The organism is Exilibacterium tricleocarpae, assembly GCF_007004655.1.
Lineage (GTDB): Bacteria > Pseudomonadota > Gammaproteobacteria > Pseudomonadales > Cellvibrionaceae > Exilibacterium > Exilibacterium tricleocarpae.
The window spans coordinates 96,059-153,729 of the sequence record NZ_ML660096.1; the positions used below are offsets into that span (position 1 = coordinate 96,059).

Consider the following 57,671-nt stretch of genomic DNA (forward strand, 5'->3'; position numbering starts at 1 on the left):
GGCGTAACGCGCATCGGCCGCTTTGTCCGCCGTGATCATCACACTGCCGGCACCCCTCGCGGTTACCTTGCCCTCGGCATCCACCGTGGCGACGCCGGTATCGCTCGAGCGGTAACTGATGGCACCGTCGCCGTCGCCACCGCTGGCGGTATTTGTCAGCATCTCGTCCACTGACAACTCAAACGACCCCGCCTGCTCGAAGGTAATCGTTTGGACGGCAAGACTCACGGTAATCTCATAACTCGCACTGGCCGCGGCGTAACGCGCATCGGCCGCTTTGTCCGCCGTGATCATCACACTGCCGGCACCCCTCGCGGTTACCTTGCCCTCGGCATCCACCGTGGCGACGCCGGTATCGCTCGAGCGGTAACTGATGGCACCGCTGCCAGCACCGCCGCCGGCGGTGTTACTCAGGGTTTCGCCTACCAACAGTGCCACGGGCCCAACCTGCGCAAAGCTGATCGTTTGGGTCGCCAGGCTGACGTCGATGCGATAACGCGCACTGGCCGCGGTGTAAAGCGCATCAGTCGCTTTTTCGGCGGTAATGATCGCCCTGCCAACACCCGTGGCGGTTACCCGCCCGGCAGCGTCCACAGTGGCGACTGTGAGATCGCTGGAGTGGTAACTGACCGCGCCCGTACCGGCGCCCCCACTGGCGACGTTACCCAGGCTGCCGCCCACCGGCAGCGCCAACGGGCCCGGCTGGGCAAAAGCGATGGTTTGGGGAATACGGCTCACATCGATACGATAACTCGCACTGGCAGCAGCGTAACGCGCATCGGCCGCCTTGTCGGCGGTGATCGTCGCACTGCCGGCGCCCGTGGCGGTTACCCGGCCGTCGGCAGCCACGATGGCCACCGCCCTATCACTTGACCGGTAGCTGATCGCGCCCGTACCGGCACCCCCGCCGGCGACGTTACGCAGATTGCCGCCCACCGGCAGCACCAACGGGCCCGGCTGGGCAAAAGCGATAGCTTGCGTCGCCAGACTCGCCTCGACGCGATAGCTGGCCTGGGTGGCGGCGTAACGCACATCAGCCGCTTTGTCGGCAGTAATCGTTGCGCTGCCGGCGCCCGTGGCGGTTATCAAGCCGTCGGCATTCACAGTGGCCACCGCCGTATTGTTCGAGCGGTAGCTGATCACGCCGTTGCCAGCACCGCCGCTGGCGGCATTTTCCAGGGTGTTGCCCACCGACAGTGCCACCGGCCCCGCCTGGGCGAAGGTGATGATTTGGGGAACACGGCTGGCATCAATGCGATAACTCGCACTGGCCGCGGCATAACGCGTATCGGCCGCCTTGTCGGCGGTGATCGTCGCGCTGCCGGCGCCCGTCACAGTTACCAAGCCGTCGGCAGCCACGATGGCCACCGCCCTATCACTGGACCGGTAGCTGATCGCGCCGCTGCCATCGCCCCCGCTGGCGGCGTTGTTCAGGGTATCGCCCACCAACCGCATCAACGGACCCGGCTCGGCAAACGCAATGCTTTGTTCGATCAGTGGAGCATTGACAGAACGGGTGTTCGACTCATCGTCCCCACAGGCGGTAAGCAACAGCAGTAAAACGGTTACAACCAAACTCTTGCTAGTCATCAACGACATATCTTATAGCCCTCTATTTTTTACGACCCACATTTTTTATGACTTATCAATTTTTTCTTGACTACTGTATTAACGCCCTGGGTTCTCCAGGCGTATAACAGTATCCACAATGGCCTAGCGGAAAAAATTTAGTCGCAGACCGCGATAACCACTAAAGATCTTCGGTTTTTCCAAACCTTGCGCTCCGTGCGGCCTTACCAACGTTTACGCTTTATTCAGTTTCGACGGCCCTTTACTGACCGGGCCACTTGCTGTTTATCTGACGCCCACACCCGCCCATGCACCACTTCTTTATGGAAGTGCGCTTTAATCGCTATACACTTTTTGCAAGCCTTTGCTGCCGAAACCAGCTCCGGTTATCAGAGCAATCGCAGCGACAAGCCTAGTATCGAGGAATGGATTTTGACGCGCCTATTTTTAACAGGTTTCACCTTCATCTAACGGTTTGGTGGTTTGAAAATACTTGAGCCAACACAAACTGGTTATTGATCAAGTTAATCGGTGAGGCGGATTGTCCACCATTTAATTTTGAATGTCACCAAAAACAACAAAAAAATAAGTAACGTTTTGTTTGTGAAAATTGAAAAACGCCGACTAAATCTTATAAACAAAAACAATTTAGTGGAAAACTGAAAGCGAAAGACGTTTGCTTTACTGCGATGACAAAACAGTTTTGTCAGTGAAAAACCGGACACAGTTTTTTACTGTCCGCTACTTTGCCAACATAAATATTGAGGAAAACTTTTATCTTACTGCGCACCGTAAAAGGTCAACGACTGTCAGCTGATACTTTTTTGTGCTTGTTTGCGTCCATTTGTCAGTGTATCTACCTACATTAACTTGCAATTGAGGCTTGAAACACAAAAGGCCTTGGTCGTTTTTTTTAAAAAAACGAAAGCGCGAGAGAAAAGAACCTCGATGATGCCTTATAAAAAAAGGGGCTTTAGGAGAAAAGCTGAATGTAAGCCATGTATACCTGGCTGCGACGAAAACGCATTTTTTCGGTTAAAGGTTGAGTTTATTGTAATGCGTCGACGCTGTTTCCAACGTAAAGATCAACACCGGACTTCACTCTATCGAGTCTAATAAAAGATCAAGCTTTATTTCAGTCAATCTTTTTTTGTGCTTACCTTCCGGCATTTGTAGGGGTTTCTACCCACACAGCTAAGCCTTTGACCATTGGAGGCAACGAAAGCCTATCGCTTTCGCGCAGGTAGCAAGCTGTCGCTCACAACCGGGAAACCCTTAGCCTCACGAAGCTCAAGGCCAGGGTTAAAGCTTTCTTACTGTTTGTTTTCCAGCTTCTCAACACCAAAAAACTTTAAAATCAAACGTTCATACAATGGTTCGGTTTTGCCCGCTTTCATTTTCTTGATAAAGTATTTCTCGAACGCAATTTTGGCGGTATGCACCCAGTTGCCTTTCTTCATCCAGGTGATATTGCGCGGCGGGATTTGCGGCAGGGCCACGAAAGCAGCGCCGGAATCGCCCATATCGGCCAGACAGATAGCGTTCCAGGTCGCCTGGGCCGTGGGCTTTTCGCCGTTGATATCGGCTTTGATATTCTGCGCCAGCGCGGTCACCATCGACTCGATCATATAGCCGGTTTTGGGCGTGCCCACCGGCACCGGCGTGGCCTCGACCGGGGGAATCGCCACACACACGCCGGCCGAGTAGATGTTGTTGTATTTGGGATGGCGCTGGTAATCGTCAATGGGTACGAAACCTTTGTCGTTGCCGAGCGCCGGGGCGGCGGCTATCGCCTCTATCCCGCGAAACGCCGGCAAAACCATAGCGTGTTTAAACGGCAGGGTATGATTGCCCGCACAGGTACCGTCTGGCTTGAGCTCCTCCACCGCCATAGTATCTTGCGCCACTGAATGGATTTGCGCATTGCATACCCAGTTAATATGGCGCTGTCGCAGTTCCGATTCAAGCAGCGACTTCGAGTCGCCGACACCACCCAGCCCCAGATGGCCGATATAGGGTTCACTGGTGACATAGGTCATGGCGACATCTTTCCTGACCTTCTTGTCGCGCAGGGCTTTATCCAGGATAAACGCGTACTCATAGGCCGGCCCGAAACAGCTGGCCCCCTGGGCAGCGCCGATAATCACCGGGCCGGGGTTTTCGATCAGGCGTTTCACATCCTCGTAACAGCGCTCGGCATGAGCAGTGGTGCAGATAGAATGGGTAAATCCCTGCGGCCCCAGACCGTCGATCAACTCGAAGGCGAGGCGCGGACCGGTGCAAATAACCAGGTAATCGTAGGTAACCGAACCGCCGTCGTGCAATGTCAACTGATTGCTCTCGGGTTCAATCTTCCTGACTTCACCGGTGATGAAGTTAATCCCTTTTTTCTTTAACAGCGGCGCCAGCTCGATACTGATATCCTTGCGCACCCGCCAACCCACCGCTACCCAGGGGTTTGAGGGCACAAACTGAAAATCGGGTTTCTTGTCGATCAACGTAATCCGGGCATTGCGCCCGCCCAACAACTCTCTCAATTCATAGGCGGCGGGCAAACCGCCAATGCCCGCGCCGACAATCGCTATATGTACCATGATCCTCCTCCCCGGAAGTCACCTCTTGGTTAAAATCCGTATCGCAACGCGATATACAGATTGCTGTTATCCTTTAGCTGACCGAAGAATGTCTCCACCTGATCGCCGTAAAAAACATTCGTGCCCACTTCCCATATCCAATGGTCGCTGGCTTTATAATTGGCCTTGGCCCGCACATAACCGTCCTCTTCCGACGGGCTCCAGAAGTTGAACAGCGACAGGGTCAGACGCTGGTTTATCAGTGTTTGCGTGAGGCGCAGGGTCACCAGATCGCGGTGTCGGTCTTTCACGAAGGCGTTTGTCGCCAGGCTGCTTCTGTAGGCGCCGTGGTCGGTCATTGATTCCCGATAGAGCTGCACCGCACCGGTTAACTCCGGTGCCAACTCCCGCTCGAAACCGAGCAAAAAGCGCCACTCACTGTTTCTGATCAAAGGATCTGTGCCGCTGTTGTCATCGCGGCTGTCGTAAAAACCGACCTCCGCATAGCCGATACCACCGGCCATTGGCCCGCGTACGCTGGCGCCGTACACGGCCAGGCGCGGAAACGTCGACAGGCCGGTGGCGGGGTCCATACCGGCGGGACTTTTCCAAAAACCCCGATAGTAATAGGCCGCCATTTCCGCGGCGCCCCAGAGTCGGTGCGCACGCAGGGCAATCTCACCGTCCTCGCCCTCGCGGTCGCGCTCGATAACATTCACCGGGTACTCGCGACCGACAATCGCATCGACCCGGGGATTGAAGTACGACAGCCGCCGTCCATCGACAAAGCGATCGGCATCGAAAACCGGCGTATAGACCAGGTCCAGGTTAATCAGATCGGCGTAAAACGACAGTTTCAGCGCATCGGAAGGCGCCTTCAGGTACTCTTCATCGCGGCCGATTAAAAAAGCATTCCAATCCTTCGGAAATAAATCATTGATAAACAGCAGATCGCCTGTGCCCCAGGTCAGTATCTGCCGCCCCGCTTTCAAATCGGTAGATTCGCTCGGGTGCAGCAAAGCATTAAGCTCACGCAGCTCAAGCCAGCCCTCGCCGGCGTCGAGGTCAAAGGAGTGATCGTCCAGCACCGGATCAAATACCAAATCGGCGGTGGAGGAAATCTGGCCCCAGCGATAGTCCTGATCCCACTGCAGTTGCACCCGGGCTTCGCCCAGTGAGGCATCCTTTTGGGTGTCGTCTTCCCGCAGGCGCGTACCCAGGCGGGTTTCGACAAAACCACTGAACAGTGCTTCGCCGTCTTCATCCTCGGCCCGCTCAGGCTCCGCCGCCGTACCGAGTCCGGCCGGTAGCGCCGGCGGTTCGGCTCCCAGCAGCGCCGGTGCGACCAGGGTTGCGAGAATGAAAAGCGAAGGAATTTTCATGTTAACCCTTCAATTACCGCAGGTATTTTCTCGGTGCACTGCGCAGGTAGCGCTCGCTGAAAATAGCTTCCGGTATGTCCAGGTTGTAGTCCACGTTACTGTAGCTCAAGGTGGTGTAGCCACCGATGCGCGTATCGCTCATTTTGGATTGAGTCACCGTTGCAAAGCCTTCGATGACTTCGACCCTCAAAGCTTCGTAGGTGCGGTAGACTTTGCCGGCACTGTCGTAAAACTCGGTTTTAACCGGAATAAATGTGCTTTTATGAATCCAGTTCTTGTAGCGGGAAAACTCAACTTTTTCCGCTTCCTTCGGCGTGCTCTGCAACACGAAGTAGTCGTCGGTCTCCTCCAGCAACTGGTGGCTGTCTTCAGCCGGCGTGCGCCCGGAGACATCCTCGTAGAAAAAGTGCGATCCCATAAAGCTGGTGCGCTCATCGCTGGCGGCAATACGCTTGACCAAATCCAGAGCGGGCAGGTACATCCAGCGGTCGTCATCCCGGTCGACATATTTCCAGACCATAAACACCGTTTTGTTGACATCGGCCGGGCTGTGGAAATAAACATAGAGCTTTTGCTCACCATCATTGGCGTCGTCCACGTCCTTGCGCAAGATAACAAAGTGCCGATTGCGCTCACGCCCGCGACTGTCGACGATCTGCATATGCACCTTGGCTTTACCGTCGGCCGCCTGATAATAAGCAGCGCGATTGGCTCTATCCACAATGTCCTGCACGGCAACGGCGCCGGCCTGTCCGGCACCAACCAGCCACAATAGGGCTGTCAGGGCGATACGGTCGTACATGTTGTCGGCTCCTGGTTTTTAAAAAACACGGTTTCGAACTGGGTTAACAGTGCCGGCAGAATCAGCAGCGATGCGGCACCGGCAAACACCAAGATGGAAGAGATAAAAAATCCCACCGTTTGATAAGGCACCAAAGGTGCGACAAGCAAGGGTAAAAAGCCCACGCCGATCACAATCACATTGCGGCTGATAGCCCGGGCGGGTTCGCCGAAAACGGCCTTGATCCCCAACGCCCAGGAACCTTGGCTTTGTTGCAGGTAGCGACTGCGCGCCAGAAAATGAATGGCATAGTCAATCGCCAGACCGAGACTCAAAGCCGACAGCACCGCCACCGGCATGTCATAGTCCTTGCCAACCAGGCCGATCAGCCCGTAGATCGCGGCGATGGTCACCGTCAGCGGCAGCATACTGAGCAGGCCCCACCACAGCGACCGGAACAGCACAGTCATCATCACCAATACGATCACAAAGCTGCCCAAGAAAGCCTTCAACATGCCGGCCACCATTTCGTCCTGCCAGATAACATTGATATAGGTCAGGCCGAACCAGTTGTGCTGCAGCGCTACCGGCGGCGGATTTTCGCTGAAAAACGTCTCCACCGCCCCCACCAGCGCATTCATATCCTTGTTGTCACCGCTTTTGAGCTGAATCCAGAGATTGCTCTGGCGGTAGTCGGGGGTGACGAAATGCCACAGGTCCTGGGGGCGGTGACCGCTTTGATAAGTGATCAGGGTTTGCGCCACTGCCGCCCGGGTATCGGGGATACGGAAGTCCTGTTCGCGGCCGAGAAACAGCTCCCGGTGCACGGTTTTGACAATATCGGGCAGGCCATTGCTCTTGCCCACCAACCCGGTCCCGTCGAGATAGCGCTGCAGCGATGCCATATAGCGCAATACCTCCGGTCGCTTGAATACCTCCTGCGCCTGCTGCCACTCACCGGCGCTCAGCAACACCCGATCCCAGGCCTCCCACTCGGCATCCGTCGCTGTCGCCTCCTGCTGCGCCAGTGCAAATGCCGTAAAGGCCGGCAACCAGGCCGGCGGCGAGTCACCGGGTAACGTATTCAATTTGTTTTCAATCACGGCAATAATCTGCGGGTCCAGACCGGCCAGGCTCTGCAACAGCCCAGCCCGAGTCTGGGCGGGCTGTCCGTTTTCTCCGGCCGCGGGGGCAAGCGCCAGATACGCCATATAGGTGCCGCCAAAACGTTCATTCAACGCCTTGTCGGCGACCCGGATGGTATGGTCTTCGGCAAACCACTTCACCGGGTTATCGTTGATCTGAATTTGTTGGATGCCGTAAACCGCCCCGCCCGCCAGTACCGCCGTAACCGCGAGGATCAGTTTACCGCGCCGGTAAGTGAACAGGCCGACGCGCTGGAGCATCCGCGACAGTGGCGTATGCGCCTCACCTTTTGCCCCCATGCCAAACCCGCTTAGCGAGGACTCGGGCATCAGCATAATATAAGCCGGAATCAGGGTGACGGTCAGCAACCAGGCGAATACCACGCCGAGCGCCACAAACACGCCGAATGTCTGCACCGGCGGAATCGGGGTAAACGCCAGCGAGCCGAACCCGGCGCAGGTGGTGATCGACGTGAACAGCATCGGCGCCGAGAGTTCCTCCATCACCGCCTTCAGCGTCGCTTTGCGATCCCGCAACTGTGGATAGCGGTCAAAAAAATCCGACAGTATGTGCACCGAATCCAGCACCGCAATGGGCATCACAAAAATCGGAATCATCGAGCTCATAATATGGATGGTATTGCCCGTCACCACCAATAGCCCCATGGTTAGAATCACCGAGATCAACGCCACGACCAAGGGCGCGATCACCAGTTTCACATGCCGGAAAAACCACCACATCAGGATAAAAATCAGCAGCATCGCCACCGGTGCCGAAATCGCCATCTGCTTGAACATCTCGATACCAAACTGATCCTGGGCTATAGGCAGACCGGTGATATGAAATTCATCCGCCGTGTCGAATTCGGCAATCTTGGCCCGCAGGCGCTGGGCGACTTCATAGCTGTCGTTTTTCGAGGTTATCGGGATGTACAGCGCCATTGCCTTTTTATCCCGCGAGACCAGCGTGTCGTTGAGGAACGGCAGGCGCATGGCCTTATCGGCGATGGCCAGCGCCTCGGCGTCGGTCTCGGGCGGGCGACTCATCAGCCATTCAAAACGCACCGAGCCGAGGCCGGCCTGCTCGATATTATCGACCGTGGAGGGCGCGATAACATCGATAGCGACAACCCCCTTTTGCTCGCCCCCCTTTTCCCAACTGATCTGTTGCGCGTAATTCGCCAGCGCGTGGATATGGCCGAGGGACTCGCGATTGAAAACACCCTGCGGGTGCTGCCGGTTAATGACCCCCACCACGACCATGTCATAGAGCCCGAACTCGCCTTTCATGGCATTGTGGAACACCCGCACCGGCTCATCCGCCGGCAGCATATTTTCCGGATCGGTATCGATATTGACAGGATGCAGGAAGGGAAACCCGGCCGGACTCAAACTCGGCGCGGCCACCAGCAGGATAAGCAACAGGCTCAACAGGCCACTGAGGACAAATCCGGACCTGGGGCGAGCGACGGCATGTTCGGATAACACAAGCATAGTGATAATCCTCTAGCCGAAAGCACTGCCCGGTTTCACACCCAGCTTTTTCAAAATGCTGGCCAGGGGGCAAAACCCGGTAAACGCGGCCTGAAACATATTCAAGCCCACAAATGCCGTCAGCAGGAACCAGTAAGGATGTACCCATTGGCCCAACACCAAGCTGACAAGGATCAAGGTTCCGGCGAAAGCGAAGACAAAGCGATCGATATTCATAATTGACCTCCTGGTAAATCTGATTTGGAGACTTTCCATCCAGATGCCTATAATTCAGACTTATCTAAATTAGAATATTCTAATATAAAGATCAAGCCCTCTTTCCCGGTTAGCAACGGACTACTTTGGCATAACGGCTGGCCGCCTATAAATCGGGACAGAATATAGAGTGCAGGACCTCGATGACCTTCACCGCATCGTCACCGTCGAGGCGATAATAGATAGCCTGGGACTCTCTGCGGGTGCTCACCAGGCCGGCCTCACGCAGCGATGCCAGATGCTGGGACAGGGCAGACTGGCTTAACGGCACCCGCTCATTGAGTTCACTGACCGACAACTCACCTTGAATCAGGCTGCAAAGTACCATCAGCCGGCTCTCATTCGACATGGACCGCAACAGCTGGGCGGCCTCCTTGGCGTGTTCCTGCATGGCCTCGAGGTTTGCAGTGGTGTTGTTCATGGCGTCAGCAGACCTGTACGACAATTACATTAGGGCATTCTAATATAGCATTATTGGCTTAATAAAGGGCTTTGAATTGTCTTTAGCGCGCAGGGTTAAACGGGGGGATGAATATCGTCGACATACTGTGTTGCCACTGGCCAGACCGGGGCTCTACTGCCTGTTCGGTGTCAACCGGCGCCGGGCAGTTTAGCCAGGGCTTCAGCGATCAGGCGGTCGGCTTTGATTGCGTCTCTCTGGTGGGGCAGCCAGCCTATGGAAGTGATTTTGATTTCCGTTTGCGAACGTGTATATTCCACCCAATTTAGTCTCCATAATCAACCTGGAAAAAAATAGGTTAAGCGATGGGATACCAAGGTAATATATTTGGCACTTTTGTTTTGCTACTGACAGTTTCCTGCTTTTCCTACGGCAACGGCGGATTAAAAAAATACGCTCCCCTGCAGAATTTTACCGGTAAGACAGTAGATGTGCGGGAAACAATAACTGTTGGAGAGAACGAGATATTCGATGGCAATGGCGATATGTACGACTGGAATGGCGAGGGTGACTGCTCTCAACGCGAAGGTATGCCGCCAATGTTTATTCTACTGCCCGGATCTACTTTAAAGAACCTGTGGATAAGAGGTGCGCCCGATGGAATTCATGTTAAAGGGTCCAACATTGTTATTGACAATATTGTCAATGTCGATGTTTGTGAAGATGCGATTTCGATATCTAAAAGTAAGCATTATGTAACGGGAGAAAATATTAAAATTTTAAACTCTGAGTTTTTCCACTGCCATGATAAAGCCATTCAGCTAACTCGGGGAACTGACATTCTCATTAAAAACAACGAATTTTACGATTGCGCCAAAGCCGTTAGGATAAAGGAGCAGGCTCAAAGTATTAGGTTCGAAGATAACAGGGTATTTGACGCAAGAAGTGTTATAAAAGTAACAGGTGGTAAAGGTTATGCCAAAGGAAATTTCATCCGGGGGTCCAGAGTGGGTTTTTGGGCCGAGAAGAGCGGTTCTTTAATCGACACTGGAGGAAATGTCTTTGTCGACGTCATAGAAAAGTATCGCGAAACTGAGGGTGGAAAGGTAACCATTCCAGCAAACTAGCTCACAAATTGGCCTGGCCTTCCCAGGGGCAAGCAGCCATAGCGGACGAAGATGAAGTTCACTGCTGCCAAGCGCAATTTTATACCGCAGATCCGCTTGGATAAAGCAGTGTTTAAGTAAAAAGTGTCAACCTCAACTGCGCAAACTGCCACTCAATCAGTATTGCGAACAACTTATTTCCAACGCCTCAGCGAGCAGAGTAGTTACAGCAAACACCAACTGACAAATAGTTGCTGCTCATTCACTGTTTGAGGTAAAGTAGCCGGGAAATTAAACGTTAATTCTGCTTGCACACTGATCAGTCGGTGTCACTCAATTACTGGAGATGTAGCGGCGGGAACCACTCTCAAAAATCACTATTTGCAAGTCAGTATGATAAGTCCGGTGATCTAGCCGCCGGCATTCGTTTTATACCTGTTAACTTTTTATGCCTATTAACTTTTTATACCTATTAACCAGAGAACACACAATGGCTCTATACAAATACTTTCCACTCACACTATTTTTTGTGGGGTTTCTGTCATCTCATATAACCCTGGCGGACCAGGAGGAAACGACCCGCCTGCTTCGGTTTCCGGATATTTACAAGCAACATGTCGCTTTCGTATATGGCGGCGATATTTATACGGCCTCAATCGAGGGGGGAACAGCCACGCGCTTGACTTCTGATGAAGGGCTGGAGTTATTCCCCAAGTTTTCGCCTGATGGCAGTAAAATCGCTTTTTCCGCCGAGTACAGCGGCAATCGACAGGTCTACGTCATGAATCGGGATGGCAGCGGGCTCAAACAGCTCACTTACTATAACGATGTCGGTAAGATGCCACCGCGGGGAGGTTTTGATTATCGCGTCATGGATTGGACACCGGACGGCAAATACATTCTGGTACGGGCCAACCGGCTGCCGTGGGGACCGCGTATGGGCAGACCCATACTAGTACCGGCAGATGGAGGAATGCCGATAGAAATGGCTGTACCCGAAGGTGGTGGAGGTATGCTGTCACCGGATGGCAAAACACTCGTCTATACACCGATAGACCGCGAGTGGCGAACCTGGAAACGACATCGCGGTGGCCGTGCTCAGGACGTCTGGACCTACGATCTGGAAAACAATACCAGCAAGCAACTGACGTCTTTCGACGGCACCGACCAGCAACCTGTTTGGGTAGGCGACAACATTTTTTTTGCTTCCGATCGTGAGGGCATACTAAACCTTTACCGCCATCAAGATTCGGCGCAGCCCAGCCAGCAAACTTTCCACAAGGAATTTGACGTACTTTGGCCAAGCGCGGGACCGGATGCGGTTGTTTACCAGAATGGCGGCTTTCTGTATCGATTTGATCCTACAAATAGCAAAACTGAAAGGCTGAACATAGTGGTTGCCGGGGAACGCCAGTATCGCCAGGCCAGTTTCAAAGAGGCTGCCAAGTTCGTCGACTCCTTTGATATTTCTCATGACGGCAAGCGTACCCTGATAGCCGCTCGAGGAGAGCTGTTTACAGTGCCGGAAAAAAACGGGCCCATACGCAATATTTCCAACTCTACCTCGGCAAGGGAAATCAGCGCGAGTTGGTCGCCGGATGGAAGGAGTATCGTGTATCTGAGTGATATCACGGGCGAGTACGAAGTGTACATTCGGAGTCAAGACGGTAAAGGCGGCGCAAAACAGCTCACTCAAAATTCGAATATCTGGTTATTCCCCCCGGTATGGGCCGGCAGCTCAGATAAAATTGCCTGGGCAGATAAAAACCAAAAACTGTGGATAATGGAGATTAACGGCAAAGCCAGCGAGATTGATCGAGGCATTTACGCTGACATTACCCATTATCGGTTTTCGTCAGACGGACGCTATCTGGTCTACGTAAAGGGCGCAAAAAACGGTTTGTCACAGATATGGCTATACGACAGCAGGAAAAAATCAAAATTACAACTTAGCGACAATAATACTTCTGATTATTCGCCGGTGTTTGACCCTGAAGGCAGGTATCTCTATTTCCTCTCGAATCGCGATTACAACCTGAGCTTCAGCGACTACGAATTTAACTATCTCTATCATAAGGCCACCCGAATCTACGCGGTACCACTCAACAACAGCGTTGAGATGCTGGGCGCGTTAAAAAGTGATGAGGTCGGACCGGTTGAGGAAAAAAAAGATAAGGAAAGTGATAAAGAAAACAAGAGGCCAAAGCCGATTACGCTTGACGCAATGAAAATGCGCAATCTCGCAATGGCTTTAAACGCTGAGGCAGGCAGCTATAGCCGCCTTACTGCCAATAAGGAAGGTGTTATTGTGCTCGCCGGAGAGGGGGACACATCAACATTGAAACTGGTCACTATCGGTGACGATGCGGAAACAAAAACAATCGCAGAAAAAATCGACGACTACCGCTTAGCCGCCGGCGGAGAAAAAATCCTGGTGAAGCAAAAGGACAAGTTCTCTGTCATTGAAGCAAAGCCCGAACAAAAACCGGATGAGAAACGTCTTGCGCTGGCTAATCTGCAAGTTCGCATTGATCCGGAAATCGAATGGCCTCATTTATTCAGAGATGCATGGCGCATCCTTCGCGATTGGTTTTACGATCCCAATATGCACGGCCAGGATTGGCAAAAAATATACGACAAATACCGCCCGTTGGTTGATCACGTGGCTCACCGCGCCGATCTGGATTTTATCCTGGGCGAAATTGCCGGGGAGATGAATGCGGGACATATTTACGTGCAAAGTGGCGATGAGCCATCGGTAAAACGAATTGACGGTGGGCTGCTGGGGGCAGATATAAAGCCGCACGCCTCAGGCAATTTTCAGATTACCAAAGTCTTTAAAGGTGAAAACTGGCATGACAACTTCCGTTCACCGTTAACACAGACTGATGTCGGGGAAGGTGAATTTATCACTGCCGTTAACGGTATCGCCAGCAAGAGCGTCGAGAACTTCTACCAACTGATGGAAAATACTGCGGGTAGAACCACCACTTTGTCTATATCCAAAAAGGCTGATGGGAAAAATGCGCGGGATGTGCTTGTTAAACCGATTGAGCGCGAAACAAATTTGCGCTATTTGGACTGGGTGGCGGATCGCGCACGTTATGTGGAAAAAATATCAAAGGGTCGCGTGGGCTATATTCATCTGCCCAATACGCATATCGACGGCAATCGGGAACTGTTCAAACAGTTTCTCCCCCAGATCAATAAAGAAGCCTTGATTATCGATGATCGGTATAACGGTGGCGGCTTCATCCCCGATCGTATGATTGAAGTGTTGTCACGCAAGCCGTTAAATTATTGGAAACGCCGCGGCCTGGAGCCTAGCGCAACGCCCTTTTATCACCACAGCGGCCCGAAAGTGATGCTCGTCAACGGTTACTCATCCTCCGGAGGCGATGCTTTACCCTATTATTTCCGCAAAAACGGTCTGGGAAAAATCATCGGCACGCGAACCTGGGGTGGATTAATCGGTATCTCCGGTAACCCGCAGTTGGCCGATGGCGGCCAGGTGATTGCGGCAACGTTTAGAATTTTGGATACCGACGGCAACTGGGTGGTGGAAAATGAGGGAGTGAAGCCCGATATTGAGGTGGTGGATCGCCCGGAGTTAATTTACCAGGGACAAGATCCCTCGATAGAGCGCGCTGTAACTGAGTTACTAAAACAGTTACCAGCGTCAGCGCCACCGCCGCTTAAGGCACCTCCGGCGCCAACGGATTTTTGAGTCAGACAGGGACTCGCCGGCTACCACAACCGCGAGTCCCACTGCCGGCAGCACTCCTCGGTCAAGAAATAAATAAAGCTTGACCACCAATATTATTTAGGCAAAACAACGGGCAGCGATTACCGAAGTTAACTGCGGATCGGTGCCCGTAACGGCGAGCGGAGACTATAAATCCACTCCGCCAAATTTCCCTTCAAACGCCTTCCCGAGCACATCGAGAGTCTCCTGGGACCTCGAGGCCTGATTGAGCGACTGATCTCTCTCCTGAAAGGCCTGTTCCGCTTCCTCTTCAGCCTTCTCGGCCTCTTCCACCTTTCCCTCCGAGCGCAGTCGTCCCGCCTCTTCCAACGCCTTAACCCCTCTGCGATTATGTTCCTCCGCCTCTAACAAATTGCTTTTATGAATACCTTTCATGGTTTCGATAGCATCCAGATAATCCTGCTGTGATGATAGGATGCCTTCGTCCGAATTACCCGATTCATTATCGTTTTCATCAGCCTCATTGTCGCTTTCATCGCCAGGATCAGCAGACAGTCCCCGTCCCCGGTCCCCCTCGCCGCCCTCCGCCGTAAGTCCCGACGGGTCCTTGAGATAAATCGGGTTGTTAAAGGCGTAGCTGTAGCGGTTCAATCCGACACCCGCTTCGAGGGGGTCGGACGGATCAGCCGAAATAAACCGCGACAGCAGCGGGTCGTAATAGCGCGCATTGAGAAACAGCAAACCCGTTTCATCAAGACGTTCCCCGACAAAGCCATGCGTTTCAATATGGTCGCTGCTGCTGCGCAACCGCTCGCCATAGGCGGCATAAGCGTAGCGCTGTACAACCTCACCGGCGCTGTTTGTTACTGCCTGAACGGACTGCAGATGATCCTTATGTAGCCAAAAGTTTTCGCCGTGGTAGCGTTTGGCATCCTCGGGCAGATATTTGGTCACTTCGCCTTCGCGAATCTCAAGATTCTCTATATATAAAGTCGTAACGCCGTTTTCGACTTTCTTCACGCGCCGGCCATCGGGACCATAGGCAAACGTACCAGTGTTAATGCGGATCGGTCGATCGCTACCGTCGTAGTCAATCTGGCGGCCACTGCCCGAAATCATGTTCCCGTTTAAATCGTATTCATAAGTGTGTGGGCCGGCCGCCAGTACCGCGTGCGGTCGATCACCCCCGGGCGCCCCGTAACGATAATCCCCCACTTTGGAGTTGTAGACCATATTGCCAACCGTATCGTAATCGAATGACTGGCTGAGGCCGGTATCATCGAGATTGGTGGCGGCTTTCAACCGATAAAGATCGTCGTACCCATAACGCCAGCTTTCCCCGGCAAAGCTGCTGGAAATTTGCGTTATCAATCCCAATGAATCCCGCTGGTGCACTATATTCTGGATAGTTTCAGCGCCGCTTTGCGACACAATGGACATCAGCCAATCGTTATCGTCGTTATAGCCGTAGTCGGTTATCACACCGTTGCCAAGCACTTTGCGAGTAATCAGGCCGTGGTCGTTATAGACGATGTCCTCAATAAGACCGGGAATTGTCTGAAGCTGGCCGGCGGCATCGTATTGCCAGGGTTGGGCGTCGCTGCCAACCCCGTCACCATCCGGGTAGCGCTGCCATAGAATACGACCTGCGGCATCGAAAGCGGTGTTAAAACGGTAAGTTTGGCCGTCAACGTCGTGGACACTCTGTACCTGGCGGCCACCCTTGTCATAATCGTAGCGAATAACCGCATGATCATTCCCGGCTGTGGTGAGCAGGCCCACATTGTGATGGCCGGGGCTTGCCTCATCGTAGCTGAACTCAGTGATCTGTGGGCTTGGTGTACCCGCCAGCGCGGTTTCCCGGCGCTTGCGACCGTGCAGATCGTATTCGTATTCAGTGCGCTGACCCAGGGCATCGGTACCGACAAGCAGGCGACCGACATCATCGTAGGCGTATTGGCGTATACCCAGATCAGGATCATCGACCTGAACTTGACGACCGAGGGAATCAAAATGGTAAATCCAGTGATTGCCCGCATCGTCGGTAATGCCTGTCACTCGATTCAAGGCATCGAAATCGGCCCGCCAAGATACGACCTTGCCCCCTAAAAACCTGTCCTGCTGCACCATATTGTCATACGCATCATAATGTTTAACACTGCGTTTGCCCTGGTGGTTGGTACGCACCACCCGGTCAAAATAGGGGCCAAGTTGGTAGTCCCAGCGCATTACGCGGCCATCGGCTTCGGTAAGCCGGGTCTTGCGGTCCAGATTGTCATAGTGATACGCCGTCCATCGCGCCGTCGCACCTGCCCGATGCCAGTCACTCTGCGCTGCAGCCGAACCGCGCAGATTGAATTCCGTCAGGCTTTGCAACACGGCGCCATCGCCGGCGGGCTTTTCGCTTCTATAGGTGCGCTCGAAGCCGTCAAAAAACTCGCGGTGCCAAAGATCGCTCTGACCTTGAGGCCCTGATGTGAACATCTGCGTATACTGCGTCTTCGGATCGCCATGATGTTTATACTCGATGGCTTCAAAGTCGCCACTGGGAAAATCGACCCGTTTTTTGCGGCACAAGGCATCGTACTGAAACCGGGTGGCTTGGTTGTTTTCATTGGTTTCAGTAAGCGGAACGCCACAGGCGATATCCCATGTAGCACGGGTTTTATGGCGGGTATCGCCGGCGAAATACAGAGGGTTGCGGGTTTCGATCACAAACTCCCCGGTTGCGCCGTAAACGAACTCCGTGCGAGCGCCCACGGGATCGTAGGTATCGATGACATTACCGCGGGTGTCGTACTCCATACGTGTAGCAATGAATCGGTTTTCACTGTCGAGCCAGCTTTGTTCCTGGGTGCGGTTACCTGTGCTCGGCGGGCTGGTCCAATGCTGCGCGCCATCATACAAATAGCGGATTTCAGCCACTTTTTGTGCCAAATCACCGGCACCGTCAAAGGTTTCCACTTTCGCCGGCAGTTCTACAATATAGTCACTCGTGTTGGGGGCGAAAGTTGTGTGGATGCTACGCTCGTCACCCTGCACAGCGAGATCGCCGAGGGACGTTGTTCGCACCACATTGCCAAAAGCATCAAAGGCCCGATCGATGCCGCTTTGTTTTGACTCACCATTGACAAATTCGGTAAGAGTGCGACCGGTGAGGAGACCTTTCAAAGGGAGTACCGTATGATCCACATCGTAGTAGTAGTGCTGGCTGCGCAATAATTGCGCATCACCGCTGAAGTGTCGAATTGACTCCACGTTTCCCCGCGTCGCCCGGTCTTGTCGGTAGACAGCGATCTCGTAGGGACACTGATCTTCTTCTGCGATACAGGGCAGGTTTTTCCTGGCGGTTTTAAAGCCCATAAAAAGCCGATCCTGCTTGTCCTCCAGCCCGAAACCATAGCTGTGGGTGGTCACCCGAACACTGTCGGCCCGCCCGCGACCGTCATCCCGGGAAAGCCTTGAAACCGTCTGTACAATCGGCGGATTATTGACATTCAGCCAGGTCGAAGACGGCGTATAGTCCACCTGGGTGGAGCCGCCAAAACGGTTGCTGATTCGCGCGAGCTTGAGATGCCGGGCCGGGACCGATAGCCGCACGGTATTGGCGCCGCTGTCCGTGTTGTGGCACTGGTAGTCCTTCATTCCGTCACCGTTGAAATCATCAATGGCAAATGTGTTGAACCGCTCTTCCTTGCAAAACCGAGCTCCCGCCACCCTATTGAAAGTGCCGTCGCCCAGGGAGAAGGCTATCGCGGTGTAGCCATCAATCTTGTTGTGACACTGGTAATCCGTAAAGTGATCACCGTTAAAATCACCTAATGACAGCTTGTAGCCCTTACAAAATTTGGGGCCTGACACTTTGGTAAAGCGCCCATTGCCATGGGATAGGGCTATTGAGGTGGTCCCCTTCTCTGGGTTGTGACAATGATAGTCGGTCAGACCGTCGCCGTTGAAATCACCAAAGGCAAATTGAAAATCACTTTGCGGGAAGCAAAAATTAAAGCCCCCTACGCGGGTGAAAGAACCGTCGCCATTGGACAGGGCAATGGCGTTTCTACCACCGTCACGGCAATGGTAGTCGGTGCGGCCATCACCGTTGAAGTCCCGCATCGAAAATGTCCCCGAGCGACACCACTCCTGCCCCTGAACCAGGGTAAAAGTACCATCGCCGTTGGAGAAGTTGACCCAGTTCTGGCCGTCGCGGGCCCGCTTGCATTGATAATCGGTTTTGCCGTCGCCATTGAAATCACCGAGCGAAAACAGATTGCTGCCCGCACACCATTTTTCTCCGACAATCACATCGAAATGGCGGCCATTGCGGGACATTTTGATCCAGTTCTTGCCATCGCGCTGGCGGTGGCATTGAAAATCGGTTTGACCGTCGCCATTAAAGTCGCCGATAGAAAGCTGCTCTCCCCCGCACCATTTGCCGTCATCGACCACCTCGAAACTGCCGTCACCTTTCGATAAGCCAACCCTGGTACCACAGCGGTAGTCGATGCGACCGTCGCCGTCAAAATCCCCTCCGGTAGCAAAGGCTCCCTTGCACCATTTGGCCCCCGTCGCCAGGGTGACGGTATCACCGGCTTCTTCGGCATATTGGATATCGACCGGTGGCAGGGTTGTACCAGGATGGGCAACGGCCCCCTCGTTGTCGATAACAGCATCACGACCGTGGGTCATCACCTGAGTGAGCAGGGATTTCTGTGAATAGGCGCTTTGACTGTAGCTGAGCGCATAGGTGGCGAGCCGATCGCCCGCCACCTGGATATCGACGGTCTTGAGTCGATAGGCCGTGCGCATCAGACTGTTCCCCGTAGCGCGAAAAATAATGTCCGGTCGTGCTTCCCAGTAAAATTTTATGTGGGTCCCGTTGTAGGCGACGGATTCGGCGTAACAATCGTTTGGCGAAGCCGCGGCTGGCGTCTCGTCACACCAATAGGAATAATCCACCTGGTTACCATGGGTGTCCACTATGGTCTCAAGCACCCAGTGAAAGGTACCCGAAGGCGTTGTAACGTCATGCCCCAATTGGGCCCCGTAGATAAGGCGGATACCGTCTTTAAAGGTCAAAGTCCATCGATTGGATTCGCTGTCGAGGGTCAGGCGCTGGTAGTTCTCCACTTTGGCAGTATGGGTACCACCGTACTGGCAGCCGGGGCTGTTCATCTCCGCTGAACAGGGAATGATCTCATTGCGATCCAGCAGAAATATATCGGTGTCGTTGTAGCGCGGCGCGCCCCGCCCGGGCGATAGCCTCATAATGGTAGAGAAACCCGCCAGCTGCCAGCCAAGCCCGATCTGGCCGTTGCGATTATTGGATTCGTATTCCAGTGCGATGGACGGCGCCAAGTCCTGGTATTTAGGGATATCGATCTCAATCGTGGTAGTAAATTCACCGTTAAAAGGCTGGGTATCGTAACCGATTTCGTTGGCGGCGGCGGCATCGGCGCTCACTGTGCCGTCTGCCGCGTCATCGCCGGCTGGTGCCGGGTCAACGGCGGCTGTGTGGGCCAGTACAACCTCCCCCGCAGTGCCGCCGCCGACTATGGATTTTGTCCCGGCCGCCGTCTCCGTTGTCGCGTTGGGAGACACCTCAACCGCGGACGCTGTGTCGTCACTCGTTTCTTTGGCGGATACGATGCCAAAGACTTGGGTAACTACCACCAGAATGGCTATAGAGATGTATTTACTGGTTGCATAAACATAGTGGTTTTTCATCTTCTTTCCTTGATGACTGTGGAGCGCAAGCAAAAAAATGCTGGGCCGGATACACGAAGCCCGATTTTCAGAACCGGGATAAAATCTCACGCGGTAACTTTCCGGCGCGCCGGTCTTTATCTGAACGATAGTTACTTTAAATAGTTACTCTGAATAGCTACTTTTTAACAGTTACTTTTAAGCGCTAATTAAGACAGCTACATTAAACCGGTATTATCTTGCAATCAGCCAGCCCGAAAATCGTCTCACTCGATCGAGTGAAACATCTCTTTGTGCTTTTTTTGACACACTTAACACAAAAACCATGGTGCTGTTAAGCGACGGCTATCCGGGATAACTGTATCAGCTTTAGCTTGCGCAACCGAGAAAAGTGGATGAATTAATTCGCGCCCTATCCTATACAGGTGGGGCACGATCTTGTGCACAAGGAATAGACTATGGGCCTAATAGCTAAAGTCGCTGCCGGCATGATTATGGGTCTGTTATTTGTTCAAGTAGTATCCCTAAAGTTCATGGAATATAGATATGAAAGGCAAGGCGAGGTATGTATTTAGCTTGGCAGTTTCGTAACGGTTCCATTATCTTTATGAATTCAGCGCACTTTTATTACAAAAAAACAAAGAGATTATGGAGCCGCAGGTCAATCAACCAATGGCTTTTGTTACCTGTAGGCCTTTGTGTAAAAGCACTTAACTCTAATGATAAGTGCCTGCTGCCGTGATGGGCCATCTAACTTGGGCTGAGGGGTCTTCAACTATGGCAAACCAGTAAACACTAACTTCCTGAACTCTTCCTAAATGTCCGTATTTGGCGTAAAGTATTGCCTACCAGGTGTGCGGGTGCGCTTACGCACCCTCTATTGGGCGTGTTATGTAAAGCAGATTCTAACCAATCTAAAATCGCGGCCTTGAATCATGGAAGAGCCCAGGTAAAATACAACAGTTTCACAAAACAACTATCCCCGGCTTGATTTACTAAGTCTGGCTGCGATAACCAGCCAGTGCCAATTTTGAGACAAAAAGAACAATAATATGAAATGTGGAAACACATCTGTAGTTTGCCGGCGGTGTAAGAACCCGTGTCAAAGTCATCGTTATCTGAACACGGTTAATCACAAACACAGAGAAAGCGGTGACACTTAAATTTTCAACGTCGCTTGGACAGCACAGCGCAGCCGTTTTCCCTTAACTTAACCGTATGTCGTTCACTTTCATAAACAGCAAAATAATATAAAGGTACGCATCTCATGTTCTGTAAAAATAATAAATCATGGGCAAGGCACAGTGGCTTGTGTAACGTTAATTCATCCTATAACTCACCTTCTTCTTCCACGGTCACTGCGAAAAATTTGACAGACTGCACACGCCGTGGAAATGGGGCCATCCTGAATGGTGAGCCAGACGCACTCCTCTTCGAGGCCCATATGCATAAGGTAACCCTCAGGGAATTCGATAATCGTGTGGACAATCAGACGACATTCGGCACCTACTCTGCGAGGACGCAGGTGGAGACACACAACAATCCACATTTTTGTGTGGACTTCGGCCGCAGAACGGTTGACGGCAAACACCTTAGCTGGCTATGGGTATTTCCCCTTGGCAAGGTGGGCCAGGTAAACAAAGTGTTAGTCGAAGAACCCACCTATATCTGGACAAAACAACATATTATCACCGCTTACAATGAAGCTGGAAATCCGGATCTGGTGATGTGGACCCGGCATGTCGAAAAATATTCTGAGCTTGCCATCACCTTTTGCCTTCCCTTTCCCGATGTGCGCCAGAATGGTTGTAACATTCTCTGATTTATCCTTTAGAGATTAGGGCTTGCCTCGTAGCCGATAAAATGACGTGATCTGTCGAATGTTATAAGTAAGGCCAGGATATCTGGAGCTGGGCGGCGGTCAAGGCCGCCCTGGCTGGCAGGCATTAGGCTTTCCCCCAGCGCCACTCGTTAAGCAGCCCCTCTCTACAACGCCAATTATTTTTCCCGCCGCGCTTCTGGGGATACCAAGCCATGCATTCGCACTCGACTGCAGCACCACCGCTCTTGCCGTATCGTTTCTTATAAATAGTGTAAGTGCGTCTTCCCAACGGGTCTCGCCTACCTGTGTGGAGAGTCGCCTGTCTTGAGGCGAAGTAAATAGAACCAATAAGGCACTGCCATCTTTCGTTATCGAAAATTCCGGGCCACCCTTGTCGACCCTATAAAATACGTTTTTCCCATATAGCGCTCTAACAACGTCATCACGGCTGCTGTCGGTCTTCTCGATACGCGCGTTATCAATCAATATGTCGAGCTGTTCAGACGTCATACCCCACCCTGCCGGCTTTTCCATAACTGAAAGTTTTCCGACCATTTTCGAACTACAGAATTATATTGACAAAGTCAATCTCTACGATTCAGCGTTCAGCTCTGTATGACATTAATGGCCATCTATCGAAAAAAGTTCAACGCGCTCAAACGGCAAGACCGCCCATATCAATAAACAACATCAGCCGTCGATACAGCCGGATTGGATACCCGCCAACTATAGGCTACAAAGAGAAAGTGGCGCACCCGACAGGATCAACCCAAGTGTATATGCCATATTTGATCTGACAGAGTTTGATGTCGAAAATTCTGAAACAAGTTTCGACAGCATCCTACATGCCCCGGCCAAAAAACTGACAAGGGCGTTAACTTCATTGGCTCCCAATTCGACGGGATATCGCTTGCTGTTATCCTTCTTCCCTGTGCTCGTCAGGTGTACTGGCTATACATACAGAATATTTGGCCATTGTTAAATATTTTTCCCGCTTTATACTAGGCCATTGCTCGCTATCGCCCGGACTGCATGAAAAAGTATATATATCAATCGGTTAGATAGATCGTCTTGGGAGATAATGGGAACCTGTTAGTTTGGAAAATAGGAAAAACTCTCTTTGTGATGGGTGGGGTTTGGCATCTATGGTAAAGCCTTTTCCTACCAAGTACATAAAAAGCGTATGAAGTATCAAAATGGGCAAAGCGAGCATGCGCCATCCATAAATGTCAGGCAGAAAAAGCAAAGTTATGGCAACTGGCGAATGTAACTGTGGTGCAGTAGCTTTTAAAATCGAGGCGCAACTGTCAGACGTTTTTATTTGCCATTGCTCTATTTGTCGTCGCTCAACGGGTAGCGGAGGAATCGCAGTTAGTATCGTGGATAATGACAGCTTCAGTTGGATTCGAGGAAAGGGAAATATCAAGTATTGGAGCAAGCCGGGTCACGACTGGCATACAAGTTTTTGTAGTAACTGTGGCTCGCCACTGCCAGGTAAAAATAATGAATCCAACATGTATGTGCCAGTTGGCACGCTTACCTCTGGTGATGAAAAGCTTAAGATTGCTCATCACATTTGGATAAATTCAAAAGCCGATTGGGAAGAAATTTGCGGTTCAGGGAAACAGCATTCGGAAGGTTTTGGGGACTAATTTACCTAACATTGTAAATCAGTTCGGCCGCAAGCGGCCTCCGTGGGACAGCCAGAAGCGTGCTTCGCACTAGCTGCCGCTTAACTGGCTAAACACATCGCCTGGTATAAGGAATATATTTAATGGATCAGACTAAGTGGTACAAAAGCCCAGAAATGCTAAATGGATCAGACTAAGTGGTACAAAAGCCCAGAAATGCTAGTTGCCTTATCAGCACTGTTTATTGGAGTATTGACAGCAATCATTTCTATCTACTCCGCTTATATTGACCGAGCGTATGCAAGAGCATCGGTCTGGCCTAAGTTGGAGATATATAGAAGTTTTAGAGGCGACACTTTTAGCTACGTAGTAGCTAATCGTGGGACAGGCCCTGCGATTATAGAATACGCAAAGATCAATGTTGGCGAAAAAATTATTAAGCGATGGGATGAAGTCGATATCTTTTCAAAAATAGGTCAGTCTCATATCAGCAGCGTTACATTAACTCCAGAACAAACTGTAACTCCACTGTTGTATGAAGGTGATCTGGTGTCGGATATCCTGGAGCTCGACAAGAGTATAGGTATGGAGCTTTGTTACTGTTCAGTCTATGGAGATTGTTGGGTGGTAAATCGCAACAACGAAGCCAAACCAACTGGTGAGTGTTTTATAAAAAATGAAGAAGCATTTATACAATGAAAATCTAGCTAACAAGCATTTAGTCTTAACAGGCCCTAGACTCTTATGCAGCCAGGGCGTATCGGATTTCCTCCCATATCCCATATCCCATATCCCAGGGGCATGTACTCTCCCCTTAATACAGGAGGGCTACTCTACTATTCCTGCGCCTGCATGCTTTTCGCTCGAGCTTGTGGTTGGAACCCTCCATCTTCCAGGCACCGCAGGATGCCCTCCTGATATGAAGTTTTTTGGATAGGACCAATTAACTCCTGAAGCGCACTATCATCCATTAATATGGGATGCGTCAATAAATAGTGCATTTCAACAAGCTCGCGTAAAAAAGAGTTAAATAACCCAAGGATACGCAACAGGGTTTTACCGGCAATCCGCAACCGCAGGCGCCTCCCGGTGCATAACTCAATGTGTTCGACTATTTCCTTCTGCGTGGTAACACCGGCACCCGCCAACTGCCAGAAGTTCCCATAGGCCGCTTTAGTCTGCGCCAACTTCACAACCACCGGGCCAACATCAGGCACAAATACAAATTCGTGAGGTAAATTAATCGGCCCAATCATATCAGCCGTTTTACCGGTAATACCCGCCTGAATGGCGTTGTGTAAAAAGCTCTTGTCGACCCCCGGACCGTAGAAATCCGGCAGGCGCAGCACCGTCGCGTTGATTAGCCCGTCTCTGTGAGACGCCATCAACATATCCTCCTGTTCTTTGCGTTTTTCCCCTTTAAAAGAACAGGGAACCCTCGGATGATTTTCGGTGACAACGGGTATGCGTGGCATACCATAAGGATACACGGTGCCGATAAGGACAATATTTTCCACGCCGGCCGCAATTGCCGCCTCCAGCGTCTTGTGCATGAGAACAGGGTGAAGCTCAAATTTCCAGTAATCGACGCCTACCATATAAATTAGCGTATGAATATTTTCCGCGGCCTTCCGTATGGACAACGGGCTGTCCGGGTCCCATAGGGTAATTTCCGCATATGGGTTGTCTTTAAAACATTTCTCCAATTTTTCCCTGGAGCGTCCGACGACACGAAACTGCAGCTGTGCAGCCTCAAGGGCTTTGGCAACACTGTTTCCCATGACTCCCGCCGCACCAAACAAAGCAAATTTTTTCACCGTGAATTCCCCCGTAACGAGCTAGTGCATTGAATACTTCGATTCTGTAATACTGTCGCTGGCAAGTATTATACTCGCCAGCAAAAGCAGCAATGCGTTGATAAAATGAATAGCGATAGGCCAATAACTGGCACTTTCTATCAGGGCACCCAATGTGACTTGTACCGCATAGAGTACGGCTACCAACCAGGCTTTTTCACGCAGACCTCGCGCCCGGCTTGAAGTAGTGATAAAAGCAATCGGGAGCAACAATAAAAACCCAAACACAATGTGCAGCGTCCATACTTCGGCATCTAAAAACAGCGCCAGACCGGCCAGGCTGATTTGCCCTGTGATCAACACGGGTAAACTCAAGCAAAGCCATTGCGATCTTGTGTATTGCATAAGAATCACCTCACGGAATCATTGACAGCACTATCTTCTAACAGCTCCGCGCATTTATCCAACGGATATTACCTATATCTAAATATTGATAGAATCAATAGTTCCTGGAGGCATCAGAGTGCTGACCTGAAAGACCATCCTCTTGGTAAGCAATTGTTTTTAATAAAGAAATTAGGAGAATAGGATGAATTTGAGGTCCGTCGATCTTAACTTGCTGGTGATACTCGATGCCTTACTGGACGAAGCTCATGTCTCTCGGGCCGCGGAACAGTTAAGTCTTTCGCAATCAGCCACTTCCAACGCCCTTGAACGGTGCAGACTGCAGTTTAATGATGTTCTGTTAGAACGTAAAAAAGGCAGGATGCGCCTGACTCCCAGAGCTGAGGCGTTGCGAATTCCGATTAAAAACGTACTCGCTGACGTGACCCGGATCATGGTGACAAAAGAGCTAAAGCTGACCGACCTGAAACAAACAGTGCGCCTTTCTACTGCAGACCAGCCGGCGGCGCTGATAGCGTCGCAACTCTGCGAGCAGCTTCATCAGACAGCCCCCGGAATTGACCTGATTTTCCAACCCTGGCATGGCGCCGACGCCGCCTTGGAAGCGCTTGAAAAAGGTGATAGCGATCTTGCCATATCGGTTTTTTACACATCGGGCACGGCTATTTGCCGGACGCCCCTGCTGACCGAACAGTATGTGGTGGCCATGCGCAAAGATCATCCATTAACCGATGATTGCACACTCGATAACTGGCTAAGCTACCCACACGTACTGATTTCAGGAAAGGGCGACAAACAAAGTCCGCTCGACCAGCAATTGGCCAAGCTGAATAAAACCCGAAAAGTTGGCGTCGTTGTGCCCAGTTTTCTTATGGTTCCCCCAATCCTTGCGCAGTCGAATTTTGTAGCCATGGTACCGAGTCTCTGTATCTCGACGATGACAAACAGCAATGAATTTGTCGTAACGCCACCGCCATTGCCCGTTGACGGCTTTCCGCTACATCTCGCCTGGCACAGCCGTCGGGACCGTGATACCGGTGTGCAGCACGTTGTGAAAGTCATAGCCGAAATTTTTCGCGGTTATAAACCCAGCGTTAACTGAATAGAGCGAATAGCAAAAAGACGGAAGGACTTTTGAGCGCGCAGCGCGGCATAGGCAAAACTATCGGTCAACGCTTGTATCTCAGTATCAGACATGGCTCGAGTACCGGATTTAGTATCTTACGCTTTTTGGTTAAAGCTTAATTAACCCATGACTTCATTTTCCAGCCTGGCTTTTGATAAGGCACTAATAAATACTTTGAACACGATGCCGCTGAAAAAAGTCGACAGCCCGATGGTGAAAAATGCAGAGATAACCAGATCGATAAATTTAAAAGAACTGGAGACCAAAGTTGGTTGATAAACAAAAATACCGACGAAGACTACCCAATGGCTCAAGCAATAAAAACACTGGAAAAGATGCCCAATCAGGCTATTCTTTTGGCTTATCCACGCACGCATTGGCGCGAACAGTTCAGTTTGTGTGACGGTTATCGACAGGCAACTGGCCGACAATGCCAACACAGCACAGGTCCACAACTGGAAAAGGTGATCAGGGTAAGTCATCTTACTATCTCCGAATGATTCAGCGCCGACAGCACAGGGGAAGGCCTCTCACCTTTACAAGTTCTCCTGTGGCCGGGGTAAACGTTTTACTTGAGCAGAAACTTTATCTTATGAAACATCATAAGTTCCTTGAGCTGGATTGTCAACACATGAAACAATGAATGTTTCATGAGCGCCCTATGGCCTCTCGATCATTGATAAGGTCCAGATAATGAGGAAAGACAGTCGGTTGTCTCGCATGTTGCATGTCCTTATTCATATGCAACAGTTCGGCGAACCGGTAACCTCTGAAACCCTTGCCGCTATGCTCAGCACCAATCCTGTCGTGGTTCGGCGCACCATGAGAAGCTTGAAGGAGCAAGGTTACGTCCATTCTGTAAAGGGGCATGGTGGCGGGTGGACGCTCACCGTGCCCTTGTCGTCGATCACCTTGCTGGACATTTACCGTGCTTTGGGGGAGAGCACTATGTTTACTATCGGGCTGACCGACGAGCACTCCCGATGCCCGATAGAGAAAGCAGTAAATAATGCCCTGGGTGATGTGCTCGCAGAGGCGGAGAAGCTCGTTATCGAGCGGTTTGAAAATGTAGCCTTGGACGCACTGGCAGAAGAGTTTTCAAACCACCACGTTGAACAGTGTCGACAGTGAATGTCGACCGAACCTGATGGCCAAGCGTTCTGCCGGGAATATACAAATCTCCGACTTTTAGCTCAAGCCTATCATTTGGTGTTCCGGGCGTCGGCCCGTCCCCACCATCGCATTACTGAAAGTGCTCGACTGTTTTCATCCGGTCTTTTCCGGTTCTCGACTCTCCGCTCTCGCGACCACCGGCTCCGCCAACCATCGGTCCATCACGGTACAGGCTGTCAAGTCCCCCGAGACGTTGACTGTGGTCCGGCACATATCCAATATTCTGTCCACACCAATAATCAACGCTATGCCGCTGGCGGGAATGCCGATATCCTGGAGAATCGTCGCCAGAATGACAATCCCGACACCGGGCGTACTCGGTGAGCCGATAGACGCTCCGACCGTGGTGATCGTTAGCAGGATAAGCTGCGCCGTGGTCAATTCCACGCCGTAAACCTGGGTCAGAAACAAGGCAGCGACGACCTGGTAAAGCGCCGTGCCATCCATATTGACGGTCGCACCCAACGGAATGACAAATTTGGAAATCGCGGGTTTAACGCGCAACCTTTCCGATGCAGCCCGCATAGACAGCGGCATAACCGCAGCAGAACTCGAAGTGGAAAAAGCGAGAAGCTGAACGTCCCGTATGTTAATTAAGAAATCAGTTAAGCTTCGCTTGGCGAGAGTCCTGACAATAAACAGATAAAAGCCGAGCAAAATCAGCAAACCCAGCAGCACCGTACCAACGTACACCGACATCCCAAGGATAATCTCAATACCTGTCCGGATGGTGATGTCCGCCAGCAGGCCAAAGACGGCGTAGGGTGCAAGCATCATCGCCCAACCTATGATTTTCAGCGCAATTTCCTGTACCGCCTCGAGCAGGTTCACAACAGGTTGCACCCGCTTTCGAGGGACCACGGCGATCGCAACCCCGGCGATAATCGCATAAATGACGATTTGCAGCATATCCCGGGTGGTCATTGCCTCAGTCAGATTGGTCGGAATCAAATTGGCGACCCGCTCGGGTAGTGGCTGGCTCGCTATTTCCGTCGTTGGAATAACGATTTCTTCCGCACTGACCGCAGTGATCAAAGAGCCATCGATGTAATTGCCCGGTTCGATCACCAATGCCAGCAAAATACCGATAGTCACCGCCACTGTTGTTGTAGTAACGAAATAGGGAAGAATCCTCAATCCGGCCCGCTTTAGGTAGTCTGTATCGCCGCTGCCGCATACGCCCAGGACGATCGAGGAAATCACCAGCGGAATCACAACCATTTGAATCAGGTTGAGAAAGATAGAACCGGGGAGTTTTAACCATGCGGCAATATTGAGTACGGTTGCCGCCGGCAGCAGCGCTCCGCCCTCCGGCGATAAAATAAGCCCGAGCGCCAGACCGCCAATCATGGCAGCAACGATCTGTGCCCATAGCCTGGTGCGGATAAGGATGGAAATGTCTTCGATCTTCATTCGAAAGTGGTCATTGATACCGTTCATACTCAGCCTTAAAGCAAAATTTCCGGATTTTTACCCTTAAAAAGCGTAGAAAGCAATAGTGTAACAACCAAAGTCAGCAGTATGACAACCTCTGGCCCAACCGCCATCGGCTGGACCAGTATATGACCTAATTAATGGTGTCATACCCAGTATCTTGGTGACGGCAGCCATTTCCCAAAAGCTGATACAGTTACACCGCCTTTGTTCACCTGTTCGAATGGAGTTGAAATGACATAGCAACAGAATGTGAAAATGTCTTAGGCCCTAAAGGTTTTGCCGCTATACAGGTTTCTCCACCGCAGAAATCCGATCCGGGCAGTGAATGGTGGCGCTCTACCGGCCGGTCAGCTACACCATTGAAGGCCGCGACGGCAATGTCGATCAGTTCTATAAGGATGTTGGCGGTTTGTATGCGTTACCAATGAGGCATTTGAGCTTTCAAATTGGTGGGACAACGGCAAGCACCGAAAGCTGTTTCCGGTTAACTGCCTGGAGCGTTTGCCGGCAAGCGAGGACTTTTGCAATAGTAAAGTCCTCGCTACCGTCGGCAGACTACCGGCATCGAAGATACCGCACTTAATCGATAATCGGATAGGAAACGACTGTTTTGACCTCCGGAATCTTACGCAAGCCCCGCCTATCGATACCCGGTACAACAGGTGCTTCAAGTGATGTAGGCACAGCACTGCCTCCATTTATCACTGAGACCCTGTATTCCCCCACCAATTCTGAGCTGAAAGAGGAAACCCCTAACAGATAGTTGACTCCGACTTCCGGAACAATAAAGATTACCGCCGCCTCACCTATACCAAAAGCGCTGGCTGCTTGTAGCTCACCGCCGAACCCCTGGGCCTCGCGAATATCGCGATTATACAAAGCGACAAAAAGATCGTTAAGCCCGACAGACTCAATCCGCAATGCTATCGCTCGATCCTCCGGCAAGCCGTCCAGATCGAAGTAGTCGATGTAGTAGTTAGCCTGGTAATCGGGATCGAAAATATCTTCCGTGGTAAGCGCTCCCCCGATGCTGGTCTCCTCAGGCATACCTGAAATGAAGTTGGTGATTCTTGAAAACCTGGCATCTTCAAAGGCAGCGCCAAGGCTTGCGGTGTAAACACCGTCTTCCAACGGCGGCAGGGAGACCTGATTTATGCCTGCAAAACACGGCACTTCCACCCCGGGTTGCGGCGCCGGACCATCACCGTCGGCTACGCAGTCAAAAGTACGCAATGCAGATGATTCATCGATTATTCTCCAGTCAAAGGTAAGTCCCTGTTCCGCGTTATTTTCTACATCAGCGTTGACAAGCTGCCAGCGAGGCTCGATTGGGGCGCGGGGTTCAAACCGTGTCGACCGGTTACCAAAGCTGGCGCGCACAAAACCAAACGGTCTGACACTAACACGGTGAACCCGCGACTGCTCCACGGCCGTATCTTTGGCCCACTGTGACAATTCCGAAACACGCGCCCACACACCGGGATTGCCCGGCAGCGCGCAGCCGTTGCCGTAGCTGGTAACACCCGCCAACTTCCACCGCTCCCTGCGAAAGTCGCGGACCAACAGCGGACCGCCACTGTCACCCTGGCACGCATCGATACCACCCTCAGGCGCGCCGCCGCAAATTTGTGTCTCAAAGTTTATCGCGCCGGAGTACACCGCCGCGCATTCGGCGCTGTCAAATACGGGTAGGTGCACATCCTGTAACAAATTACTCTGAAGATTGCTTGTCCCCCATCCGACTGCGGTTGCCAGCTTGCCGTCGTCGGCAAGTCTTTTATTTTTCGGTGTCAACATCGCAACCGTCTGCAAGCCGCTGTCGCGCAAGGCAATGGGTTCACCCAGCTCCCACAGGGCGATATCATACCCACCGCTAACGCCGGCAGGGCTTCCCGGCTGGGTGGGCTCGAGAATGTAATCCGGGTGCAGCAGCACATCGGCGACATCCAGTACCTGGCCACTGCCATCCTCTACGTTATTGGTACCCACCAGGACATTGACATTGCCACCCGAGGCGCCTTCAGAACAGTGCGCGGCGGTCGCCACCCAGCGATCGGTAATAAGAACACCTCCGCAGAACTGTCGAAATTGCCCGCCGTTGACGACACCGACAGCAACCATAAACGGATATTCATTTATGTTGACTTCATCGCCGCCGATAATCTGCGGAATTATGCCACCGCTGTCCCGTTGCACCACGGTTGGCGTTACCACCTCGCCTTCACCGCCACTGATATTACGCCAACCGAAAGGCACCTCCTGGCGCACGGCATAATCGCCGCTGGGGACCTTGGCAAAATAGTAAAACCCCCAGCGATCCGTTTGCGTAAAACGCTCACCGGGCTCTCGCACGCCATTGTCGTTTTCATCAAGATAGACGGTAACTCGCTGTATACCCCGCTCTCTAAAATTTGAGCGCCCGTCGCCGTCGCGATCGTCAAAGACTCGACCAAAGATAAAGCCACGGTCGAATATATAGCGTTTCGAGTCGTCTAAATCGCCCTGAGGCGCCACAGATTGAGCAAAGCTTGCAGACATAACGACTAAACTAACAACGCCCACTAGCAGTATCAGACCATGATTTGACCCATTTTTCATGATGATCCCCTGATTAAGTGATATCTAGCTAACTGAAAGAAAGTTGAATGACAGAAAATTAGCTAAGGGAAAAACCCTTAGCTGTATTGGGTGCTTATTGGTAGAGATTACAACGCCGGATAACGGCAGGGAACAGAGTATATGCCACCCTTAAGCCGGGTGTGCAGAAAATATGATTTGACTAAACGGATGTTTTACACTTATGCCCAAATACTTCTATTTCGCCCTCGCTGCCGAGTCCACACAAACCGGCCTAAATACTCAGACGGTGCCAAGGCACCGCGTAAAAAACGCCAGAATTTCATCGCGGGCGGCTGTGGTCGGCTGCCCCTCTTCATCAATCAAGTGAACAGTCACTACGTTGTGGGGACAAGGCACATGGGCAGCAAAAAACGGCGGTACATCCGTGTTGGCCGAGGTGTCGGACAACACCCGCCCAGGAAGCGATCGCCGAGCGCCTCGGTGTAGTCTGCAAAGCGCTGGGGCTGGCAAAAACGATCGCCTTATCGCATTAGGTCGATATACACTGCCGCCGGGCACTGGGAAGCCAACATACTGTAAAAGAAATCACAAAAGACCGGTTACAGGGTATGGCGGTGTTTTCATATAAAGCGCAGCGGAATTTTTATAGCCGATCGTGCCATAAAAACCCTCAGCCTAAGCAGGCATCGATATGTAGCGCCAATACCCTGTGTACTTCCTGCAGATGCGCCTTGGTGAGCTTTTTGGCTTTAAGGCTGCGCAGCAGCGTTTCCCGACTGACCAGGAAACCGAGAATCTGCCCGAACAGGGCGTGCGCGCGTATTTTGACTTCACTGCTTTTCGCATCGATACCGGTAATGATGGAAATCAGTCGGTGTGATACGTGCAATATCCGCTTCATATGGCGGTCATGGAAAATATCGTAAGCCTCGGTGGGATTGGCCTGCTCGCGCATAATAATCTGGGCCCAGGCCTTGGGTTCATCGGATTCCACCAGCAGCGTCGCAAGGTTGGCCATCAGGGACTTATAAATAACAAGGGCCTGTGCCGGTGCCGGCGTCGCTGTCTTCAGCGATTGCTCCAATTCTTTAAGAGAGTTGCCGATCGAATCCTCTATCCGGTCTGTAATATACTCCACGACCGCTCTGTAAAGCCCTTCCTTGCTGCCGAAGTAATAGGGAATGGCCGCGATATTGGCGCCGGACTCCTCTGACAGCATACGTGTCGTAGTGGCATCCAGGCCATTTCTACCAAACAGCTTGAGGCCGGCCATAATCAGTGCGTAACGCTTTTCACCACGCCGGCTCATCCTGTCTGTATCGGGTTTGTCGATTGGTTCGAGGGGCATCAACCACACACTCTCTACTGCTTTTAATCTCGGTTTTTGTTTTGCCTTTGCCTTTGCCTTTGCCTTTGCTCTCTTCTATTACTTGATACTTCTAACGCCGCCAATATTTCCGCTGGTGTTCTTGCGGCCTGCCATCACTTTGACGCCGGTCGCCGGTCGCCGGTCGCCGGTCGCCGGCCACTATCTTAACCAAACGAACGCCCGCGATCATAACCTATTCATTTATTTTAATCAATCGATTAACTTTACCTATATTTACACTCACCCGGTCTCCACCACCGGGATAATCTATTGTATTATCTCATCGATTTAATCAAATGATTAACCTTTAGCTTCCATACCGAAACCCTAACTGACGCCGGAGACAACACCATGAGTGACGTTAACTGGACCATGAACGAGCGCACCATCGTGCGAAAAACCAACCGCGAAGGTGTGCAGGAAACCTTCGTTTCACCTCATCTGACGAAGGTAAAGCAAGGTGAAAGGATGCAGTTTGATGCGCATATCAACGTCGAATCACTACCCCAGGGCCAGCACCTGAAGAAGGCCACGATTTTCTCCAACGTGCCAAACGGCGGCACCTGGGAACTGATCAGCGACGAGGGCACCGCTGTGGGCGGCAGGGGCACGGCGCCATCGCCGCTGATGTACTTCGCCGCCGGTATCGGTCTCTGTCTGATGTCCCACGTCGAAATGCTGGCGCAGAAACTGGACCTCAAGATCGATAGCGTCAGATTGGAGCAGAAAACCAGTTTCACCACCACGCTCGATCTGGGCGGCATTCACCCCAAGCATGTATTCGGCAAGGGAGAATACTCGGAGATGCACCTGATTATGGAAAGCAGCGAGAAGCCGGAAAAACTCAAGCTGTTTGCCAGTTGGTGTCAACAGGCCTGTATGGCGCTGCAAACAGTCTCGGCCAATACGCCGGCACCGACAGCGCTGTATCTCAACAATCGACGCATTGATATCGAAGGCAACCCGGCGCGCCCGGAGCCACAAGAGCGCTACCTATCAGCTTGAGAACAACCCGGTACTTTTGCAACTGTCGTCGTTACACAGACCGTGTGACAAGCCGCTGCCGTGGAGTATCCACCTAACTTTCGCAGGAGACGAAACCATGCTTCGACTATTGAGCACCATCGTAATACTGGGTGCAGCGGCTGCGCTGGCAGGCTGCTCGGGCAGCAACCAAGACGATGCAGCAGCGCCGTTGCGTCCGGTGACGGCAATGAGAATTGCCGAGCACCCCGACACCGGCGTCCGCCGCTTTCCCGGGACCCTGCGCGCCCGCGATCGCAGTGAACTCAGTTTCGATGTGGCGGGTACCGTTACGAAACTTCATGTCGATATCGGCGATAGCTTTAACAAAGGCGATATCCTCGCGCAACTGGACGATCAGTTGATCCGACTCGACCTGTCGCGCAGTGAGGCAGACTTGATTGAAGCGAGAGCGACCCTGGCGGAGGCGGAATTGGACCACACCCGCCGCGCCCGCTTGGTTGACACCGGGGCCATTGCCAGGGCCGAGTTCGACGCCGCTGCCGCCCAACTCAACCGCACCCGCGCCCGGGTCGAGTCACTGCTTGCCAGGGTCGATTCGGCCCGGCGGCGACTCAGAGACACCCGTGTCGTCGCGCCCTATAACGGCGAGGTGGCGGCGCGTCATATTGAACCGGCGCAGACCATCCAGGTCGGCCTCCCCGTGCTCAGCGTGGTGGGTTCCGGCAGCGGTATGGAAGCGGCCTTTTACCTGCCGGAACGCCTGCGGCCATCCTTTGCGATCGGCACCCCGGTCAGCATACATATCAAGTCAACCGGCGAGAAACTGCCGGGTACAATCACCCAGATAAGCACCAGCGTGAATGGCGCCGGCCTCTACCCGGTGACAGCAGCGGTGGAGGCAGCGGCACGGACCTTTCTCTCTCCGGGGATGGCTGTGGATATCGCCGCAAAGCGCGACGGCTCGCGTGAAGTGATCATTCCTCACACCGCGATTCTCGCCGCCGGTTCGCAGACAGCCAATGCGGTTTACCGGATCGATCCCGTTACCGAGAAACTTCTTTTAACACCGGTGCGGGTGGAGCGACTGTCGCGCAGCGGCGCCGTTATCAGCACGGGACTCGACATGGGCGATATTATCGTTACACGGGGAGTGGATTTTCTCGACCACGGCCAGGCGGTATACCCGACCGGGCTCAAAACCGGTGTAGTCCGCTTTAACCCCTAGGCTCGAGATTCAGTATGAACCTTTCCGAGTACGCGTTCAGCTATCGCCCGGTTGTGATACTGGTTGCCGTGGCCGCCATGATCTATGGCGTGGCCAGCTTTTTTTCCCTGCCGGCACGGGAGGACCCGGAAATCAAGATCCGCGAGGCGATGATCACCACGGCATTCGCTGATATGCCCGCCGAGCGCGTTGAGCGATTGATTACCAAACCTCTTGAAGAGGCCGTTATCACACTCCCGGAACTCGACGAGGTGCGCTCGACATCCATCGATGGCCTCTCCATCATTCACGCCAAAGTCGAAGACCAGTACCACGATCTCGACCAGGTCTGGGACGAACTCGCCGAGGCGGTTGAGGCCGCCCGGGTCAAGTTACCGGCCGGCACCAGCACGCCTGTCGTCAACGACGACTTCGGCGATGTCGCGGTCATCACGCTGGCCCTTTGGGGCAGCGACTATGGGATGCACGAACTGTTCGACCTCGCCCAACACGCCCGCGACCAGCTTATTACCGTACCGGGCACACGTCGGATCGAGATTCTCGGCGCTCGCGAAGAAAGGGTTTATCTGGAGTTTGAAAATGCCGTGCTGGCCGAGTTGGATATTCCTCCCGACACCCTCTATGCCACACTGCGCAACCAGAATATTGTCAACCCCAACGGCCTCGCCGATCTTGGCGAGCGCGCAGTCTTAATCGGCGTATCTGGTGAATTTAAACGTATCGATGATATCGAGAGCGTACTGATCCGTACCCCGAATGAGGGTTCTTTGTTGCAGTTACGGGATATCGCCACGGTGACCCGGGGCTATGCCGAGCCCTATCAAACGGGAGCATTTTTTAATGGCGAACCCGCTATTGTCCTGGCTGTCAGCATGCAGCCGGAGGAAAGCGTGCTCAACTATTCCGAGCGTGCCCTCAACACCATTAACGACCTGCAGGCGACACTCCCCGCCGGCGCAAACTTGGATATCATTACCTATCAGGCCGACCAGGTTGCCAACGCTGTCTACGGTGTCTCTGTCAGCGTACTGCAAACACTCGCCATAGTACTGGGGGTAGTGATCCTGTTTCTCGGTCTGCGCACCGGACTGGTGGTCGGTTCGATCGTACCCGGCGTTATGCTGGCGACGCTGGCGGTGATGGGTATTTTCGATATGCAACTCGAGCGCATGAGCCTGGCAACCCTGGTTATCGCCTTGGGCCTGCTGGTGGACAACGGTATTGTGGTGGCCGAGGACTTTAAGCACCGACTGCAACAGCACGGCAACCGCGACCGGGCGCTGCGTGAAACCGGAGGCGAACTCGCTCTGCCCCTGCTGTCATCGTCGCTCACCACTGTGCTGGTATTTCTGCCGCTGATGCTTGCCCAACATCCTGCGGGCGAATACACACGCAATATATCACTGTTAATATTGATCTCCCTGACGATCTCCTGGGTTCTCGCCATGACAGTGACACCGACGCTGTGTCACAAGTTTATTAAAATACCGGAGCAGGCCATCAATCGAAAACCACGGTGGCAACTGTTTGCTGCGGTTGAATTGGTCTATGAAAAACTGCTGCGCCGTGTGCTGTCTGTACGTATTGCATTTATTGCGGTCGTGGTGGTGCTGTTTTTTCTGTCTATCGCCGCCATGAGTACAGTTCCCAAGCGCTTTTTCCCGAGCAGCGACCGGTCACAGATTCTGATCGAGGTGAATCTACCGGCGGGTGTGACCACCCAGGCTACCGAAGCGCAGATAGCGCGCATAACCGATATTATCGACGACCGGGCCCGTTACCCCGAACTCGACAATGTCATCGCCTATGTCGGCTTCGGCGGGCCGCGCTTCGTGCTGTCATTGACCCCACTTGATCCGGCGCCCAATATAGGTTTTATGGTCGTCAACGCCACTGACAAAGAGGCTGCCGAAGCGGCGATCCCCAGGCTTCGGGAGGACTTGCGCAGTGAGGTATCAGAGGCCGAGGTGCGCGTGTCGGGTATGTTTTTGGGCCCGTCCGATCCCAATGTCATACAGATTCAGGTAAAAGGCCCGGACGCTGACTACGTCTACACACAGTCAAAACAACTGGAAAAGATTCTCGCCGATATTCCCGGCACTATGCAGCTATGGTCCGACTGGTTTAACCGCTCGACCCGCCTCAATATCGACGTGGACCAGGCACTGGCGCGCAATGCCGGCGTCAGCACCCGTGGGGTAGCCGACACTATAGCGGGATATTTTTCCGGACGCGCGGTGGCGGAGTATCGCGACGGCGATGAAGTCTTCCCGATCGTGGCGCGCGCGGTGGCGGCGGAGCGGGAAAATCTCGATCGCCTCGAAACACTTGCGGTCCACCTGCCCGGCAGCGCCGCAAGCGTGCCCCTGGCACAGGTCGCCACCATAGAAACCGTCAGCGGCTTTCCGCGAATTCAGCGCGAGGACCTCACTCGCACGGTGACAGTGGAAGCACGCAATATGCGTGTGTCGCCGGAAGATATGGCGCCCGAGGTAGCCAAGCAGCTCGCCGCACTGAACGCTTCCCTGGCGCCCGGGCATGTCGCCGAGTTTGACGGTATTATTGAGGACTCCGCCGCCGGCAAGGCGGCGCTCAGTGCTAATTTTCCACTCGCCCTGGGCCTGGTCGCCATTTTACTGGTGGCCCAGTTTAACAGCTACCTGCGCCCGTTGATCATTCTACTGACCATCCCTCTGATTCTGATCGGCGCTGTGCTCGGTCTGAAACTGATGCAGGCGGACTTCGGCTTCATCGTTATCCTCGGCCTGCTGGCCCTGGCGGGCATTATTGTCAATAACGCCATCGTGCTGATCGATCGTATCGATATCGAGCGCAGTCGCGGCAAGGGGGCGGACCTCGACGCCGTGATCGCCGCCTGTGTCAGGCGCCTGCGACCGATTTTGATGGCCACCATTACCACGATTGTCGGCCTGTTGCCGCTTATCATCGGTGAGGATGTACTGTTTTTCGGGATGGCCAGCGCCATCGCCTTTGGTCTCGCAGTCGGGACGGTATTGACCCTCGGTGTCGTGCCGGTGCTCTACTGTTTTTTCTTCGGCATCAAAACGCCGGTGACACCGCCTACAAATCAGCCCCATAGCGCTTGATCAGGTAATCAGTGTATACAACTCCGCCGTGGTATCGCGAAAGATGGGTGGCATCGCGGAACATATCCGGCGTAATATCAGCCAGCGCCTGATGATCGCTTACCGCGAGACCGGTAGCCCGCTCGATGCTTTGTACAGCATCGGCCAACCTGTCCCGCGCAGCATCGGAATAGTGAATCCAGCGCGTATTGCGTGGTAACAGCACAATTTCAACCTTATCTGAAAACTGTTTGAAATTCTCGACAACACCAATAAAACTCTCGATCAGTGCCGGCTCAAAGTGCAACTGTTGGATATCAGCCGAGAGGATACGCCCTAAACGGTAGTTTTGCATTGTGATGTCGTTCTGGAAAGTGGCATAGTACTGATGAAAAATGCTGACCGTGGCGGCGGATCTTTCTGCGGGTATTGTGCCGCCGCCCTGCCAGCCGTAATGCCAGCGCTCTCCACGGTAGTCCGGATAATCCTGTTTAAACAGTTCATCAAGCTTTTCATCCAGGCCCCGGCGTTTCTCAAGCAGCGCTGTCGGCTCTGCCGGGAGCATACTGCGATCCGGGGGAAAGAGTTTACCGCCAAAGTGACTGGTCAACATCTCTGCGGAAACGGCGTTGCGGAGGTACTTGATAGTAAACAACAAGGCTCCCCTGGCAGGGTCTCGCCTGGCTATCTGCCACAGTTCCCTGTCAGTGGCCAACATCACCAGAAAAGAGTCGACTACCGGCGCAGCTCGGTTCCAGCGGACACGGGTGGCTTGAAAAGGGTTGAATTCAATAATCGCCAGTTTTAGTGTTCTGCCCTCCTGGTGAAAAACCTCGCGGATACGGCGGGAAAAGTAGTCTTGAAAAAACGGATTAAGCCCACCAAACCCAAAGTTAAAAGACTTGATATTCTTGCCCTGACTATTGAGTTCACGGTCAAATTGGCGCGGTGAAAAACCGGCCCGCACCATTGAGGAGCCAAAAAACATCACCAGTTCCTGCTCCTCACTGAGTATTCTCGGCAGCGCCGCACGCGCCTCGCTGACACGCCCCATAGTATTGGCCGCTGTTACGCCGCTGGCATCGGCAATCCAGTTGACGACACCCCCAGCAAGCCCCATGCCCAGGGTAATAACGAATGCTATTTTTGCGTAACGTTTTCTAGAACTGGAAGTAGATAAACTCATTGCTCGGTTCTCCTATAAACAGACAGAGCGCTTGCCCCAATACCATCAATGGCCAGAATAGGCAGGGTAGATTTTCCAGCTTTTTTGCGTCTCTCAACACATAAAGGTCCATAAGGTGGATCAGCAGAATACTGACAGCGACCATCCAGAAAACGGTTGTCGCTGCAGGCGCCGATGCCACATCGGCAACGGGAAAATGCATATCCGCCAACATGGAAACAGCTGTGCTCATATCCGCAGCCCTGAAAAATACCCATCCGATCAACACCAGGTAAAAGGTAACCCCCCACTTGAGCAAACGAATAAAAACACTCTTCGATCGGTTCAAAGCCTCACTGATCGCCAGGCCGCTCAAACAGTGTGTTGCAGTGATAATGGCGCCATGAAATGCACCCCACGCCACAAACGTCCAGGCCGCACCGTGCCAGAGACCGCCAAGCAACAGGGTAATAAATATATTTCGAGTGCGGTTGCCGTGTCGGTTACCTCCGAGAGACACGTACAAATAATCCCTCAACCAGCTCGACAGTGAAATATGCCAGCGGCGCCAGAAGTCCACCGGCGACAGTGCAAAGTACGGCACCCTGAAATTCAGGGGAATCTGAAAGCCCAGCAGCAATGCAATTCCGATTGCCATATCGGTATAGCCGGAAAAATCCCCGTAAATCTGCCCGGCAAACGCCAGGACACCGGTCCACAACTCCAGGGTGCTGACGGCCCCTTCAGCATCGAAAGCCCTCTGCGCCGGGATCGCCATCAAATCAGCGCTGGTTTTCTTGATCAGACCAACGGTGATCAGCAAAAAACCGTGCTTGGCGGACTCCCAGCTTGGCAGCGCAATACTGTGCATCTGCGGCAGTATTTGCCGCGCTCGCAAAATCGGACCGGCAACCAACTGCGGGAAAAAAGACAGCGCCGCCACAAATTCCACCAGGCCCTTGCGCGGCGCCATATCGCCGCGATAAACATCGATGGTATAACTCAGGCTCTGGAACGTATAGAAGGAGATGCCTACCGGCAATACCCAGGATAAGACGGGTAGTGAGGCCTGGTAGCCAAACAATTGCAAAAAGTCTGCCACCGATAACAACACAAAGTCGGCGTATTTAAATAAGCCGAGAAGCCCCAGATTGACAACCAGGGAGAGCGTGACCCATAACTGTTTGATACGCCGGTTGGGGGTAGCGGCTATCGCCTGGGCGATAAAGTAATCGGCCACACCGCTGGCGACTAAAAGCGGAATAAACCGGTAGTTCCAGGCGCCGTAGAAAACCAGACTGCCAACCAAAATCAAATAGACTCTCGGCTTCTGTCGTAAAAAGAAAAAGCCGTAAAATAAGAAAAAGACACAAAAAAACATAAAGAATAGCGGTGTGTTAAATATCACGACCTGCAACCTCCGCTAAAGTGTTGATGGCACCAGGAGACTTGTTTTCCATGGCAGTATTTCCTTTATTGCGGGCAAAGCGATCCCTGGCAGCTTGTCGCCGATGCAGGGGAGAAGCTGGCAGAAAGACTGGTTGTTGGGGTAGTGACCTATTCGGTCGCGTTATGGGCTAGCAGAAAGCTTCTGATTTCCTCGGTTGACGCCATATTGAGCGGTGAACGGATTTCATCGTTGTCCCGATCTGCCGTCTCGACTTTTAAATTGACATCGGCACCGTTTTCAACCAGCCATCGGGTCATAGCCAGATGGCCGCGACGCGCTGCGTTGATCAGCGGTGTTTCGTCGTAGGGAACGACGGCGTCGATATCGGCGCCATGGGCAAGCAGCACGTCGGCGATACCAGTACTGTCCATCATGGCTGCTGTAATCAGCGGGTTCCCGTCGCCGATAGCCGCCTGGTTAACATCCGCTCCCAACCCGATCAACGCGCGCACCAGCGTCAGGTTTTTGCGCCTGACCGCCACAATCAAAGCGGTGCCTTCGCCGGCCATCGGTGTATTGATATCCAGGCCGTCAGCTATCATGCCTTGAATTGCCGTCAGATCATTGTCGGTTACCGCGCTAAGCAACTGCTCCTGTTGCGAACGAGACAGTCTTGGCGGCGCTTCGACAGCGGCGACATTTATTCTCGGTGCATATCCCTGCGCGGTGGTAATGGTGGTAACCGCCAATAGCAAACACGTGGCAACGACCAACACCGTTGCCGGTTTAGGGTGCAAATGACTGTCCAATACCTGCTCGACCCGTTGTTTAAGCGCCTTCTTGCGACTGAACAAACCCATCGCCAAACCATTGTCGCGCCGGGTTAACATCAGTTTCGCACAGTCGACCAGTGCTTGCGCATAGATCTTGCTGTCGGGCAACTGCCTGGCTGCGCGGATATCGCAGGCCAGTTCACGGTTAATATGAATCCGCCGGTCTAACCAGCGAGCCACCGGGCTCCACCAAAAAACAACGGCACTGAGTTCCTGCAACACACCAAACCAGAGATCCCGGCGTTTGATATGAGCCAGCTCATGCAGTACTACCGGAATCAACTGTTGCTCACCGAGGTTGCGCAGTAGCGATGCGGGAATCACGATGGCCGGCCTCAGCAACCCGGTGGCCAGGGGCGTCGCGGTGCGGTTTGATATCAAAATAGGCACGTCGACAAGTCTGTGGACCGGGTGTTCGGCCGGCAGGAGATCGGCACCGCCGACGATATATTTAGTGCGTAAACAGGAACCCGCCAGTTGCAAGAGTCGCCAGATAGCGCCCAATGACCAGATGACGATACAGAGGTTCAACAGTGAATTCGTCTTAAAGATAAAATGGGGGGGAAGGTGCCATTCAGGCGTGGACCGGCCCAGCGGCCTTGATTGCACCGGCGCGCTTCCGCCGGCAGCCGCGCTGCCACCCGCTGTGACCGAAGAACCGGTTGCGGGTGCATCGCCCACCGCCGCATAAACGTTCGGCCGCTGTTCAGCCAATACATCTTTTGTAACCAGAGCGAGCGGGTAGAAAGTCGCGAGTATAAAAGCTGTCAACCATAACCAGCTTTGTAATTCGGCACTGGGTTTGCGGGCCCGGACAAACAAGGACAACAGCACCAACAACGCCGTGCCAATCAAAATATGATGAATCGCAACCGTTGACCAGGCCATGAACAGAGTCTGCATAACCCTACCCTCCCTTTTCGTCCGCTTGATCAATTTTCTTTTGCAACTCCGCCAAATCGTCAAAATCCAAATCGGTTTCCCGGAGCAAGTGCTGGGCAAGGACTTCCGGAGAGCCACCAAAAAAACGGTTTAGCAGCGTCTTTAACGCCCCTTTTTGCGCATCATTGCGCGTGATTTTCGGGTGATAGATAAACGCGCGACCCTCTTTGCGAAAACCGGCGTACTCTTTTTCCGCAAGGATCTTGCACATGGTCTGGACCGTGGTGTAGGCCGTCTCTTTGTCCTGTGCCAGGGTATCGGTGATCTCTTTCACCGAAGCCTCTCCACGCTGCCACAGAATTTCCATGATCCGTTGCTCGCTATCGGTTAATTGTTCAGATTTTTTGCGCGCCATGGGGACACCTACTAATTCTTTAGTTTTGGATACTATAAGGCTTGGAAATAAAATGCAACTAATTAATTAGTTTTTACAGATGAAGCAGACGAGAGGCTTGAACAAATGTGTGAGCGCGCCGGTATGAACTTGGATATAACCAGCTAAGAATTTGATTCAACTATAGTTTTTATATAACACGATCCACACCCGAGCGCTAAAAGAATACCTGCGGGCTACTGTTAAGCGGTTGGCGCAGGGACTCGACCGTCAGGGTTGTATACTGGCGTGATTGTATTTGCGGCGCCCGCTCTTCCACTTGCACCTCCCGGCGCAGCAACAGGCCGTCGTCGTTATATTGGTACCGGTACACCCAGTCAAAGCTGCCATCGGCGTCGCGGTCCCATCGATAGGTCTCGACGCGCCCCTGGCTATAGTCAAATTCCAGTATCTGCCTGTTGCCGCCGGGATCGGAGCCCGGATGCACAACCGGCGAGTCCAGCCGAACCGCTTCCCTTTCCAATCGGGTTATCCGCTCGCTGTCGTCTCTGGTCACGGCCACCTTTCGCACCGACAGGCAGCTCCGGCCGATATACACGATCTCGCCGGGTAACTGCTCAAAGCTGCCCTCTCTGATGGGAGAACCGGTCTGCAGGCGCCGGCAGGAAATCAGGCTGCCATTGTCGGCATAGTCAAAGCGATCTTCGACAACGCTTGCGCCTGTGGTCCTGGTCCGGCTCAGCCGGCGCCCTTCCTCATAGGTCTCCACGACCGTGTAATCCTCCGGGACCCGGATGATGGTGGAACCGTTATCCGGTGCGATAAACCGCCAATCCTGGGCTTTTCTTACCAACTCGCCCGCTTCGTTGTAGGTGTAAACCGTATCGTTGAGCGCGGTCCAGTTAACAGCAATACCGACCACCACCTCGCCGCCGGTATCGATCGCGCCGTTAAAGTCGGTCAGTAAAAACGGCCAGGCACCAGGGTCAATATAAGGGGAAAACGTTATTGGCACATAAGCCGGGGCGAAAAACTCAGGTCCTGAGGTATCAACCCTCGGCGCCACCGGCGAGAAGTGCAAAAATGTCTGCAAAGGGACCGCCGTAACAACCGCGGCATGCCACTCGGAGCTTGAGGAAACCAGATTACCGGTCGCATCGTAGACATTTCTCACTTGGCCGATGGGCTTGTCGCTGTCATCCAGGCGCGACAGCTGCAGCAGGCGGCCGGTGCTGTCATATTCCGATAATTCGATATAACTCAGTGACGGCGAAGCCTCATGGGTATAATCCAGCCGTGCCGGATAACCGTTCGCATCGTAGGCCAATAGCGCGGTACCCAGCAGCCGCGGCGTCTTTTCGTCGGTGTAAGTAATCTGCGCCAGGCTGCCGTCGGGGTTATAGTCGTATTCGACTTTGCGCTCCGCCGTGCCGTCACCGTCATCATCGAAGAAATCGCGGCGCGGGAGTTGTAGCGAAACGCTTAGTCCCTGCGCTTCCATAAAGTGGTTTTGGGCCTCCAAGGGTGTCTGGAAGAAACCCGCCTGCTGATTGATAATACGCCGCAGGCCCGCCTCATAAAGCTCCGGCAGCGGCAGGTCCAAATCCAGGCTGTCGCCGTCCAGGGCTTCGTTAAGCCCCGTCAGGTCAATACCGTTGTCGGGGTTGTGATCGCGGTCAAGGGATTGCAGCAACAGCAGGATATTGATCAGGCGGTTTTTTGTGTCGCCGGTGCCGGCGGCATCGAGGCTGTCGACACCGACCAGGTCCAGCGGCGTTACCTCAGCCGCCGCCGGCGCACTGCCCAACAGTGTGCCGCCGAGACTAAAAGACACACGTTCCCCGCGCCTGTAGGTAAACCGTCCCGCACTGTCGGTCAGGCCGGATTGTGTGGGCGTTTCATAATAGATGCCCGCTACCGGGCTATCGGTAAAAACACCCGATTGCAACCCGTTGTTGCTGGAGGAATCGCCGCATCCTGCCAGCGCCATAACGGCGCTTACCACCATCGCTTTAAACTTCACTGTTCAGTCCCTGTCGCAAAGAAGAGATCAGCTATTATACGGTTGGGCTCCGGCCGGACAAGTCATACATAATGTACGATAAGGCTACGAGAGTTATCGGTCCTGAAGCGCCACCTATCGGTAAGGGCAGGTCGCACCTGAGCAGCTATTGATCGGGTTGATAAGCGAAGGGCAAGGGTGGTTGCGGCCGCGTTTATCCACCGCCCTACTTACTGTCTCCCGAGCCAAGCTCCGCATAGTACTGCGCTATCACCTCGATTTGATCATCGGTAAAGTTATGCGTTACATCGGCCATCCTGCTCTCGGGAACCAGCTTTGCCCGGTAACCCTTTAATTTACTGACCAATTCGCTCTTGGTCATCCCGGCGATAGGCGGCCAGCCGGGAATGGCGGACTCGCCACCCGGGCCGTGACATTTTTTGCACAGCTCCACCAAAGGAAGTGACTTGGCCGCCTCATCTGCGACAACCGGCAAGCCGGATAAAACCACGAGAAAAACTACACTCAGCTTCACTTTCAAGATGCCTACTTTTTTCAAGATGCTCATTAACTGATCCTCAATGGCCAACACCGGGGGGTGGCCCGGACACCCGTTTCATATGGCGTATTCGCCGACAGGGCCGCTTATCATATACCACCCGTCGCGCTACAACCACGGAACCGTTACTCACCATTTAGAAAGAGTCACTGTACACCGTCAGTCACGGCACCCTCCGCTATTGCGGGCCGTGCATCCACCCGAAAAAACCAAACTAACCCCCGATAAACAGACCTGCCTTGGGGCTCGAGTCGACATTGTTTACAGTCGATTCCCAGGACCGGCAATCCGCCGCCATTAATAGTATGGATATCATAGGGTTAGAGTGCTTGGTTTGTTTTTTGCTGTGCTTTGACAGTAGCCAACCTGGATTTTGTAGGTGTTAGTGCAGGTGTTGGAGCCATCGGTCGCTACTAGTAACGACATGACATAACGTTAGCAGTCGAGTGAATAAAACATGGGTATTTCAGTATCACAGTTAAAGCAAGCGGGCCATATAAAAAAGGTCGTTATCCACTCCATCGATTTAAGTCTATATCTGGTCTCCGTGGTTGTTGATCAGGAGGAGCACTATGTCACCGACAACACCGGCGCTCCGCTAAAATCCCACAACCTCAAAGAGCTGAAATCACTTTTGAGCCAGTCAAATATCGGTAAAGCAGCGATGGAGCAGCAAAGCATTCACGGAAAGAGTATCCACGGAAAAAACTTTTACGGAAAAGGTCGTCTCGACACCAGAGCCGACCGGGAACTCGCCTGATAACGCAAGCGGATGCCGGCAGCAACAGCCGGCGTTTTTACCATCAGCGTCCTTCACAACCGGTGCTCCGGCACCCCGTCAAAATAACGCCTCCTGCCTGGGGATAGGCCAGGCCGGCAGCGGCTGCAAAGCGAGAGATTGCGAGTAGCCCATAAGCCTTCTGTGAAAATCCTCCGCAAAATCCGGGCAGTGCAGATTGTTCGGACAGTGAACCATAAAGTACACCGCGTGGCCCGCCCCGATATAGCCCGTCACCCGTTGCAGCCACTCCTCCACAAAAGCGGCATTGTACTGTGGGTCGGGATGCAGGATCAGCCGTACAAATACCAGCCGGTTGTGGACATTTTCGACCACCGGTACATCGGGCTTTTGGTGCTTTCCGGCCAACACCTCCGGGTGATTGCGATCCCCCTGGTAGAGCGGCCGACTGTCGAACATCACTAAACCCGCATTGTACTTTTCCAACAATGGCTCAATAAGCTGCGGGCGGGCAAAAAAGCCCAGATGGCGCAACTCGAGTACATACCGAAAACAAGCGGGGAGTTGGTCAAATAAACGTTCGATAACAGGAAGATGGCGCGGTTCGAGATGCGCGGGGAACTGCACCAGAAAAGGTCCCAGATGCTCGCCAAGTCGACCGACAGCGTCGAGAAATTGCTTCAGATCGCCCCAGCGGGGGTTGCGCTCATGAGTGACCGAGCGCGGTATTTTAAAACAAAACTCAAAGTCCGTGCCGGCCACGTCCCGGCGCCAGCGCTCAACCGTGCTGAAATCCGGTATGCCGTAAAAAGTCGTATTGCCCTCAACGGTGTTGAACACCTGGGCGTAACTGGCGAGTTGACTCGGTGCAGCCGTAAAAAAGCGGTCTTTCCATCCGGAAAATCCCCAGGCGGGGAGGCCGAGCCGGTAACCCAAATATGGTCGCGTCATTATGCTCAACAGTAGGCGGTTAGCGGGAAATTAGTATAGAGGTCGGGAGCAAAGGTCCGACAGTATACAATCGAAAAACCCCTCTGGCGAGAGCTCACGCCACGCCGGCAGCGCGATCGACACAAACGGTTTTCATATAAAATCAATGGCCTGGCCTGATTCATCGAGTACACTGGGCGCCGGTTAACCAGGCCTCACAACCGGGCCGCAGGCGACGGGACATAGCAGTGCGGATCATTCTCAGCAGAAAAGGTTTTGACTCCGGCGCCGGTGGTTGCCCGAGTCCCCTATTCCCCGACGGTACCTGCTACGCACTGCCGATACCCGACCCGCAGTCACGCATCACCTACGGCGAACTACACCACGGTCAAACTAATATCGGCGAACTGGTCCGTGATCTGACGGGTGGAACCTACGGGCCCGAACACGGGGCCCACCTGGACCCCGATATCCAACCCCACGCCTACCCGCGCCAGGCCGGCTGGCGCCCACTGTTGGGGCAGACGCACGCCGCTCAGGGCCACCTGCGCAAGCAGAATGTAGACGTGGGGGATCTCTTTTTGTTTTTTGGCCTGTTCAGACCGGTAGCACACACCGGGAACGGCTGGCGCTTTATAAAACAGGCCCCGGCCCGACACGCCCTTTGGGGTTGGTTACAGATCGATAAGGTCGTTAAGGTTGATACGTTAAACCCGGCGGCCTTGCCCTGGGTCCGCTACCATCCACATTTGCAAATGGCCGCGGACAAGAACAACACCCTGTATATCGCCACCGAACGACTCCACCTGAACGGCAGACAACTGGCCGCCCCCGGTGCCGGTAGCTTTGCCCGCCTCGGCGACCGCCAGCAATTGACCGCTCCGGACGCCAAATCCCCTACCTGCTGGCGCCTGCCGCTGGGCTTTTTTCCGGCTCTGGGAAAGGTACCGCTCAGCTATCACCATCGGCGCGACCGCTGGCGCAAAGACAAAAACTACTGCTATCTCACCAGCGCAGCCAGGGGCCAGGAGTTTGTATTGGACACCGCCCAATATCCCGAGGTCCTCGGCTGGTTGCAGGCATTGCTAACAACGTAGCGCACCGCGCCGGCATATCACCGCCGCCGAACAGCGACACGATAAAGGGTGTCGCTATGACCGGTTAGAAAGCGGCGGAGGCAAATAATTTCTCCACTTCGCCGATATACTTGTCGTAGTAGTGCATACCGGCGGCGGTGAAAATAATCATATAGAGCTGATCGTCCTTTATTGAGGCAATGACATCACCCTTTGTCTGCAGACCGTTTACCGTAAAGTACTCTACGTTGAAGCGAAACCCCCTGTTGTCGCCAAACTTTGCCGGGCGTAAATTGCTGGTATCGACCGCCACCTGACCGTTGTACCTGTTTTTGATAGAGGTTTCCACCATCTCCTCGATCTCATTGGGCAGCATGTCAGAGGAAAACGCAGGCATGGGTATGTTTTTATTGGGCTGTTTGAAAATCGGAGAACCAGTGCTCACCCCGCCGACAAACACAAGCTGATTTAAACTCTGCCCGTCAGCCGTCCAAACCTCGGTGTTCTTGCCGGGGTTGTACTGCGACGGCGCTTTGTTCCAGGCGATAGAAGGTGTTATCTGTATGCCTCCACCGGTCGTGGTCTTGGCGGGAACCAGGCTGTACTGCACACAGCCGGACAACGACAGAATGAATAGAGTCAGGATAATTTTTTTCATAATTTCACTACTTTATCGAGTCAATGTAGAAAGTAATCATTTCGTGGTCGCTTGCCGCCGGCACCTTATCCAGATAGGCCTGGAAGTATTTTTTAGCAAGCTGCTTTTCTTTTTTCTTTAGGTGTAAATACCCCAGCTCACGATAGGACACCGCCGGTGCATCCCGGTGAGTTACGGCCTTTTTGTATTCATCAATAGCGACGTCAATATCGCCGTCGTTTTTTCGCAAACGACGCAGCTCGCCGCTGAAAAAGTGCAGCATACCTTTGGAGTGCCCAACCTGCCGATGGTGTGCCAACAATGCTTCGGTTTGACCATATTCCTGTAGCTTTATATGCTCAGTCATAAAATCAAAATAAAGCGGGGACACCCTTTTCACAAATCTCTCGGTATGTGTTTTGTATTTCCTGCCGCCTTTCGCGGCGTAGACGCCGGCAAGTCGTTTCAACGCGTGCGCCCGCTCTCTCGACTGGGGATGGGTAGCAAAAAACAGGCTGCCTTTTTCTTTACTTTCATCCATTTCCCTTTCTCTGACGACATGATCCCAGAGATAACTGGCCTCGACCGGTCGATACCCGTTTTTTACCATCAACTGCACACCGTAACGATCGGCCTCGCGCTCCTGTTCGCGATTAAAGGCCATAGCGCCGGAAGCCATACCCAGTGTCGCCAGGCCGTGCACTCCCGTCAAAGCTCCCAGACCAATATCCAAAACGGCCGCCACTGCCATACCATCGCGGGCAGTTCGCCAGTTGCGAATTTGATGAGAGCGCAGATAGTGGCCTATCTCATGCCCGAGAATCGCGGCAAGTTGCGCTTCATTGGCTACCCGCAACAGCGTTCCCGTCCATATATGCATCATGCCGTTGGGGTACATCGAGGCGTTGAAATGCGGGTTGTTGATAATATAGACCCGAATCTGCCCGCAGTATTCTCCCGCTAAACGGCATACGATGTCCTTGATATAAAGATTGATCTCAGCTTCCCTGACCAGATAGGGAGAACGCTTGACCTCCTCTTCGATCTTGTCGACTTTATACCAGAAGCCGCCCTCGTCGGTATCGATGGCGGGCCGATAGCCGACCTCGATCGAGGGTTCAATCTGTTCCGGTACTGCACCCGAGGGGCCTGATACCAGCCACAGTGCGAGAAAGAAAAGTAGCGCCCATATTTTCACTGTTATACCTTCGCTATACCTTCCCATGCTTACATTATCGCGCGCACAAACCGTTTATACCGAGTCCGCGCCCGGCAGGGTGTCAAGCAGGCTTTTCACCGTGTTTCTGGCGGGTTCTATTTTCCGCAAATCACCGGTGGAGCTCATCAACCGGTTAAACCAGACGATATCACCGGACTTTAAATCCACCAGCGAGGCGAAGCCCACCTGCATTCCGCCGCTGACACTGGCACCGAGCAGCGCCATCCCGATTTGCATGGCGACCCGCCCGCCGCTGGCATAGCTGTCACGGACAAAAACAAACAGTGCATAATCGGCATCGGTGTCGGACTCCAGTGCCCTGGCACCGCGACCGAGCGTCCAGTCAAAGGCGCCGTTTTTGGCCGGCAGCCGCAGCGGTCCGAGATGATGGGTGAGGATACTCAATCCCACTGCCTCGTGTAATTTCTCCATCTGTACTGCGGTGGCGGCGGGGTCCTGGACGACTGATTCATACGATTCCAGCGTTGCGCCTCGATCGCTGACCTCCTCTGCCAGCGCCGTCTGCATATGCGTTATCGCGTTGGTGGTCCACTCTGCCTGTGGTTCCGTAAGCCCGGCAGCAGTCAGGACCGACAACTCCACGTCCAAAGGCATTAGCAGGATTTTGGGGGAGCGCTCTGACACCGCCAGTTGGCCGACAGTTTTGACACTGACGGTGTGAGCGGTTTCACAACCCGCCAAAAACATCAGCAAGGCCGGAATCATTAAACACTTTATCAACTGGTGTGAAAGAAAAACCGGAGCGACCCGATTTACAGATAGGCTAACCATAAAAACGTCCTTTTTATAATCTTTTCTATTTTTTTAGGTTTGTACAACTTCCAGTTTTAAAAGCCGCAACAGGGTTTTACAAACAGGGCTTTACAATTACTTTCGGCTTTTAAAAATTATTATTTATAATGCTTTTAAAACAAGTAGGTCTTGAAACGAGTGATTACTCTATAAAGTATTTTTATCTGGCCATGAAGCCTAGCATTTCTGGTAATTCCTTGGCAAGGCTAACCACAGGCAAACCCGTTATCGCATAACCCCGACCGAATTCCGCCCCAGGCATACACCTTGATGTAAGGTTGCCGGACACAAGGTTAGCGAACACCTACTCCAAAATACTTCGGCAGGCAGCGCTTCGACAAAAGTTACAACCGGTTATCGTTATTTGATAGACACAGGCAATATCTGCCCGCTTCGGATTATTGGCGAGGCGGTTTTTATGGCACTCGCTTCAGGCACGGTTGGTACTTTAGCAGGGAAGCGTCAATTTATCGGCGAAGCCCCATATGTACCCGCACTCTATCGTGGCTGCTCAGTCACGTTATACATCGGCGACGGCATACCAACATCCAATCTCACGCAAACCTGATTTGGAAGTCACAGCCACACACCCCGGACTGTCGGGAAAAGGGGCACAATTTGTCACAACAAATACAACAATTCTTTACCTTTCATATCACAAGCTTCTGCTAGACTCCTGGCGTTATCCCGGCGGTCGTCTGGACTGCCGTATTTATAAAGAAGCAAACTGAGGACAAAGGAGTTGTAAATGCGATCGACCGCAAAGTATTTGGCCTTACTATCATCCGCTGGTCTGCTGTGTTTCGCGCCAGTAGCCGCCGTAGGCGCTGAAGACACAGTGCCACCGGTAGCGACGGCAGAAGATGACGACCACGGCTGGAGTCTCGGTCTCGCCGTCATTAATTCCGACAGCACCTATATCGATTACGACGAGCGCTTTCCGGTGCTGCCGATGATCGAATACACGAGCGAAAACTTCACCTTCTTTCCACTGGGCATTTCATACCGGCTTTTTACCACTGAGACCAAGGACCCGAAATCCAAGCCGGTGAAAAACGCGGAGTCCGATTGGGCACTGACGCTTCACACACGCCTGAACTTCGGTTTCGGTGAACGCGACGAAGACGAATCGGAGATATTTGCCGATATGGAGGAGCGTGAATACGGGTCGACGGCGGGCCTGAGTCTGGAAGTCGGGACACCGATAGGTGCCTTCGAGTTCACAGCCGACACCGATATTACCAATGCGTCGGAGGGCAGCACTGCGACGCTGAGCTATGGGTTCCCGATTTATTTTACTCAGAAGCTAGCCGTATTGGGCAGCCTCGGCTTAGAGTACCAGGATCGAGACTACACTGATTACTACTACGGCGTTAGGGAAACCGAGGTCAGAGCGGACCGCCTCGCCTATCGCGCGGATGCAGCCACTAACAGCTTTTTGGGTTACGCCCTCTTTTATCAGCTGTCGACGAAATGGAGTTTAATTCACTCCGCCCGCTACCTTAAACTCCATGACGAAATCGTCGACTCCACTCTCACCACGGATGAAGACAATCAGCTGGAGGCTATACTGGGCGTTCGTTATTCATTTTAAGCGGGCGCGGTGGCGGTATCGGGTATTTTTAAGCCTGCCGGTAGGCAGGCCTCTGCAATCTCGAACGACTCGCTACTACACTCCCACGTCTGGCACGAGGTTTAAGTGCGGGGCTGAAAAACACCCGGCGGCAGAACGACCGATTAAAAGCCGGCTGCACAGCAGGCCCCACCACCACTAACGACAGTTCCCTCTTTTCTCACAGTTTTTCAATACACCGGGCCAGTTACCATCTGCCCGTTGAACCATGGCAGCCGGGTCTTTCAAAAACTTCTTCATCGATGTGTTGTTGTAGTTGAGGTAGAGTTTACCGTCAATAATCGTCCAACTGTTCGGTCTTATCGAGGTGGTAAAATTGCGTGAGACGGAAAAAGCGCAATAACCGCCGTATTGAGGTGCGTAGGCTTCGGGATCGCGACTGAATTTATCGCGGTTTTCCGCACTGGCGAATTTCCAGGTGGCGCCCTTCCATTCATAGACAAATTCATCTTTGCCCATCACCGCGCGGGCACCTGGCTCTAAATCGAAGTAGGCGACTACATCCGCCCCCTTGATGGCGCCTTTGCTCTTGTGAGAGTAGAAAGGGGGATCGGCGGCCAGGGCGACCGCGGCATACAACGCTATAACAACCACACAGAATTTTTTGAAAACCATACCATTAACCCGTTATTTTTAGTTTTGCCAATAGGCGTTTACCAACAAGCATGCGCTCTTAGGACCGGTGGCAATATCATTAGTTCCAACAAACCACACTCAGTCATCGCTGCGCTGCGCCACCACGAGAGACCACCAGCCCCCAGCGGCGCCGGCAAAAGCGGTCTGCCAATACCAGGCCGACACGTCGGTCCAGGTGGTGCCGTCGGCGGCGGCGATATATTCGCACACGCGCAATGTCTGAGTATCTTTCACCGCGCGAAAACACCCCATGGCAATGCCGCTCTGGTTGTGTTCGACCGGCAACGGCGTAACCGCATAACCCACACCTCTAAAACAATCGGCGGCCGGATGCAGGCGCCGGGTAGGCGTCGCTATCCAGCGCATAATAATTTCGCGGCGGCCGTCAGAGAAGCGGCCGATCCTGCCGGGAAAGTCCTGCACAAACAGGCGCTCCCTGTGCGACAGCTGCAACGGCGTCAGCGGCTGCTCCTCATAGTGGTCCGGCCAACCGGGAAAAGCATCACCGCTCACTGTCGATGCGGCGCCGGAAAACAGTACCGGAGCCAGGCCGGCAAAAATGGCGGCGCCTAAAAAGGCCGGCGTCGACCGGCCTACACCGGCGAACATGTCTTCCACCTGTTGAGCACAGCCACCAGCACCGCGGCGATGCCGATAAAAACGGCGACGCCAACGCCCTCGTGCCACCAGGGTGCGGCGGGGGTGACGATACCGGTCTCCAGGTAAAACAGACTGCCCGCCCGCAAGACATTGCCAAACAGCACCAGCACCGCGCAAACACCCAGCGCCCGCAACGTCTCCAGACCGGTAAAGTTACGCAGGTAGGCCAGCGTAAACGTCAGCAGCACACCGGCCCACAGCATGGTAATACCACTGCAGGGTGCGTCAAACTGTATCTGTTGATCCTGCCAGACGAGGTAGGTCCCTTCGCGGTGTACCGACAGGCCGTTCATTCTCAGCAGCGGCACCGTCAGCCCGGCGCTGATCAGTCTGGCGGGATACCCCAGATAAAACTGCAAAGAAGGCACCACCGGCAGCGCACACAGCACCATGCCCCAATAAGCCGGCGGCGGGCGGCGACCGAATACGCCCCGATGTAAAGTGAGGAAAACACAGAGCATGGCAATGGCGGCTTTGAAAATCGGCGGCGTCGGCCACAACCAGTAAGACGCACCGTAAATCAACAGCAAGACCACTTGCGGCACCAGCGAGAAACGCACTATCCGTCGCTTGGACATGACCGAAAAGACAACCAGGCAGGCTGTGACGGCCACCACGGCCAGCAGCCCGGCCATATCGCCCGCCGCCTGAGCTGCACGCCGGGCAAGCCAGCTCCAGCTATCCCAGAAAGCAAGCAACTGGCAGAGCAGTACGCCCGCCAGCCAGGCTAGATTCCGGGTGGTCGCATCGCGCTCTTCCATCCCAATAGGTCCCGTCTCATTAACCATAACATTATCGCCACCACAACCAGCGCCAGCAGCCACTGTTCCGGCTCCGGAATCGTGGGCACCGAGTTGGCAGCCACCGGCTCGAGGTTATTGGCCCGATACTGGCCGGCATTCTCCAGCACCACGGCGCCGCTCACCGCCGTCACCAACTGATGGGCGGCGGCGATATCTACAGCATTTTGTCGCTGGGTCTCGTCGCCCTGTCGCACCAGTTCACCAACCCGATCGCGGGCCCAAAGCCGTGCGATATGCGCGGAGCCTTGCGTTATGCCCTCAAGCTCCGCCGACTGGTAACGATTATAGGTATAGCGCCGGGCGGGGCTAAGTGCAATCTCAAAGTAACCGGCAAGGTCGTCAGCGATCGTAGCGAGCCGCGGCAGCGTTCGCGCCGACAAGCTCCAGTTCCCATGCGCCAATAACTGGTTGGGCCCCGGCGCCAGACTGTACAACGCGATGCGCGGCAGTCGGGTCAGGCGCCCGAGGGTTTGTTCGAAAGCCGCAGCGCTGCCGGCGAATTCGATCGGCTGGGGTCGATGCACCCACAGCAGCTCACCGTTTTCATAGCGCTCCAATTGTCGCAGGGCCTGCGCCAGGGCCGGGGCGTTGTCCTGTCCGCCGGTAAATTCTGTCGCCTCGAGTGCATGCTGGAACAACTGCTGTTGGGCCGGTGTCCACGCGGCGATGGGCACTTGCGCGCCCTCTTCGGCGGCGATCACCAGACCGACCCGGGCGCCTGCCGGGATATGTTTAAACACGGCGCCGAGGACTTCGACCACCGCCCCGGCTTGCCGGGAGCCGTCCAGCACGATCATTAACGCCGCGGCCGCGACTGTGTCCTGCTCGATAACCTCCTGCACTACCGGTGGCCCGCCTTCCACGGCGGCCCACCGGCGCGCAGTACCGGTATCGCGAGCAGCAGTAATAACTCTTCTGGAGCGCGACAACGCAGCATCGTCAACGCCCGCCTGCACCCGAAAAAGTGACTCGTGCACCTTTTGTAAGTCAACCCGCGGCAAATTAGTCTGCAACGATTGCCGGCTCTCCAACCAAAGCGCGTGTTCGAGCCCGGCATCGATACTAAAATTTCTGTCGGCGATAGCCGGCAGTATCAGCCGTACCTGATCCCGGTCCAACAGTTCAAGGGGCGCCGTGATACCCAGGCGAAATTTAATGGTGCCGCCACTGGACATCACGGGAAAAGCCTGTGCCTGCACGCGGTCGGTGCCCCGGGTGGTTACCAACAACGGGTCCTGCAGCCTGCGCACCACACTTTCATAGGCGCGGCGAACCTGCGCCCGGCCGGCGAATGCCGCCTCCCGCTCTTCGCCGTCTATCCACAGGGTGGCGCGAGACACAACGCCGCCGGGCGGCAGCGCCAGTTGCAACCTGGCTTCCCGCTGCCGCGACGATGTGTTGGTGAACTCGAGCGTCCATTCCAGATAGGCCACCCCTTCCTCGCTGTCGAGTGACCCGTCTATGCGAGAGGAGGTCAAGTGCAGCCCTTTGACAATGCCACCAATAGCGGTGCCGCCCTGATCGCGGTCGAACTCGAACTCCTCGTTCGCCCGCCGCCAGGGTCCGCCGGCATAGGGCGGCGGTCGACTGTTGAAGGGTTCTCCCGTCACGCGGTAAAAAATTTCCCGCACCTTATCCACCGGGGTCGATTTCAGCGGGCTAAAAAGAAAAACTTCGCGACCGAAAAGCATCAATGCGAAACTCAATGGACCGGCGGGGCGGCCGGTGCGATCGTAACTGCGGCGCAGTATTATCTCTTCGTCACCCAGCAGCCGCAACAGCCGCACGCCCTGCAAACTCTCCGCGGCCGAGGGACTGGCTGCCCAGCGGATGCCAAGGTGCGTGGCAGCGGCGGGTATATCCATGACCACCAGAATCAGCAAGCCGGTGAGGATACCGCGCCACTGCGACACCACCCGCATATTTTGCCCGGCGGCGGCAGCGCAATAACGCCGGTAAAAAATAATGGTCACTACCAGCGACACCAACGGCGCCAGGGGCAGCAGGCCGGCCCCGAAGTACAGGATGGCGATGGCGGCAAGCGGTGTCAGGGGTAGAAACATCAAGGTGTAAACCGCAGCCACGCCGATCGCCAGCCCCGCCAGTAAACTGAGTATCACACTGTGCCTGAGACGCCCGTCACGCAGTTGCCGCCACAGCAGGAAATTCGACAGCGGCACGGCGGCTACCAGAATACCGTGCCAGATTGAAGGCAGCGGGTCGAAAAATATCTCGGCACAAAGCTTGGTGGAGACTTCAAAACAGATAACACCGACGGGGTAGGCAACCCCAAGCGCAAACAATATCCAACCGGGCGTTTTTTTGGTTTCCATAAGGCGGCGGCTTCTTTAGCGTGTTTGGGCGACAACCATAGTAGTACGATAACGGCGTCCAGATCCACAGTTGCCACAATTGATCACAAACTGCCTCGAAAACGCCACAAACCCGCAACTGCCGCCGTCTATACCGAAACCAGTTTCTCAGTTTCCGCCGTGCCAGCGCAATCTGTAGCAGCCCGCAAATTCACGAAAAAATTATTGCTTTAGGTG

General features: G+C 53.6%; 43 protein-coding genes. 13 read left to right on the forward strand and 30 right to left on the reverse strand.

Annotation, left to right across the window (positions count from 1 at the left end):
* The 8 genes from FKG94_RS29000 to FKG94_RS29380 form a co-directional block, all read right to left on the reverse strand.
* A partial coding sequence (locus FKG94_RS29000) for an Ig-like domain-containing protein (protein WP_218943553.1) occupies positions 1–1,590 on the reverse strand: 1,590 nt, incomplete at its 3' end.
* Positions 1,591–2,882: 1,292 nt separating this feature from the next.
* On the reverse strand, positions 2,883–4,163 hold the full coding sequence (locus FKG94_RS16215) for an NAD(P)/FAD-dependent oxidoreductase (RefSeq protein WP_142905374.1): 1,281 nt from the start codon (positions 4,161–4,163) through the stop codon (positions 2,883–2,885).
* Between the two features lie 29 nt (positions 4,164–4,192).
* On the reverse strand, positions 4,193–5,524 hold the full coding sequence (locus tag FKG94_RS16220) for a hypothetical protein (RefSeq protein WP_142905375.1): 1,332 nt from the start codon (positions 5,522–5,524) through the stop codon (positions 4,193–4,195).
* A gap of 13 nt (positions 5,525–5,537) precedes the next feature.
* Positions 5,538–6,326, reverse strand: coding sequence for an outer membrane lipoprotein-sorting protein (locus FKG94_RS16225; RefSeq protein ID WP_142905376.1), 789 nt, complete (start codon positions 6,324–6,326; stop codon positions 5,538–5,540).
* Complete coding sequence (locus FKG94_RS16230) at positions 6,305–8,944, reverse strand: efflux RND transporter permease subunit (protein WP_142905377.1); 2,640 nt, start codon at positions 8,942–8,944, stop codon at positions 6,305–6,307. The genes FKG94_RS16225 and FKG94_RS16230 overlap by 22 nt, the downstream gene beginning before the upstream one ends.
* A gap of 12 nt (positions 8,945–8,956) precedes the next feature.
* Complete coding sequence (locus tag FKG94_RS16235; RefSeq protein ID WP_142905378.1) at positions 8,957–9,160, reverse strand: YgaP family membrane protein; 204 nt, start codon at positions 9,158–9,160, stop codon at positions 8,957–8,959.
* A 145-nt stretch (positions 9,161–9,305) separates the two neighbouring features.
* Positions 9,306–9,620: an ArsR/SmtB family transcription factor gene (locus FKG94_RS16240; protein WP_142905379.1), complete on the reverse strand. Its 315-nt coding sequence runs from the start codon at positions 9,618–9,620 to the stop codon at positions 9,306–9,308.
* Positions 9,621–9,790: 170 nt separating this feature from the next.
* On the reverse strand, positions 9,791–9,919 hold the full coding sequence (locus FKG94_RS29380; RefSeq protein ID WP_281284251.1) for a hypothetical protein: 129 nt from the start codon (positions 9,917–9,919) through the stop codon (positions 9,791–9,793).
* 45 nt (positions 9,920–9,964) lie between these two features.
* Here FKG94_RS29380 and FKG94_RS16245 point away from each other — a divergent pair, with 45 nt between their 5' ends.
* Together FKG94_RS16245 and FKG94_RS16250 are read left to right on the forward strand one after the other, a co-directional pair.
* Positions 9,965–10,726: a pectate lyase gene (locus FKG94_RS16245; RefSeq protein WP_142905380.1), complete on the forward strand. Its 762-nt coding sequence runs from the start codon at positions 9,965–9,967 to the stop codon at positions 10,724–10,726.
* Between the two features lie 469 nt (positions 10,727–11,195).
* A complete protein-coding gene (locus FKG94_RS16250; RefSeq protein WP_142905381.1) occupies positions 11,196–14,432 on the forward strand; it encodes a S41 family peptidase in 3,237 nt (1,078 codons plus the stop codon).
* Positions 14,433–14,597: 165 nt separating this feature from the next.
* Here the strand turns inward: FKG94_RS16250 and FKG94_RS16255 are convergent, their stop codons facing one another.
* On the reverse strand, positions 14,598–20,135 hold the full coding sequence (locus FKG94_RS16255; protein WP_142905382.1) for an FG-GAP-like repeat-containing protein: 5,538 nt from the start codon (positions 20,133–20,135) through the stop codon (positions 14,598–14,600).
* 1,423 nt (positions 20,136–21,558) lie between these two features.
* Here FKG94_RS16255 and FKG94_RS16260 point away from each other — a divergent pair.
* Entirely contained in the window at positions 21,559–21,936 is a 378-nt protein-coding gene (locus FKG94_RS16260) for a hypothetical protein (protein ID WP_142905383.1), read from the forward strand.
* Positions 21,937–22,035: 99 nt separating this feature from the next.
* Here FKG94_RS16260 and FKG94_RS16265 read toward each other — a convergent pair whose 3' ends face one another.
* A complete protein-coding gene (locus tag FKG94_RS16265; RefSeq protein WP_142905384.1) occupies positions 22,036–22,470 on the reverse strand; it encodes a hypothetical protein in 435 nt (144 codons plus the stop codon).
* Between the two features lie 716 nt (positions 22,471–23,186).
* Here FKG94_RS16265 and FKG94_RS16270 point away from each other — a divergent pair.
* Together FKG94_RS16270 and FKG94_RS16275 are read left to right on the forward strand one after the other, a co-directional pair.
* Positions 23,187–23,588 (forward strand): GFA family protein, encoded by a 402-nt coding sequence (locus tag FKG94_RS16270; protein ID WP_142905385.1) that lies wholly within the window; start codon positions 23,187–23,189, stop codon positions 23,586–23,588.
* Positions 23,589–23,750: 162 nt separating this feature from the next.
* Complete coding sequence (locus FKG94_RS16275) at positions 23,751–24,266, forward strand: hypothetical protein (RefSeq protein ID WP_142905386.1); 516 nt, start codon at positions 23,751–23,753, stop codon at positions 24,264–24,266.
* A gap of 137 nt (positions 24,267–24,403) precedes the next feature.
* On the opposite strand, the gene FKG94_RS16280 is transcribed toward FKG94_RS16275, so the two are convergent.
* Together FKG94_RS16280 and FKG94_RS16285 are read right to left on the reverse strand one after the other, a co-directional pair.
* Positions 24,404–25,384: an NAD-dependent epimerase/dehydratase family protein gene (locus FKG94_RS16280; RefSeq protein ID WP_142905387.1), complete on the reverse strand. Its 981-nt coding sequence runs from the start codon at positions 25,382–25,384 to the stop codon at positions 24,404–24,406.
* A 21-nt stretch (positions 25,385–25,405) separates the two neighbouring features.
* Positions 25,406–25,768, reverse strand: a complete 363-nt coding sequence (locus tag FKG94_RS16285; RefSeq protein ID WP_142905388.1) for a DUF6220 domain-containing protein — start codon at positions 25,766–25,768, stop codon at positions 25,406–25,408.
* Positions 25,769–25,952: 184 nt separating this feature from the next.
* On the opposite strand from FKG94_RS16285, the gene FKG94_RS16290 reads away from it, so the two are divergent.
* Complete coding sequence (locus tag FKG94_RS16290; protein WP_142905389.1) at positions 25,953–26,870, forward strand: LysR family transcriptional regulator; 918 nt, start codon at positions 25,953–25,955, stop codon at positions 26,868–26,870.
* Positions 26,871–27,013: 143 nt separating this feature from the next.
* Here the strand turns inward: FKG94_RS16290 and FKG94_RS16295 are convergent, their stop codons facing one another.
* Positions 27,014–27,376, reverse strand: a complete 363-nt coding sequence (locus tag FKG94_RS16295) for a hypothetical protein (protein ID WP_142905390.1) — start codon at positions 27,374–27,376, stop codon at positions 27,014–27,016.
* A 211-nt stretch (positions 27,377–27,587) separates the two neighbouring features.
* On the opposite strand from FKG94_RS16295, the gene FKG94_RS16300 reads away from it, so the two are divergent.
* On the forward strand, positions 27,588–28,025 hold the full coding sequence (locus tag FKG94_RS16300) for an Rrf2 family transcriptional regulator (protein ID WP_142905391.1): 438 nt from the start codon (positions 27,588–27,590) through the stop codon (positions 28,023–28,025).
* Positions 28,026–28,160: 135 nt separating this feature from the next.
* Here FKG94_RS16300 and FKG94_RS16305 read toward each other — a convergent pair whose 3' ends face one another.
* The 3 genes from FKG94_RS16305 to FKG94_RS16325 form a co-directional block, all read right to left on the reverse strand.
* Positions 28,161–29,507, reverse strand: a complete 1,347-nt coding sequence (locus tag FKG94_RS16305; protein ID WP_142905392.1) for a dicarboxylate/amino acid:cation symporter — start codon at positions 29,505–29,507, stop codon at positions 28,161–28,163.
* Positions 29,508–30,083: 576 nt separating this feature from the next.
* A complete protein-coding gene (locus tag FKG94_RS16315; protein WP_142905393.1) occupies positions 30,084–32,102 on the reverse strand; it encodes a trypsin-like serine protease in 2,019 nt (672 codons plus the stop codon).
* 652 nt (positions 32,103–32,754) lie between these two features.
* The gene (locus FKG94_RS16325) at positions 32,755–33,432 is read right to left on the reverse strand and encodes a CerR family C-terminal domain-containing protein (protein ID WP_142905394.1); all 678 of its coding nucleotides are present in this window, start codon (positions 33,430–33,432) and stop codon (positions 32,755–32,757) included.
* Between the two features lie 372 nt (positions 33,433–33,804).
* Between FKG94_RS16325 and FKG94_RS16330 the strand changes: the two genes are divergently transcribed.
* The 3 genes from FKG94_RS16330 (at position 33,805) to FKG94_RS16340 (ending at position 38,772) form a co-directional block, all read left to right on the forward strand.
* On the forward strand, positions 33,805–34,458 hold the full coding sequence (locus FKG94_RS16330) for an OsmC family protein (RefSeq protein WP_142905395.1): 654 nt from the start codon (positions 33,805–33,807) through the stop codon (positions 34,456–34,458).
* Positions 34,459–34,555: 97 nt separating this feature from the next.
* Entirely contained in the window at positions 34,556–35,665 is a 1,110-nt protein-coding gene (locus tag FKG94_RS16335; protein WP_142905396.1) for an efflux RND transporter periplasmic adaptor subunit, read from the forward strand.
* Positions 35,666–35,679: 14 nt separating this feature from the next.
* Positions 35,680–38,772: an efflux RND transporter permease subunit gene (locus tag FKG94_RS16340; protein WP_142905397.1), complete on the forward strand. Its 3,093-nt coding sequence runs from the start codon at positions 35,680–35,682 to the stop codon at positions 38,770–38,772.
* On the opposite strand, the gene FKG94_RS16345 is transcribed toward FKG94_RS16340, so the two are convergent.
* The 6 genes from FKG94_RS16345 to FKG94_RS16370 form a co-directional block, all read right to left on the reverse strand.
* Positions 38,747–39,937, reverse strand: coding sequence for a hypothetical protein (locus FKG94_RS16345; protein ID WP_142905398.1), 1,191 nt, complete (start codon positions 39,935–39,937; stop codon positions 38,747–38,749). The genes FKG94_RS16340 and FKG94_RS16345 overlap by 26 nt on opposite strands.
* A complete protein-coding gene (locus FKG94_RS16350; protein ID WP_218943554.1) occupies positions 39,912–41,231 on the reverse strand; it encodes an MBOAT family O-acyltransferase in 1,320 nt (439 codons plus the stop codon). The genes FKG94_RS16345 and FKG94_RS16350 overlap by 26 nt, the downstream gene beginning before the upstream one ends.
* A gap of 242 nt (positions 41,232–41,473) precedes the next feature.
* The gene (locus FKG94_RS16355; RefSeq protein WP_142905400.1) at positions 41,474–43,042 is read right to left on the reverse strand and encodes a M56 family metallopeptidase; all 1,569 of its coding nucleotides are present in this window, start codon (positions 43,040–43,042) and stop codon (positions 41,474–41,476) included.
* A 4-nt stretch (positions 43,043–43,046) separates the two neighbouring features.
* Positions 43,047–43,436: a BlaI/MecI/CopY family transcriptional regulator gene (locus FKG94_RS16360; RefSeq protein WP_142905401.1), complete on the reverse strand. Its 390-nt coding sequence runs from the start codon at positions 43,434–43,436 to the stop codon at positions 43,047–43,049.
* 196 nt (positions 43,437–43,632) lie between these two features.
* Complete coding sequence (locus FKG94_RS16365) at positions 43,633–45,438, reverse strand: hypothetical protein (protein ID WP_142905402.1); 1,806 nt, start codon at positions 45,436–45,438, stop codon at positions 43,633–43,635.
* Between the two features lie 205 nt (positions 45,439–45,643).
* Positions 45,644–45,985, reverse strand: a complete 342-nt coding sequence (locus FKG94_RS16370) for a c-type cytochrome (protein WP_142905403.1) — start codon at positions 45,983–45,985, stop codon at positions 45,644–45,646.
* A 448-nt stretch (positions 45,986–46,433) separates the two neighbouring features.
* On the opposite strand from FKG94_RS16370, the gene FKG94_RS16375 reads away from it, so the two are divergent.
* Positions 46,434–46,736, forward strand: coding sequence for a DUF6482 family protein (locus FKG94_RS16375; RefSeq protein ID WP_142905404.1), 303 nt, complete (start codon positions 46,434–46,436; stop codon positions 46,734–46,736).
* Positions 46,737–46,814: 78 nt separating this feature from the next.
* Here FKG94_RS16375 and FKG94_RS16380 read toward each other — a convergent pair whose 3' ends face one another.
* On the reverse strand, positions 46,815–47,666 hold the full coding sequence (locus tag FKG94_RS16380; RefSeq protein ID WP_142905405.1) for a DUF72 domain-containing protein: 852 nt from the start codon (positions 47,664–47,666) through the stop codon (positions 46,815–46,817).
* Between the two features lie 227 nt (positions 47,667–47,893).
* Between FKG94_RS16380 and FKG94_RS16385 the strand changes: the two genes are divergently transcribed.
* A complete protein-coding gene (locus FKG94_RS16385; protein ID WP_142905406.1) occupies positions 47,894–48,742 on the forward strand; it encodes an Nmad3 family putative nucleotide modification protein in 849 nt (282 codons plus the stop codon).
* Positions 48,743–48,806: 64 nt separating this feature from the next.
* Here the strand turns inward: FKG94_RS16385 and FKG94_RS16390 are convergent, their stop codons facing one another.
* Genes FKG94_RS16390 through FKG94_RS16400 form a run of 3 tightly spaced genes read right to left on the reverse strand, consistent with a single transcriptional unit; the run spans position 48,807 to position 51,303 of the window.
* A complete protein-coding gene (locus FKG94_RS16390) occupies positions 48,807–49,379 on the reverse strand; it encodes a hypothetical protein (RefSeq protein ID WP_142905407.1) in 573 nt (190 codons plus the stop codon).
* 7 nt (positions 49,380–49,386) lie between these two features.
* A complete protein-coding gene (locus tag FKG94_RS16395; RefSeq protein ID WP_179957680.1) occupies positions 49,387–50,556 on the reverse strand; it encodes a M48 family metallopeptidase in 1,170 nt (389 codons plus the stop codon).
* A 54-nt stretch (positions 50,557–50,610) separates the two neighbouring features.
* Positions 50,611–51,303 (reverse strand): hypothetical protein, encoded by a 693-nt coding sequence (locus FKG94_RS16400; RefSeq protein ID WP_142905409.1) that lies wholly within the window; start codon positions 51,301–51,303, stop codon positions 50,611–50,613.
* A gap of 835 nt (positions 51,304–52,138) precedes the next feature.
* On the opposite strand from FKG94_RS16400, the gene FKG94_RS16405 reads away from it, so the two are divergent.
* Positions 52,139–52,984: a MipA/OmpV family protein gene (locus tag FKG94_RS16405; RefSeq protein ID WP_142905410.1), complete on the forward strand. Its 846-nt coding sequence runs from the start codon at positions 52,139–52,141 to the stop codon at positions 52,982–52,984.
* Between the two features lie 177 nt (positions 52,985–53,161).
* On the opposite strand, the gene FKG94_RS16410 is transcribed toward FKG94_RS16405, so the two are convergent.
* The 4 genes from FKG94_RS16410 to FKG94_RS16425 form a co-directional block, all read right to left on the reverse strand.
* On the reverse strand, positions 53,162–53,638 hold the full coding sequence (locus tag FKG94_RS16410; RefSeq protein ID WP_142905411.1) for a YHS domain-containing (seleno)protein: 477 nt from the start codon (positions 53,636–53,638) through the stop codon (positions 53,162–53,164).
* Between the two features lie 99 nt (positions 53,639–53,737).
* Positions 53,738–54,268 carry a hypothetical protein gene (locus FKG94_RS16415; protein WP_142905412.1) on the reverse strand — a complete coding sequence of 177 codons (531 nt, stop codon included), beginning with the start codon at positions 54,266–54,268 and terminating at the stop codon, positions 53,738–53,740.
* Positions 54,253–55,080, reverse strand: a complete 828-nt coding sequence (locus FKG94_RS16420; RefSeq protein ID WP_179957681.1) for an archaeosortase/exosortase family protein — start codon at positions 55,078–55,080, stop codon at positions 54,253–54,255. Before FKG94_RS16420 ends, FKG94_RS16415 begins: the two co-directional genes overlap by 16 nt.
* Positions 55,047–57,455, reverse strand: coding sequence for a VIT domain-containing protein (locus FKG94_RS16425; protein WP_142905414.1), 2,409 nt, complete (start codon positions 57,453–57,455; stop codon positions 55,047–55,049). The genes FKG94_RS16420 and FKG94_RS16425 overlap by 34 nt, the downstream gene beginning before the upstream one ends.
* Between the last annotated feature and the right edge of the window lie 216 nt (positions 57,456–57,671).

Coding starts and splice junctions, on each gene's coding strand:
- FKG94_RS16215 (WP_142905374.1), bottom strand. CDS start 4,163: ATGGTACATATAGCGATTGTCGGCGCGGGCATTGGCGGTTTGCCCGCC.
- FKG94_RS16220 (WP_142905375.1), bottom strand. CDS start 5,524: ATGAAAATTCCTTCGCTTTTCATTCTCGCAACCCTGGTCGCACCGGCG.
- FKG94_RS16225 (WP_142905376.1), bottom strand. CDS start 6,326: ATGTACGACCGTATCGCCCTGACAGCCCTATTGTGGCTGGTTGGTGCC.
- FKG94_RS16230 (WP_142905377.1), bottom strand. CDS start 8,944: ATGCTTGTGTTATCCGAACATGCCGTCGCTCGCCCCAGGTCCGGATTT.
- FKG94_RS16235 (WP_142905378.1), bottom strand. CDS start 9,160: ATGAATATCGATCGCTTTGTCTTCGCTTTCGCCGGAACCTTGATCCTT.
- FKG94_RS16240 (WP_142905379.1), bottom strand. CDS start 9,620: ATGAACAACACCACTGCAAACCTCGAGGCCATGCAGGAACACGCCAAG.
- FKG94_RS16245 (WP_142905380.1), top strand. CDS start 9,965: ATGGGATACCAAGGTAATATATTTGGCACTTTTGTTTTGCTACTGACA.
- FKG94_RS16250 (WP_142905381.1), top strand. CDS start 11,196: ATGGCTCTATACAAATACTTTCCACTCACACTATTTTTTGTGGGGTTT.
- FKG94_RS16255 (WP_142905382.1), bottom strand. CDS start 20,135: ATGAAAAACCACTATGTTTATGCAACCAGTAAATACATCTCTATAGCC.
- FKG94_RS16260 (WP_142905383.1), top strand. CDS start 21,559: ATGCATAAGGTAACCCTCAGGGAATTCGATAATCGTGTGGACAATCAG.
- FKG94_RS16265 (WP_142905384.1), bottom strand. CDS start 22,470: ATGGAAAAGCCGGCAGGGTGGGGTATGACGTCTGAACAGCTCGACATA.
- FKG94_RS16270 (WP_142905385.1), top strand. CDS start 23,187: ATGGCAACTGGCGAATGTAACTGTGGTGCAGTAGCTTTTAAAATCGAG.
- FKG94_RS16275 (WP_142905386.1), top strand. CDS start 23,751: ATGGATCAGACTAAGTGGTACAAAAGCCCAGAAATGCTAGTTGCCTTA.
- FKG94_RS16285 (WP_142905388.1), bottom strand. CDS start 25,768: ATGCAATACACAAGATCGCAATGGCTTTGCTTGAGTTTACCCGTGTTG.
- FKG94_RS16290 (WP_142905389.1), top strand. CDS start 25,953: ATGAATTTGAGGTCCGTCGATCTTAACTTGCTGGTGATACTCGATGCC.
- FKG94_RS16295 (WP_142905390.1), bottom strand. CDS start 27,376: ATGACTTACCCTGATCACCTTTTCCAGTTGTGGACCTGTGCTGTGTTG.
- FKG94_RS16300 (WP_142905391.1), top strand. CDS start 27,588: ATGAGGAAAGACAGTCGGTTGTCTCGCATGTTGCATGTCCTTATTCAT.
- FKG94_RS16305 (WP_142905392.1), bottom strand. CDS start 29,507: ATGAACGGTATCAATGACCACTTTCGAATGAAGATCGAAGACATTTCC.
- FKG94_RS16315 (WP_142905393.1), bottom strand. CDS start 32,102: ATGAAAAATGGGTCAAATCATGGTCTGATACTGCTAGTGGGCGTTGTT.
- FKG94_RS16325 (WP_142905394.1), bottom strand. CDS start 33,432: ATGCCCCTCGAACCAATCGACAAACCCGATACAGACAGGATGAGCCGG.
- FKG94_RS16330 (WP_142905395.1), top strand. CDS start 33,805: ATGAGTGACGTTAACTGGACCATGAACGAGCGCACCATCGTGCGAAAA.
- FKG94_RS16335 (WP_142905396.1), top strand. CDS start 34,556: ATGCTTCGACTATTGAGCACCATCGTAATACTGGGTGCAGCGGCTGCG.
- FKG94_RS16340 (WP_142905397.1), top strand. CDS start 35,680: ATGAACCTTTCCGAGTACGCGTTCAGCTATCGCCCGGTTGTGATACTG.
- FKG94_RS16345 (WP_142905398.1), bottom strand. CDS start 39,937: ATGAGTTTATCTACTTCCAGTTCTAGAAAACGTTACGCAAAAATAGCA.
- FKG94_RS16355 (WP_142905400.1), bottom strand. CDS start 43,042: ATGCAGACTCTGTTCATGGCCTGGTCAACGGTTGCGATTCATCATATT.
- FKG94_RS16360 (WP_142905401.1), bottom strand. CDS start 43,436: ATGGCGCGCAAAAAATCTGAACAATTAACCGATAGCGAGCAACGGATC.
- FKG94_RS16370 (WP_142905403.1), bottom strand. CDS start 45,985: ATGAGCATCTTGAAAAAAGTAGGCATCTTGAAAGTGAAGCTGAGTGTA.
- FKG94_RS16375 (WP_142905404.1), top strand. CDS start 46,434: ATGGGTATTTCAGTATCACAGTTAAAGCAAGCGGGCCATATAAAAAAG.
- FKG94_RS16380 (WP_142905405.1), bottom strand. CDS start 47,666: ATGACGCGACCATATTTGGGTTACCGGCTCGGCCTCCCCGCCTGGGGA.
- FKG94_RS16390 (WP_142905407.1), bottom strand. CDS start 49,379: ATGAAAAAAATTATCCTGACTCTATTCATTCTGTCGTTGTCCGGCTGT.
- FKG94_RS16400 (WP_142905409.1), bottom strand. CDS start 51,303: ATGATTCCGGCCTTGCTGATGTTTTTGGCGGGTTGTGAAACCGCTCAC.
- FKG94_RS16405 (WP_142905410.1), top strand. CDS start 52,139: ATGCGATCGACCGCAAAGTATTTGGCCTTACTATCATCCGCTGGTCTG.
- FKG94_RS16410 (WP_142905411.1), bottom strand. CDS start 53,638: ATGGTTTTCAAAAAATTCTGTGTGGTTGTTATAGCGTTGTATGCCGCG.
- FKG94_RS16415 (WP_142905412.1), bottom strand. CDS start 54,268: ATGTTCGCCGGTGTAGGCCGGTCGACGCCGGCCTTTTTAGGCGCCGCC.
- FKG94_RS16420 (WP_179957681.1), bottom strand. CDS start 55,080: ATGGAAGAGCGCGATGCGACCACCCGGAATCTAGCCTGGCTGGCGGGC.
- FKG94_RS16425 (WP_142905414.1), bottom strand. CDS start 57,455: ATGGAAACCAAAAAAACGCCCGGTTGGATATTGTTTGCGCTTGGGGTT.